This window comes from Pluralibacter sp. (assembly GCF_019237635.1).
Classification (GTDB): Bacteria; Pseudomonadota; Gammaproteobacteria; order Enterobacterales; family Enterobacteriaceae; genus Enterobacter_B.
Genome location: NZ_JAFAGS010000013.1, coordinates 1 through 52,088, shown reverse-complemented (window position 1 = coordinate 52,088; position 52,088 = coordinate 1). Strand labels below are relative to the sequence as shown.

44 protein-coding genes and 2 pseudogenes are annotated in these 52,088 nt (G+C 55.2%); 24 read left to right on the top strand and 22 right to left on the bottom strand.

Translation table 11 applies throughout. The annotated features are described in order from the left end of the window. Positions 1 to 377: 377 nt before the first annotated feature. Positions 378 to 851, top strand: a complete 474-nt coding sequence (locus tag JO226_RS01690; RefSeq protein ID WP_125452019.1) for a hypothetical protein — start codon at positions 378 to 380, stop codon at positions 849 to 851. A gap of 225 nt (positions 852 to 1,076) precedes the next feature. On the opposite strand, the pseudogene JO226_RS01685 reads toward JO226_RS01690, so the two are convergent. Further along, positions 1,077 to 1,172 (bottom strand): annotated as a pseudogene (locus JO226_RS01685) (SOS response-associated peptidase); the annotation flags it as partial. A 271-nt stretch (positions 1,173 to 1,443) separates the two neighbouring features. On the opposite strand from JO226_RS01685, the gene JO226_RS01680 reads away from it, so the two are divergent. The 5 genes from JO226_RS01680 to JO226_RS01660 all read left to right on the top strand — a co-directional run bounded on the left by JO226_RS01680 (position 1,444) and on the right by JO226_RS01660 (position 4,551). Further along, positions 1,444 to 2,652: an IS256 family transposase gene (locus JO226_RS01680; RefSeq protein ID WP_293481833.1), complete on the top strand. Its 1,209-nt coding sequence runs from the start codon at positions 1,444 to 1,446 to the stop codon at positions 2,650 to 2,652. Positions 2,653 to 2,993: 341 nt separating this feature from the next. Continuing rightward, positions 2,994 to 3,368 carry an NlpC/P60 family protein gene (locus JO226_RS01675; protein WP_293481831.1) on the top strand — a complete coding sequence of 125 codons (375 nt, stop codon included), beginning with the start codon at positions 2,994 to 2,996 and terminating at the stop codon, positions 3,366 to 3,368. Beyond that, positions 3,368 to 3,865, top strand: coding sequence for a YbjP/YqhG family protein (locus tag JO226_RS01670; RefSeq protein ID WP_293481829.1), 498 nt, complete (start codon positions 3,368 to 3,370; stop codon positions 3,863 to 3,865). The genes JO226_RS01675 and JO226_RS01670 overlap by 1 nt, the downstream gene beginning before the upstream one ends. 120 nt (positions 3,866 to 3,985) lie before the next feature. After that, positions 3,986 to 4,141 carry a hypothetical protein gene (locus JO226_RS01665; protein ID WP_293481827.1) on the top strand — a complete coding sequence of 52 codons (156 nt, stop codon included), beginning with the start codon at positions 3,986 to 3,988 and terminating at the stop codon, positions 4,139 to 4,141. A gap of 86 nt (positions 4,142 to 4,227) precedes the next feature. Next, positions 4,228 to 4,551 (top strand): hypothetical protein, encoded by a 324-nt coding sequence (locus JO226_RS01660; RefSeq protein ID WP_293481845.1) that lies wholly within the window; start codon positions 4,228 to 4,230, stop codon positions 4,549 to 4,551. An 85-nt stretch (positions 4,552 to 4,636) separates the two neighbouring features. On the opposite strand, the pseudogene JO226_RS01655 reads toward JO226_RS01660, so the two are convergent. Next, a pseudogene (locus JO226_RS01655) lies at positions 4,637 to 4,803 on the bottom strand (type II toxin-antitoxin system HicA family toxin); the annotation flags it as partial. Positions 4,804 to 5,402: 599 nt separating this feature from the next. Here JO226_RS01655 and JO226_RS01650 point away from each other — a divergent pair. The 7 genes from JO226_RS01650 to JO226_RS01620 all read left to right on the top strand — a co-directional run bounded on the left by JO226_RS01650 (position 5,403) and on the right by JO226_RS01620 (position 11,355). Next, positions 5,403 to 5,837, top strand: a complete 435-nt coding sequence (locus tag JO226_RS01650) for a GNAT family N-acetyltransferase (protein WP_293481843.1) — start codon at positions 5,403 to 5,405, stop codon at positions 5,835 to 5,837. Between the two features lie 320 nt (positions 5,838 to 6,157). Beyond that, a complete protein-coding gene (locus JO226_RS01645) occupies positions 6,158 to 6,898 on the top strand; it encodes a carbonic anhydrase (protein WP_293481841.1) in 741 nt (246 codons plus the stop codon). Between the two features lie 407 nt (positions 6,899 to 7,305). Further along, positions 7,306 to 8,442: a D-alanyl-lipoteichoic acid biosynthesis protein DltD gene (locus JO226_RS01640; RefSeq protein WP_293481825.1), complete on the top strand. Its 1,137-nt coding sequence runs from the start codon at positions 7,306 to 7,308 to the stop codon at positions 8,440 to 8,442. Further along, positions 8,439 to 8,561, top strand: coding sequence for a hypothetical protein (locus tag JO226_RS01635; protein ID WP_293481823.1), 123 nt, complete (start codon positions 8,439 to 8,441; stop codon positions 8,559 to 8,561). The genes JO226_RS01640 and JO226_RS01635 overlap by 4 nt, the downstream gene beginning before the upstream one ends. A 9-nt stretch (positions 8,562 to 8,570) precedes the next feature. Then, a complete protein-coding gene (locus tag JO226_RS01630; RefSeq protein WP_293481821.1) occupies positions 8,571 to 9,689 on the top strand; it encodes a membrane-bound O-acyltransferase in 1,119 nt (372 codons plus the stop codon). After that, positions 9,686 to 11,119, top strand: a complete 1,434-nt coding sequence (locus JO226_RS01625; protein ID WP_293481819.1) for an AMP-binding protein — start codon at positions 9,686 to 9,688, stop codon at positions 11,117 to 11,119. Before JO226_RS01630 ends, JO226_RS01625 begins: the two co-directional genes overlap by 4 nt. 17 nt (positions 11,120 to 11,136) lie before the next feature. After that, positions 11,137 to 11,355 (top strand): acyl carrier protein, encoded by a 219-nt coding sequence (locus tag JO226_RS01620; protein WP_293481817.1) that lies wholly within the window; start codon positions 11,137 to 11,139, stop codon positions 11,353 to 11,355. Between the two features lie 59 nt (positions 11,356 to 11,414). On the opposite strand, the gene JO226_RS01615 is transcribed toward JO226_RS01620, so the two are convergent. Further along, complete coding sequence (locus JO226_RS01615; protein ID WP_293481815.1) at positions 11,415 to 12,104, bottom strand: VIT family protein; 690 nt, start codon at positions 12,102 to 12,104, stop codon at positions 11,415 to 11,417. Between the two features lie 35 nt (positions 12,105 to 12,139). Continuing rightward, complete coding sequence (locus JO226_RS01610; RefSeq protein ID WP_293481813.1) at positions 12,140 to 12,772, bottom strand: hypothetical protein; 633 nt, start codon at positions 12,770 to 12,772, stop codon at positions 12,140 to 12,142. 240 nt (positions 12,773 to 13,012) lie between these two features. Between JO226_RS01610 and JO226_RS01605 the strand changes: the two genes are divergently transcribed. The 6 genes from JO226_RS01605 (at position 13,013) to JO226_RS01580 (ending at position 18,687) form a co-directional block, all read left to right on the top strand. After that, the gene (locus tag JO226_RS01605) at positions 13,013 to 13,552 is read left to right on the top strand and encodes a tetratricopeptide repeat protein (RefSeq protein WP_293481811.1); all 540 of its coding nucleotides are present in this window, start codon (positions 13,013 to 13,015) and stop codon (positions 13,550 to 13,552) included. Positions 13,553 to 13,630: 78 nt separating this feature from the next. Next, a complete protein-coding gene (locus JO226_RS01600; RefSeq protein WP_293481839.1) occupies positions 13,631 to 14,080 on the top strand; it encodes an RNA polymerase sigma factor in 450 nt (149 codons plus the stop codon). Further along, the gene (locus tag JO226_RS01595; protein WP_293481809.1) at positions 14,077 to 14,817 is read left to right on the top strand and encodes an anti-sigma factor; all 741 of its coding nucleotides are present in this window, start codon (positions 14,077 to 14,079) and stop codon (positions 14,815 to 14,817) included. Before JO226_RS01600 ends, JO226_RS01595 begins: the two co-directional genes overlap by 4 nt. 227 nt (positions 14,818 to 15,044) lie before the next feature. Next, the gene (locus JO226_RS01590; protein WP_293481807.1) at positions 15,045 to 16,061 is read left to right on the top strand and encodes an iron ABC transporter substrate-binding protein; all 1,017 of its coding nucleotides are present in this window, start codon (positions 15,045 to 15,047) and stop codon (positions 16,059 to 16,061) included. A 24-nt stretch (positions 16,062 to 16,085) separates the two neighbouring features. Next, positions 16,086 to 17,660, top strand: coding sequence for an iron ABC transporter permease (locus JO226_RS01585; RefSeq protein ID WP_293481805.1), 1,575 nt, complete (start codon positions 16,086 to 16,088; stop codon positions 17,658 to 17,660). A gap of 1 nt (position 17,661) precedes the next feature. Continuing rightward, a complete protein-coding gene (locus JO226_RS01580; RefSeq protein WP_293481803.1) occupies positions 17,662 to 18,687 on the top strand; it encodes an ABC transporter ATP-binding protein in 1,026 nt (341 codons plus the stop codon). Positions 18,688 to 18,742: 55 nt separating this feature from the next. Here JO226_RS01580 and JO226_RS01575 read toward each other — a convergent pair whose 3' ends face one another. Next, entirely contained in the window at positions 18,743 to 20,071 is a 1,329-nt protein-coding gene (locus JO226_RS01575) for a GGDEF domain-containing protein (RefSeq protein ID WP_293481801.1), read from the bottom strand. A gap of 253 nt (positions 20,072 to 20,324) precedes the next feature. Further along, positions 20,325 to 21,773 carry a nucleobase:cation symporter-2 family protein gene (locus JO226_RS01570; protein ID WP_293481800.1) on the bottom strand — a complete coding sequence of 483 codons (1,449 nt, stop codon included), beginning with the start codon at positions 21,771 to 21,773 and terminating at the stop codon, positions 20,325 to 20,327. 418 nt (positions 21,774 to 22,191) lie between these two features. Between JO226_RS01570 and ygfT the strand changes: the two genes are divergently transcribed. Beyond that, entirely contained in the window at positions 22,192 to 24,132 is a 1,941-nt protein-coding gene (gene ygfT / locus JO226_RS01565; protein WP_293481798.1) for a formate-dependent uric acid utilization protein YgfT, read from the top strand. After that, complete coding sequence (locus tag JO226_RS01560; protein WP_293481796.1) at positions 24,129 to 24,605, top strand: 4Fe-4S dicluster domain-containing protein; 477 nt, start codon at positions 24,129 to 24,131, stop codon at positions 24,603 to 24,605. The genes ygfT and JO226_RS01560 overlap by 4 nt, the downstream gene beginning before the upstream one ends. A gap of 52 nt (positions 24,606 to 24,657) precedes the next feature. On the opposite strand, the gene JO226_RS01555 is transcribed toward JO226_RS01560, so the two are convergent. The 8 genes from JO226_RS01555 to JO226_RS01520 all read right to left on the bottom strand — a co-directional run bounded on the left by JO226_RS01555 (position 24,658) and on the right by JO226_RS01520 (position 37,963). Further along, on the bottom strand, positions 24,658 to 26,025 hold the full coding sequence (locus tag JO226_RS01555; protein ID WP_293481794.1) for an NCS2 family permease: 1,368 nt from the start codon (positions 26,023 to 26,025) through the stop codon (positions 24,658 to 24,660). A gap of 33 nt (positions 26,026 to 26,058) precedes the next feature. After that, positions 26,059 to 27,375 (bottom strand): guanine deaminase, encoded by a 1,317-nt coding sequence (gene guaD / locus JO226_RS01550; protein ID WP_293481792.1) that lies wholly within the window; start codon positions 27,373 to 27,375, stop codon positions 26,059 to 26,061. 14 nt (positions 27,376 to 27,389) lie between these two features. After that, a complete protein-coding gene (locus JO226_RS01545) occupies positions 27,390 to 28,784 on the bottom strand; it encodes a nucleobase:cation symporter-2 family protein (protein WP_293481790.1) in 1,395 nt (464 codons plus the stop codon). A gap of 169 nt (positions 28,785 to 28,953) precedes the next feature. After that, positions 28,954 to 31,824 carry a molybdopterin-dependent oxidoreductase Mo/Fe-S-binding subunit gene (locus JO226_RS01540; protein ID WP_293481788.1) on the bottom strand — a complete coding sequence of 957 codons (2,871 nt, stop codon included), beginning with the start codon at positions 31,822 to 31,824 and terminating at the stop codon, positions 28,954 to 28,956. Further along, on the bottom strand, positions 31,821 to 32,600 hold the full coding sequence (gene ygfM / locus JO226_RS01535) for a molybdopterin-dependent oxidoreductase FAD-binding subunit (protein ID WP_293481786.1): 780 nt from the start codon (positions 32,598 to 32,600) through the stop codon (positions 31,821 to 31,823). Before ygfM ends, JO226_RS01540 begins: the two co-directional genes overlap by 4 nt. Before the next feature lie 45 nt (positions 32,601 to 32,645). Continuing rightward, positions 32,646 to 33,980: a putative aminohydrolase SsnA gene (gene ssnA / locus JO226_RS01530; protein WP_293481784.1), complete on the bottom strand. Its 1,335-nt coding sequence runs from the start codon at positions 33,978 to 33,980 to the stop codon at positions 32,646 to 32,648. Continuing rightward, the gene (gene ygfK, locus JO226_RS01525; RefSeq protein ID WP_293481782.1) at positions 33,977 to 37,081 is read right to left on the bottom strand and encodes a putative selenate reductase subunit YgfK; all 3,105 of its coding nucleotides are present in this window, start codon (positions 37,079 to 37,081) and stop codon (positions 33,977 to 33,979) included. The genes ssnA and ygfK overlap by 4 nt, the downstream gene beginning before the upstream one ends. Positions 37,082 to 37,393: 312 nt before the next feature. Then, positions 37,394 to 37,963: an NTP transferase domain-containing protein gene (locus JO226_RS01520; protein ID WP_293481780.1), complete on the bottom strand. Its 570-nt coding sequence runs from the start codon at positions 37,961 to 37,963 to the stop codon at positions 37,394 to 37,396. Positions 37,964 to 37,997: 34 nt separating this feature from the next. Here JO226_RS01520 and yqeC point away from each other — a divergent pair, with 34 nt between their 5' ends. After that, on the top strand, positions 37,998 to 38,777 hold the full coding sequence (gene yqeC, locus JO226_RS01515) for a selenium cofactor biosynthesis protein YqeC (RefSeq protein ID WP_293481778.1): 780 nt from the start codon (positions 37,998 to 38,000) through the stop codon (positions 38,775 to 38,777). Positions 38,778 to 38,849: 72 nt separating this feature from the next. Then, positions 38,850 to 40,475, top strand: a complete 1,626-nt coding sequence (gene yqeB, locus JO226_RS01510; RefSeq protein ID WP_293481776.1) for a selenium-dependent molybdenum cofactor biosynthesis protein YqeB — start codon at positions 38,850 to 38,852, stop codon at positions 40,473 to 40,475. A 69-nt stretch (positions 40,476 to 40,544) separates the two neighbouring features. On the opposite strand, the gene arcC is transcribed toward yqeB, so the two are convergent. The 5 genes from arcC to ygeW are packed head-to-tail and all read right to left on the bottom strand — an operon-like array spanning position 40,545 to position 46,624. Continuing rightward, positions 40,545 to 41,477, bottom strand: coding sequence for a carbamate kinase (gene arcC, locus JO226_RS01505; protein WP_293481774.1), 933 nt, complete (start codon positions 41,475 to 41,477; stop codon positions 40,545 to 40,547). Between the two features lie 18 nt (positions 41,478 to 41,495). Further along, the gene (gene hydA / locus JO226_RS01500) at positions 41,496 to 42,884 is read right to left on the bottom strand and encodes a dihydropyrimidinase (RefSeq protein WP_293481772.1); all 1,389 of its coding nucleotides are present in this window, start codon (positions 42,882 to 42,884) and stop codon (positions 41,496 to 41,498) included. A gap of 51 nt (positions 42,885 to 42,935) precedes the next feature. Next, a complete protein-coding gene (locus JO226_RS01495; protein WP_293481770.1) occupies positions 42,936 to 44,150 on the bottom strand; it encodes a YgeY family selenium metabolism-linked hydrolase in 1,215 nt (404 codons plus the stop codon). Positions 44,151 to 44,176: 26 nt separating this feature from the next. Then, positions 44,177 to 45,376, bottom strand: coding sequence for a diaminopropionate ammonia-lyase (gene dpaL, locus JO226_RS01490; protein WP_293481768.1), 1,200 nt, complete (start codon positions 45,374 to 45,376; stop codon positions 44,177 to 44,179). Between the two features lie 60 nt (positions 45,377 to 45,436). Next, positions 45,437 to 46,624, bottom strand: a complete 1,188-nt coding sequence (ygeW, locus tag JO226_RS01485) for a knotted carbamoyltransferase YgeW (RefSeq protein ID WP_293481766.1) — start codon at positions 46,622 to 46,624, stop codon at positions 45,437 to 45,439. A gap of 495 nt (positions 46,625 to 47,119) precedes the next feature. Between ygeW and JO226_RS01480 the strand changes: the two genes are divergently transcribed. Continuing rightward, positions 47,120 to 48,898 carry a sigma-54-dependent Fis family transcriptional regulator gene (locus tag JO226_RS01480; RefSeq protein WP_293481764.1) on the top strand — a complete coding sequence of 593 codons (1,779 nt, stop codon included), beginning with the start codon at positions 47,120 to 47,122 and terminating at the stop codon, positions 48,896 to 48,898. Between the two features lie 50 nt (positions 48,899 to 48,948). Here the strand turns inward: JO226_RS01480 and xdhC are convergent, their stop codons facing one another. From xdhC to xdhA, 3 genes are all read right to left on the bottom strand, one after another. Next, a complete protein-coding gene (gene xdhC / locus JO226_RS01475; protein WP_293481762.1) occupies positions 48,949 to 49,440 on the bottom strand; it encodes a xanthine dehydrogenase iron sulfur-binding subunit XdhC in 492 nt (163 codons plus the stop codon). Beyond that, a complete protein-coding gene (gene xdhB / locus JO226_RS01470) occupies positions 49,437 to 50,312 on the bottom strand; it encodes a xanthine dehydrogenase FAD-binding subunit XdhB (protein WP_293481760.1) in 876 nt (291 codons plus the stop codon). The genes xdhC and xdhB overlap by 4 nt, the downstream gene beginning before the upstream one ends. A 10-nt stretch (positions 50,313 to 50,322) precedes the next feature. Beyond that, positions 50,323 to 52,088 (bottom strand): xanthine dehydrogenase molybdenum-binding subunit XdhA (xdhA, locus tag JO226_RS01465; RefSeq protein ID WP_293481758.1); only part of this gene is annotated, 1,766 nt, incomplete at its 5' end.

Here is a 52,088-nt window from a genome sequence, read left to right as displayed (position 1 = left end):
GGTGCCAAAAAGAAGCTGATAACCGTGTTACCGGTGTAGGCCACCAGCACCGAACCGGTGAACATGGTCGCCAGCATGGTGCGCGTGACGGTTTGACCCTGATCCAAAAGTAGCTCGGTGCTAAATCAGGGATTTGCGTCATTGTTATGGTTATTTAATAGGAATGCTCTTATTTATTGAAAATAACACCAGCATGAATTGATAAGCATCTTGTAAATAAAAAAGATAAAGCAAGTTTATACGGTATAAAAAGAAAGGTTAAATTTTTAATTATATAAATAATATTGTGATCAAAACTCACGAAGTATCTATGATACGAGAAAAATCGCATCACCATATCCGATCTCCGTAACGTAGAGAATCTTATAGGACTAAGTATGAAACTGATTAATTTTATTGGCCTTTTTACTCTCACGTGTAGTATGTCAGCGTTTGCTGAAACGGCCAGTTTTGAACAGCGCCATGATATTCGTGAGTCTGTACGGGAAGGAAAACACGATGTGCGTGAAGGCACCCGTGAATATCGTGTAGACAATAATACGGGTATTGGCGACAACTCCAATATCGATGAACGCCATGAAATTCGTGAAAAAAGTCGGGAAACGCATCACGATATACATGAGGCAAGCCGTGAGAATCGTATAGATAATGCGCCGAAGTGGAATGGCAATAACGGTGAGCGTCTGGAAAATATTGATGGAAACCACGACAACCGTCAGGATAATCGCAACAAAGACCAGGTTAAACGAAATCATGATCGTAACCAGGATCAGAGCAAACGAAATCATGACCGAAACAAAGATCAGAGTAAACGACAACACGACCGCAACAAAGATCAGAGTAAGCGTTAATAAAGAGTGCTACCAGCTCCCAATGGATTGACTCGTGGTGGGGCTTATAACATCTGCCCATTGCCCGGTTGTCATAATGTTATGACACCTCAAAAGCAAATATGCTTTATGAGGTGCCTGAAGCTTCAGATTTTCAGACTTTGCGGAACTTCTCTTCACGTCATGAAGGGGTTAGGGTCATGACCCCTGCGCCGTTTCATACCGGGTGCCCGTTATAGTGACCTATGGGAAGGGGGCATACGGAATATTGTGCTCAGCTTCTTCTGCAAGATAAGCCAGGTATTCTTCACGGGTTTTCGCCTGAGAAAAACGACCACACATAGATTACCTCCAGCCTGATGACAGAAAGTATAGGGGAGGAAAAGTGTTGGTATACTAAGCTTGAACAAACGGTTAACTCATTGATTTTTCATAAGTGAGAAATGGTGCTATATACCATTATATTGATTTAACTAATTGAGATATAAAGAATTAAGTCCGGTCTTGAAAACCGGCGACCCGAAAGGGTTCCAGAGTTCGAGAGCCTGTACATAAATTTGTGTAATTGCCTGATTTTGATATGTTCAATCCAACATCAAAAGCAGGTTAATTTATGGACGAAAAACAGTTGCAGGCCCTGGCTAACGAACTGGCCAAAAATCTCAAAACCCCTGACGATCTTAGCCAGTTCGATCGCCTGCTGAAGAAAATCAGCGTTGAGGCTGCTCTCAACGCCGAAATGTCCCACCATTTGGGCTACGATAAAAATCAGCCCAAATCGGGAGCTAACTCCCGCAACGGCTATTCCACAAAGACCGTTACCACTGGCGATGGCCCTCTGGAACTACGTACGCCGCGTGATCGTGACGGCTCCTTCGAACCCCAACTGGTGAAGAAAAACCAGACCCGGATCACCGGGATGGATAACCAAATCCTGTCACTGTACGCCAAAGGGATGACCACCCGCGAGATAGCGGCGGCGTTCAAAGAACTGTATGACGCGGATGTCTCACCGGCGCTGGTATCGAAGGTCACCGACGCCGTGATGGAGCAGGTTGTCGAATGGCAAAATCGTCCACTGGATGCGGTTTATCCTATTGTTTATCTTGACTGTATCGTCCTGAAAGTCCGGCAGGACAGTCGTGTCATCAATAAATCGGTGTTCCTGGCTCTGGGCATCAATATCGAAGGTCAGAAAGAACTTCTGGGTATGTGGCTGGCCGAAAACGAAGGGGCGAAGTTCTGGCTCAATGTGCTGACTGAACTAAAAAACCGCGGTCTGAACGATATCCTCATCGCCTGTGTTGACGGCCTGAAAGGCTTCCCTGACGCCATCAACGCGGTGTATCCGGAGGCCCGCATCCAGTTATGTATCGTGCATATGGTGCGCAACAGCCTGCGGTTCGTCTCGTGGAAGGACTACAAAGCCGTCACCCGCGACCTGAAAGCCATCTATCAGGCACCCACGGAAGAAGCAGGCCAGCAGGCACTGGAAGCATTCGCTGCTGCCTGGGACAGCCGCTATCCGCAGATAAGCCGAAGCTGGCAGTTAAACTGGGCCAACCTGGCGACGTTCTTCGCTTACCCGGCAGACATCCGCAAAGTCATCTACACAACGAACGCCATAGAGTCGCTGAACAGCGTGATCCGGCATGCGATAAAGAAACGTAAGGTGTTCCCGACGGATGACTCAGTGAAAAAGGTAGTGTGGCTGGCAATCCAGGCAGCTTCACAGAAGTGGACGATGCCACTGCGGGACTGGCGTATGGCAATGAGCCGCTTTATTATCGAGTTCGGTGACCGCCTGGACGGTCACTTCTGAGAAAAGGCATTTACACAGAATCGTGTACAGGGTCGAGTTCGAATCTCTGCGCTTCCGCCAGATTAAACAAGGGGTTACCGAAAGGTAACCCCTTTGTTTTTTTGGCTCTTAGAATACAGTTAGAATATCCACTTAGAATATTTTCCCTCACCTCCCTCCGCATCACATATTTTTTACAACTTCACTTACCCCACCTCAATTTTTTCTTTGGTATACTTGTAAGTGAAAAACCTCCGGCTATGCCGGAGGATATTTATTCAGAGCACAGCATTTTTTATTGAGAAAAAACGTAGCCATCAGCGTATCAACTCCCTTATTAACCACATCGAAAGGAAATAAGGATGAGTTGGAACAAGCAGGCTGCTATTTCACACCTCCGGTCACATGCCCTCGGTCGGTCCCATAATGAGTGTGCAACGTTCACCCGAGAAGCTATAGAGGCCGGTGGGATCAGGCTACCAAGAACCCCCAATGCAAAGGATTATGGGCCCATTCTCCAGCGTGCCGGATTTAGTGAGGTTCCTCCGGGATCGACGCTGCATAGCGGGGATGTCGCCGTTGTACAGTCTTATGATGGAGGCAATTCCAGCGGGCATATGACAATGTTCGATGGAACGCACTGGATATCTGATTTTATCCAGACTGGTTCTACCCCATACCCCGGACCTGGGTATCGACGCATGCACCCGGCATATAAGATCTACAGGATGAACTGATGAGAGCGATAATAATTCTATTGTCTTTATTGCTTTCTGCTTGTTCGGTTCATCCGGATCAGAGCGCAGCCAGCCGGGTTCGTTCGTTTTATACGTCCTACCTGGCAACTCTTACCAGTAGCGATAACGAATACCCACAATCTCAACTCCATGAATATGTTTCTGCTGACACCCTTTCCAGATTGGCTCAGATAGATGCTATTCCTGAACAGGACCTCATGGGGTCGGATTACTTCGCTTACGTGCAGGATTATGATCCGTCGTGGGTTGGTGCCCTTACCGTAGGCAGTGTGAGCCCGCTTTTGGGTGGGGAAGTCATGCCGGTGTGGATCGGTATTAATGATGGTAAAAAACTTGAACTGGAAGTCTATGTACGACGCGAGGCCGGAGAATGGAAAATTTACCGCGTCCGCGACGTAACAGACAATTACGAGCATCCGATTTTTAATGCTGGAGCCATAACCCAGGCAAAAGCTGCTGCAGAAAGCGGCCAATAAGTTGCCGTTTTATTATTAGCCCTGGCACCCGCCGGGGCTTTTTGCATTAGACTCGCTGCCTGACGGGCTAATAACCCAATCCGGGCAGGCTGCTGGCGTTATGGCTCTCACCCGGCGACGATGTATAACCCGGTGCCGCGGGAAGTCGGGCGCTGGCACACTGATTTTTCTTCTCTCGTCAGCGATCTGCCGGACGTCAATATCATCAACGCTTCCCGGCACACCGCGCTGACCTGCTTTCCACGTTCAACCATCGAGGCGGCACTTAATGCCTGAAAAACTGTATTTCGACGGGATGCATGGCATCAGCAGTTATGCGTTTGCCAGGGTAGAATAATCACCTTCAATCAAAGAGGTGGTTTGTGTGGCAAACAATTTATGGGTGGCCTTGGGCAACTATCTGGTCAGCAATTTCCGCTCTGTTTTCTGTTTTAACTGTTGTAGTTGCGATTTTGGCTCTACTCAGATGGAAAAAACAGGACCAATTGAAGGCAAAAATGGCCTTTAAGATGGCAGTTGCTGACTATTTCTACGATCTGGCAAAATTACCTATTAGGTTAGATAATTTGGAATTACGGAATAAATGCGTCAATGGGATCAATGATCTGAACACACAATTCGCCTCTTGCCATCACGCATGGCTCATGTCAGAGGGGATAATGGAAAATTATGTGGAGCTACCGTAGGCGGTGTTTTCATCTTTCGGCGTCTCAACGCCCACTGAGAAGAACATACAAACCTCCAGAGAGAGCGGGGATTAGATCCCCGCCATTTTTTAATGGATTTGGCAGTGCCAGGAGGTAAATCCTTTTTGGGATGCGGAACCGGGAACGTTTTCCGGTTATTGGTAGCCACCATATCTGGTGGCTACCTCCGTTATGCTTTTTGAGTTCACATCCGGCAGCAGTCAATTCCTTTATCCGGTCAGTCGATTTCATTTTTCCTCCTGGCCTGAAAATCATTATACACAAATACACACAGCGAAAGGTGGTGGTGTGTATTTGTGTGTATTCAGCTTAAAATAGTATTTCCATCTTGCCATCACTGATATACGGGAACTGGCTGAAAAGGGGGATGTTTTTTGATTACTGTCTGGCGACCTTTTTTTACACGTCTGTTTAAAACATAGACAATCACTTACGTTGGCCATGTTATGGTTTGTAGCGGGTAAGAGGTTTCAGAAAGGTTCCTTTTATCCGCCATCCCTAAGGTACGTTTCTTCTGTTGCGGTGAATCCCCCTGAGCGGCGGGGCATTCAGTCAGAGATGAAATGTTCTCGCGTTCCTACCGATGCGGGTCAGTTATGACTGGCTGACTCACCGGGAGGCACCCGGCACTGCAACGATTCCATGTGTGAGAGTGTTGAAAATCCCCTTGGCTACCTTCGTGTAGCCTTTTTTATATATGCGATACACATGAATCCCAGACCCTGTGGAAAACCGAGATCAAAACATCCGCACCTCCATACGGCAAAGTAGAAATGTCACGTTTGTTATAAACTTTTAATAATATCAACGGTATTTCTGAGGGCGGTTCGATAATGATTCTTGAGGGGAAAGAAACGCTGGATAGTATTGACTGGCAGGCCCTGGCGGAACTGATTGCTGCTTCCGGTTTGGGGCAGCGCGATGTCCAGTTACTGGAGCAAGCTTTTCGTTGCAGTACGTTCTGCTGGTTTGGCTATGAAAATGGACAGCTTGTTGCAGTGGCAAGGGCTATTAGCGATCTGACCTGGTGCAGTTATCTGGCGGATGTAGCAGTGGCTCCGCACCACCAGGGACTGGGCTATGGTCGGCAATTAATGCAGGCTATATGCAATCAACTGTTACCACATGGCAAAATTTTTATCTATTCTGTGATCGATAAAACGGGGTTTTATCAGCGTTATGGATTTGAATTACTGACCACAGGTATGGTCTGTGCAAGTGAGGAAAGTTTATTCAGCCTGCGTCAGCAGGGTTATGTTCTATGAAAAATCATTCATCGGGTAACCATGATGCTATTGCCTGTGGGTATTTTACCTATTGGTCTTATAGGTTGATAATGATGAGATGTTTGTTAATATCTAAGCGAGTTAGGGGAGTTATTATCAGTGTAACTGATTTATTATATAACAATGTCGCTAGTTTTAATTCATTTCACGTAGTGGATTATAATCAAAGAAAATATATTTTTGTATTGGCTGCAAGTAAATCTACCTTATTGGTAATAATATCGTTGCTTTGGTTTTATTAATTTATACTTAAAGATCATCGCTGCATTTCTAAAAACACAATCAGCCAGGAGAGTATGATGAAACAGAACCAACCAGCCTTACCTTCACGGCGGGTAATACTGAAACAGGTACTTGCTGTTTCTGCCCTTTCGGTCACAGGGATGGCAGCCTTATCGGTGCCCTCCATCTCTTTTGCGGTATCACTCAGCAAAGAAGAACGTGATGGCATGACACCGGATGCTGTGATTGAACATTTTAAACAGGGTAACCTGCGCTTTCAGGAAAATCGTCTGGCGAAGCATGATTACCTGGCGCAGAAGCGCAGCAGTATTGCAGGCCAGTACCCTGCTGCGGTGATCCTTAGCTGCATTGACTCCCGCGCGCCAGCGGAAATTATCCTGGATACTGGGATTGGCGAAACGTTTAACTCCCGCGTTGCAGGTAATATCAGCAATCGCGATATACTGGGCGGCATGGAATTTGCCTGCGCGCTTGCTGGTGCTAAAGTGGTGCTTGTCATGGGGCATACCCGCTGTGGTGCGGTTCGTGGCGCTATTGATAATACGGAGTTGGGTAACCTGACCGGTTTACTGGATGAAATTAAACCCGCGATTGAAAAAACAAAATACGACGGGGAACGTAAAGGAAGTAATTATGAGTTCGTTGATGCAGTGGCCCTGAAAAATGTCGAACTGACCATCGAGAATATTCGTAAAAATAGCCCGGTGCTGAAACAACTGGAAGACCAGAAGAAAATTAAAATAGTCGGTGGTATGTACAACCTTATCGGCGGGAAAGTTGATTTTTTCGACGTGTAAAATGTATTCATTCAGATCTGACAGTTCCTGGTTATATATACAGGAATCTGTCAGGCTCCCTGCCAGACGCAGGTTGCTGGCGGTCAGGCAATGGCACGTTCCTGGCGGGCGGGAGAGTGCGAACTCAGCCGCTTCTCAGGGCGAGGACGGCCCGGCGAGACAACGACCTTCTGGCTCATTTATTTTTAGATTCACTGTTTATTATTAACACGCTAACACTGTACATACCGTTACACAGCAACGCTCATCTTTTCGTATACACCTGATATAGAATGGCAAAAAAGACAGGCTTCGAATGCAGTCAAAAAAACGGGGCTATTTGTTGTGTGATTGTTAGAGATTTGAGTGTCAACAGATCTTAAAGCAAATTTATGCCATGTAGTGCCATGTAGTCTGGCGTGTTTATAATGAAAATCAAAAATACTCTTTGTTTACATATCCTGATGGCTACCCTGGCTATCTTGTTCCTCAGTGTTCACCCGTTGGTGACAAGCGTTGATCCACCGCTCAAATTCCAGCCGCTGATCAAATCGATGGATGGAACGCCAAAAGAACAAGCGGAAAAAATAGCCACCATTTCCCATGCCTTAAAAGGGAATGCTATTTTCTTCATCGGGGCGTCCGAGGTTGCCACCTCTGAAGAAGAACATTACGCGGTTTATAATTACTTCAATAAGCAACTGCACCGACCTGTAGTGGCTTATGGCGATAGCTATGTGGATGACGTCACACAATTTTTACTGTTTTCGCGTTTTAAAGACGACCTTAACGCGAACAGTAAAGTTGTTTTACTTCTGGCGCCTGACAGCTTTTATTCAAAAGGCCTGCCGCCAGCCATCTTTGCCGATAACTTCCCGGGATCTATTTTCAATCCTCTGATGAAAGATCCGCAGGCGCGCCCGTTGCTGGTCAATTACTTACAGCATATTGATGCTGAGGAGATAAGTCATTTAACGTTTGGCCAAATGGCTGTGCGCGGCTGGCACCCGGACCTTATCTGGGAAGAGGTGAGTTTTCAGTTCGCCAATTTCTGCACGATGATCAAAAACGACTGGCTGGCGCTGCTCAACATTGCGCCGCAGCTGGCGCAGCCGTGGCCGCAACAGTCGACAACCCGCATGGTTCCTGACTGGGATAAAGAGTTGGCCCACGCGCGCGAGTTGAATAAAAAACGCCAGCAGAGTGCGGCCACGCTGTGGATGGATAAATCTGTTTATGAGCAGGGAGACGCGCCGGAGCAGTGGGATGACACACCTGTTGTGCCCAAACAAATCGCGGTATTTAAGGCAACCGTCCAGCTTCTGAAACAACGCCATGTGCAGGTGATTGCTATCGTCGACCCCATTAACCCATGGGCGCTGTACAATACCGACACCTTCCGGCCGGTTGATAAGCAAATTAAAACCATTCTGGAAGAGAATCAGGTTCCTTATTTAGATATGTATGCAATGCCGTATGAGAACGGCTGGAACTGGGATCGCCTGCATCCTTCTGAACTGGCTTGGGTTCCTATGATTCGCTTTATTGCAGAGAGTTTTAAATGATGAAAACCGCGATTCGTCTTTTTTTCCTTTATCTCCTGCTGGCGATCACCATTGTCGCGTGGACCTCTGTCGATGACAGCATGAGTTTGCAACTGCATTTTGAATATCAAAAGTTCTGAGGTTGAATAATGTACAGCTCAGGAATGTTTTTTTTCTACTTGTTTTCATCAGCCCTGGTGTTTGCGCTGGTTAATCGCGTATTGCATCATCGCCTGACGTATTTATCTGCGTTGTCAGTACTGGCGGCATTAGGATGGGGGTTTATCTTCCAGGGGGATTATATTGTCCCGGTTGCCGTTTTTTTCAGTTTTTATGTTCTCGTGACATTAAAAGATAAGGGGTGGTTAAAAACCTGGCAGGCGGTCACCTTAACGTTGCTGCCATTGTTTTTGGTGAAATTACACTTTAATAACCACTGGGGGATGATCGGCCTCTCTTTTATGACCTTCCGCGCTATTGATGTCCTGCTTTATCGCAGTAAAAAAGATGGCCGGAATTTCCTGCACTATTTCTGCTATCTCTTTATGCCCTTCGTCATCCTGGCCGGCCCAATGTACCGCTGGCGGACATGGTTGAGCGACGTGAGCAAGCCCGTATTCGCGATTACCCGCGAACAGTTTTTAGTGGCTCTAGAGCAAATTATTACCGGGATAGTGCAGAAATTCTTACTCGCCATGCTGGTCGATACTCTGGTCGTGCAGCCGTGGAGCCACGAACCGTTTACGTTGACCGTGGGCGTGGTGATGTCGGTTGCCTACAGCGCCTATCTCTACTTTGATTTTGCTGGCTACAGCAATATGGCCATCGGGGCAGGCCGCCTGTTTGGACTGAACATTCCGGCGAACTTCAATATGCCCATCCTGGCGAAAAACCCGCAGGATTTCTGGCGTCGCTTCCACATCAGCCTCTCTGAATGGCTGCGCGATGTGGTCTTTATGCCAATTTATATGAACTTGATGAAGTTCAACTTTTTCCGCCAGAACAAAACGCTGGCGCAAAATATGGGTATTTTTTGCACCCTGTTCTGTATGGGGGCATGGAATGGACTCGAGCGACATTATGTGATCAGCGGCGCGCTCTTTGGCGCGATTTCTGTAGTTCACAACATGCTGCTGTGGTCAGCCAAACGCAGCCCGATGTTGAACAGCGGGTTACAGCATCCGGTTATTGCGTTTTTGGGGCGAATTCTGACGCTGGGAAGCGCCGCGGCCTCCCTTTACATCTTTAGTGGAATGTCACCTCTATGAAAAATCACGCCGATCTCCTGGAACTACACGATTTCTTACGTGCGGCATTATTCGATCCTGCTTCCCCCCAGCAGTTGGCAATCAGCGGCAGCGACGAAGCCTTAAGCTGGTTACAACTTTCCGCCGCCGTGACGGACTGGGCGCAGCGCTATCAGCATTGCCCGTCTTCCGCGGGTACGCCGGTGGTGTTGTACGGACATCAGCAGGCTGAATTTGCCGTGGCGATTTATAGCTGCCTGCTGCACAACATTCCGTATATTCCGGTGGATTGTATTTACCCGCAGGAGCGGCTCAAAGAGATCTGCCATCTGGCAAATGCCCCTTACTACTACGACGTGGCGACCAGGCAGTTCATCGCCACCGGCGAGATGGGCAAGGTACTGGCCGAGCAGGATCTCGCTTATATCATGTTTACGTCTGGCAGCACGGGCAAACCGAAAGGCGTGCAGATTGGGCGTGAAAGCGTATGGCACTTCATGAAATGGGTAAGTCAGGACTTTTCACTGCCTGAAAAACCGGTGTTAATGAACCATGCGGTGTTCAGCTTCGACCTCTCCCTGATCCCATTACTGGCGAATCTGGCGATGGGGGGACATGTCGTTCTGAACGCAAAAGAAGATATCCTGAAAGAAGACTGGCTGGACCGGCTGAAAATGAATGCGGTTTCCGCCTGGGTTTCCACGCCGTCTTTTGCTTATCAGAAGTTGCTCTCGCCGCAGTTCAACAGCGAGTACTTGCCGGAGCTGAACGTCTTTATCTTCATTGGTGAAGTGTTAAACAAAGCGCTGGTGAAACAGTTACGCCGCCGTTTCCCACAGGCCAAAATTATCAATTCCTACGGACCCACGGAAGCGACGGTCGCGACCACGGTGGTAGAGATAACCGATGAGATCCTCGGAAGCGACAACGCGGTGCTGCCGGTTGGGGTGATGATGCCAGACAGCAGAATGGAAATTACCGCCGACGGCGAACTGATTATCTGGGGTAAAAACGTGATGCGCGGCTATCTCGGCTTACCGCAGGAGAACGCGACAAAATTACTGCGTCGGGAGAGTGAAGCGTTTCGCGGCTACCGGACCGGCGACCTGGGTTATGAAGAGGGATTAATCTATTGCCAGGGCCGCAACGACAGCCAGGTCAAACTGAACGGCTACCGTATTGAAATCAACGAGATTGAAAATCGCCTGCTGGCAATGTCTGGCATCAGCGAAGCGGTGGTTCTGCCGCTGATGAAATCCTGCGGCAGCGTGCTGCGCATTACCGCGTTCTGCGTGACGGACCTGGCGCCGGAGGCGATCAAAACCTCGCTGGCGAAGGTGGTTCCACACTACATGGTGCCTTCACAAATTATCATTAAAGACGCTTTGCCGCTGAATCCTAACGGCAAGATCGACCGTAAGTTGCTGGACTCTCATGCCCGCACACATTAATTACTCCAGGAAAAGTGATGGAACAAGATATTCTCGCGCTGTTTGAAAAAGTGTTATCCCGCAAAGTGGGCTTTCACGATGAACTGATTGAATCTGACATTCTCGACTCTATTCTGGCGGTCGACATGGTGCTGGAAGTGCAGGACGTTTACGGCTGTATGATCCCGCCGACTGAAGTTGCTACTGTGCTGAAAACCCCGGCAGACCTGGCTCGCTATATTGAAGAGAACCGCTAATCGCCATTGGCGTTAACGTTTCTGAGAAGGCCCTGGATGATTTCATTCAGGGTTTTCTATCAGACCAGTACCTGGCCTACGAGCGACCCCACCCCCATAGATAACGCCATCGCCATTGAACTCCAGAAGGTTACCCTGATGATGGCCTTTAGCGCAGGCGCCTTGCTCGCAACCGATGAGATATAACCCAGTACGGCCAGGGAAAAAAGCGTGGACAGGATAATGAACGGTAAAACCAGACCCGCAGGGCTTAACCATGCGACAAGGACGGGTAAAACCGCGCCGGCAGAAAAACTGAGCGCTGAAAATAGCGCCGCCTGAAAAGGCCGGGCCGAATTGATATCCGACAGTCCCAGCTCTTCCCGGGCGTGAGCGTCCAGAGCATCCTGCGCCATAAGCTGTTCGGCGGCCCTGCGGGCAAGGGCAGGCTCGAGACCTCTTTGTATATAGAGCGACGTCAGTTCTGTTACCTCTCCCTCATAATCGGTAGCCAGTTCATTTTTTTCCTGCGCCAGCGCCGCCGTTTCGGTGTCCGCCTGCGATGACACGGAGACATATTCTCCTGTTGCCATCGACATCGCTCCGGCAACCAGCCCGGCGCACCCTGCCAGCAATACCCCCGAGGATGACGTATTTGCCGACGCGACGCCCAAAACAAGGCTGGCCGTGGAAACGATACCGTCATTCGCTCCCAGAACCGCGGCCCTGAGCCATCCCACTCTACCGATACTGTGTCGTTCCCGGTGCATGGTTCTGTCTTCCTTCCTGTCAGTCAATGAGACATCTAACGCCGACGCATGACGGGAGGTCTCCTGATGTGGTTAACCCTCGGCTGTACGTTCGGTCTGTTAGGTGTCGCCAGCGAACCGGGGAGATGAGGTCTTTCCTGTATGCCCGCATTGTCCCGCGAAAATGGCGAAGGGGGCAGCGGGCGGTTTTCTCTGCTGACCGGCGTCACTGATTTATTATCCAGCGGTAAACGGGGAGAGCGATCCGGATTACTGACGCTGGGTCTGTTCAGCTGGTTATTGCGCAGCGTCTGTCTTTGCTCCGGGGTCATCGCATTCCAGTGGGTGGCAAGGTCGCCCCGCAGTTTAGAGACGTCCGCCTGGCCATTGTTATCGTGCCAGTTCTGATATTTATCTTTAATCTCCTGCTGACGCTGCTCGTCGAGCCCATTCCACCACTTGTTGATAAGCTCGTCGAAATCCTCCGGATTGTCACAGCACCACGGATAATAACTGCCCCAATAGACGAAATAATCGTCGTACCACCATGGGTAGCTCCCGTAGTGAACGCCATAGTAGCCCCCGGTGCCCGTACTGGCGCCGACGCCGACGCCAACCGAGGAGCTGTTGTTGCTACTGCAACCAGCAAGACCAAAGACCAGCAGGGGGAGGAGCAGGACGGCACGCATAAGAACTCCGGGAAAAGGAATGAGTTAGCGGTAATCGCGAACCCGTATATGTTTCAGTGTAAACATGTTTATCAGAAGAGACAGTCCTGGCGATCACCGAACGCAATATTAAGTTATGGGTACGGGACTCGGGGCCTTTCCAGGTCTGGACACAGTGGCATGGCGACTCACGCGCAGATGACTGAATAAATCCCCCCCCTTGGGTGTTTACTCCATACCAAACATCACGAGGGCGTTACTATGAACCGCATTGTCACTCGTTTACTTCCTGCCTTTTTTACTGGCGTGATGCTGTTTTCCGGCTATGCGCAGGCGATGGGAGGGGGAGGCAGTAATAACGAACCCACGCCGCCTACCTGCCCGAAAGGGCAAATCTATGACCAGAAAACCAAAACGTGCATGGTGGATAAAGGCGGAATGATTGACGATAAATCCCGTACCGAATACGCCTACGCGCTGGCGAAAGCAGGGCGCTATCAGGAAGCGCTGGATATGCTCAATACGCTCAAGGATCCCAACACCGCCGAGGCGCTGAATTATCGCGGTTATGCGACCCGCAAGCTGGGGCGCACTGATGAAGGGATCGGCTATTATTTAAAATCAGTCGCGCTCGATCCTCACTATCCGAAGGTGCGTGAGTATCTCGGCGAAGCCTACATGGTTAAAAATCGTCCCGACCTGGCCCGTGAACAGCTTGCCGTCATCAAAACCTTATGCGGCACCAGTTGTGAAGAGTACCGTGACCTGTCGGCCGCCATTGAGGGTCATCCTGAATCCTGACAGGAGGCAAAAATCAGCAGCGAAACGGTACGTCGTGAGATTGTGCAATATCTCCCCCGCCTGTGGCGCTACGGACTGGTGCTTTCCCACCGGCGGGATATTGCTGATGATTTAGTTCAGGCCACCTGCGTGCGGGCGCTTGAGCGTGCGGCGCAGTTTACGACCGGTAGCAGGATGGACAGCTGGCTGTTTTCCATCCTGCACTCTATCTGGCTCAATGAGGTACGGGCGCAGCTGATCCGTCGCGGGCAGGGCTTTGTCGATATCGACGAACTGAGCGGGGCAGGCGATAGCGAGGATCCGGTGTGGTCGAACGAGGTGATAAGACGCGTTAACCGCCTGCCGGAAGCTCAGCGTAACACCGTATTTCTGGTGTATGTGGAGGAGCTATCCTACCGTGAGGCCGCCGCAGTGCTTGATGTCCCGATTGGTACGGTGATGAGTCGTTTAGCGACAGCACGTCTGACGCTTGCTCAGGACAGCGCGCTGCAACCGGAATCGCCGCCGCGAAAAGGAGAAAGATCATGACGCTTCCCGCGGGATCGGATGAGCTGCTGGTGGCCTGGCTTGATAATGAGCTTGACCCGGCGCGACGTCGCGAGCTGGAAGCCCGTCTGGCGCTGGATGTTGAGCTGGCGCAGCGCCTTGCGCTGTTTAAACAAAGCTCGCTTCCCTTCAAAGCGGCGTTCGAGCCGCTGCTTAGCGTAGCGCCTGTTGGGCGCCTGCTGCCGCCTGATGTTCCTGCCTTTTCTCTGTCCCGCCGCCATTTGATTGCCGCCGCAGTGGGGTTCCTGGCGCTGGGCGTCGCGGGCGACAGGTTGCTGATGCGGGTGACCCGTGAAGAGGAGAACTGGCGTGACCTGGTGGCGCACTACATGGTGCTTTATACCCCGGAAACTCTGGCGGATACGCCGTCCCGCGCCTCACTGGAAACCCAACTGAAAATGGTCGGGCAGCAGTTGGGCCTGCCGCTTTCCGTCGACGCGCTGACTATCCCCCCTGCAATACTCAAAAATGCGCGGCTGCTTGCCTATGACGAACAGTTCATCGCGCAAATTACCTGGCTTTATCCGCAGTCAGGTCCACTGGCGCTGTGCATCACGCACAACCGGGATGCTCGTATTGCCGCCGGGAGCGAGCGGCGGTTGGGGATGAATATCGTGTACTGGGCGAGTGTCAGCCACCAGTTCATGGTCATTGGACACAATCCTGAGGGGCAAATACGTGAGCTTGCCACCGTCCTGCAGCAGCATATCCGGGGCTGATAGTGACTGCATTCCAACGATGTCAGTTTTCTTAAGGTTATTTTAATCTTTCATTACACATTGCTGATTGGCGGATTTTTATGATAAATAATGCCGTTTTTTTGGCATATTCCACTTTTATCCATTAATGGAAACTGTTTTTATTATCATTACCATTTCACTGTGATTTAATCCTTAGCGGCCATGCAATCTGTTGTTTTTTACTCATGTTTATTAAGGATTTGTTCATGACTTTTCGCTTATCAGCTTATTGTTCAATAGCTTTAGTGACTTCATCTCTTTTTCTTGCGCCGCAGGCGTTCGCGGCAGACAGCAGTGAAGGCATCGTGGTTTACAACGCCCAGCATGAAAATCTGGTGAAATCCTGGGTTGACGGTTTTACCAAAGAAACCGGGATTAAGGTGACGCTGCGCAACGGCGGCGACAGTGAGCTGGGCAACCAGCTGGTGCAGGAAGGGACTGCGTCTCCGGCCGACGTTTTCCTGACAGAAAACTCGCCGTCAATGGTGCTGGTCGATAACGCTAAACTGTTCGCGCCGCTGGATGAAGCCACGCTCAAGCAGGTTCCTGCTGAGTATCGCCCGGCGCATGGTCGCTGGATTGGTATTGCCGCCCGCAGCACCGTCTTCGTTTATAACCCGGAGAAGCTGAGTGATGCGCAGTTGCCGAAATCGCTGATGGATCTGGCAAAGCCGGAATGGAAAGGCCGCTGGGCCGCGTCACCGTCAGGGGCGGATTTCCAGGCTATCGTCAGCGCCATGCTTGAGCTGAAAGGTGAAAAAGCCACGCTCGAATGGTTAAAAGCCATGAAAGCTAACTTTACGGCGTATAAAGGCAACAGCACGGTCATGAAGGCGGTCAACGCAGGCCAGATCGATGCAGGCGTCATTTACCACTACTACCGTTTTGTCGATCAGGCAAAAACCGGTGAAAACAGCAAAAACACCAAACTGTATTACTTCAAACACCAGGATCCGGGCGCATTTGTCAGCCTCTCCGGCGGTGGCGTTCTGGCATCCAGCAAACATAAAGAGCAGGCTCAGGCCTTTATCAGGTGGATTACTGGCAAGCAGGGTCAGGAAGAGCTGCGCACCAACAACGCGTTTGAATACGCTGTTGGCGTCAATGCAGCTTCCAACCCGCAACTGGTGCCGCTGAAGGATCTCGACGCGCCGAAGGTTGAGCCTTCTGCGCTGAACAGTAAAAAAGTCATCGAACTGATGACGCAAGCGGGTCTGCTGTGATCCTTTACGTGAAGTGAATACCTTATGTCTGGTCTGAGTCTCACTCTCGGGAGAAATGCGGGGCGCCAGCCTGCCCGTCGGCGTCCCGCGCTGCCGATGGTAGCGTTAGCCGTTCTGTTTTCAGTATTGGCGCTAGTGCCATTGGGGTTTGTCATCTCTGTTGGCATTGAGACCGGCTGGGAGACGATTAAGGTGCTCGTCTTTCGTCCGCGTGTTGCTGAGCTACTCAGCAACACGCTGTGGCTGGCCGCGCTCACGGTACCGCTTTGCGTCGTGCTGGGCGTTGCTGTCGCCTGGCTGACCGAGCGGACGGCGCTGCCAGGACGTCGATGGTGGTCCGCGCTGGCGGTTGCGCCGCTGGCTATCCCGGCGTTTGTGCAAAGCTACGCCTGGATAAGCGTGGCGCCGTCGATGCACGGCCTCTCTGCTGGCGTTTTTATCTCCATTCTTGCTTATTACCCCTTTATTTATATGCCGGTGGCCGCCGTGCTGCGGCGTCTCGACCCGACGCTGGAAGATGTGGCGGCATCGATGGGCACGCCGCCGTGGGCGGTGTTTTTCCGCGTGGTGTTGCCGCAGTTGAAGCTGGCCATTTGGGGCGGCGCGCTGCTGGTGGCGCTGCATCTGCTGGCGGAATACGGCTTGTACGTCATGATCCGCTTCGACACTTTTACCACTGCGATTTATGACCAGTTCCAGTCCACCTTTAGCGGCCCGGCGGCGAATATGCTGGCTGGCGTGCTCGCACTGTGCTGCCTGGCTATCCTGCTGTTGGAAGGGGCTACGCGGGGGAAAGCGCGCTATGCGCGTATTGGCTCCGGGGCGGCGCGCGAGCAAAAACGCTGGCCGCTCGGCGCTGGCGCGATGCTCCTCGGACAGCTTCTGCTGGTCGCGCTGGTGGTGCTGGCTCTCGGCGTGCCGCTGGCCGTGCTGGGCCGCTGGCTGTGGCTTGGCGGCGTGGAGAACTGGATGCATGCCGATCTCTGGCAGTCGTTGCGCCAAACCCTGATGCTGGGCGCCGGAGGCGCTATCCTGACCACCGCCTGCGGGATCCCTATCGCCTGGCTCGGCGTGCGCTATCCGCGCCGCGTTTTTCGCCTGCTGGAAGGGTGCAATTACATCACCAGCTCGCTGCCAGGTATCGTTACCGCCCTGGCGCTGGTGACGGTGACCATCCATTATGCGCGACCGATTTACCAGACTGAGGTGACCCTCTTTCTGGCCTATCTGCTGATGTTTATGCCGCGGGCATTGATCAACCTGCGCGCGGGTATCGCCCAGGCGCCGGTCGAGCTCGAAAACGTGGCGCGCAGCCTGGGAAGTACGCCGACGAAAGCGCTCTGGAGCGTCACGATGCGTCTTGCGGCGCCTGGCGCTGCGGCGGGCGCGGCGCTGGTATTCCTCGGGGTGAGCAATGAGCTGACCGCAACGCTGCTGCTGTCGCCGCTCGGCACCCGTACGCTTTCAACCGGTTTCTGGGCGTTGACCAGCGAGATTGATTATGTCGCCGCCGCGCCTTACGCGGTGCTGATGATCCTCATCTCACTGCCGCTGACCGGGATCCTCTACATGCAGTCGAAGAAAATCGCAGGTCTGTAACATGCTTGAATTGTCATCTGTCTCTAAAACGTTTGGTGATGCCCAGGTGTTGAACGCGCTGAACCTGACGGTAGCGCCGGGCAGCCGTACCGCCATTGTCGGGCCGTCCGGCTCCGGTAAAACGACGCTGCTGCGCATTCTGGCGGGTTTCGAAACACCGGATGCCGGGCGTATCGTCATGCAGGGGAAAACCCTGTTTGACGACGCTGTTTTTGTCCCAGCGCACCAGCGCGGCATTGGCTTTGTGCCGCAGGAAGGGGCGCTCTTCCCCCATCTGAATGTTGAGGACAACATCGCCTGGGGGCTGGAAGGGGCGCGTCAGGAGAAGCGCCGTCGGGTGGCGGCCCTGATGGAGATGGTTTCGCTGGACAGCCAGCTTGCCCACCACTGGCCTCACGAGATTTCCGGTGGGCAGCAGCAGCGCGTGGCGCTTGCCCGCGCGCTGGCGCAGCAGCCTTCACTGATGCTGCTGGACGAACCCTTTTCCGCGCTGGATACCGGGCTTCGCGCCGCAACACGTAAAGCAACGGCCGATCTGCTGGCCGAGGCCGGGGTGGCGTCGATTCTGGTGACGCACGATCAGAATGAAGCGCTCTCTTTCGCAAGCCAGGTGGCGGTGATGCGACAGGGGCGTTTTACGCAGGTTGGAACACCGTTTGAGGTTTACTCTCAGCCGGTCGATGAAGCGACTGCGCTGTTTCTGGGAGATGCCCTGGTGTTGCCTGCGCAACTGGCGGCGGGCAAGGCGCACTGTGCCCTTGGCGAGCTGCCGACTGATAACCCGCAGGCGGCCGGGCAGGGGCGGGTGATGCTGCGCCCGGAACAACTGCTCATTACGCCATGCCAGCGCCATGAGAGCGGCATTACTATTGCTGATGTGGATTTTGCTGGGCACCTGTCGACACTGACCCTGCAGGTTCCGGGGCAGGCGGAACCCATTGTATTGAAAACCATCAGCCAACCCGGCTGGATGTCAGGTGCGCCAGTCCGTATTGCTGTCGCCGGAACCGCTCGGGTATTTCGTTGAGTGTATCGCTCCCGCTTCCCTGCGTGGATGAAACACAGGGGAGCGTGCTTAACGATCACGCGTAAACGATGACTTTGTTTCTACCGGTGTTTTTTGCGGTATAAAGCGCGCAGTCAGCCAAATGTATCACTTCCGAGGACGATTTTTTCATGGGCGTTGAAAAATAGAGCCCAATGGAGATCGTCATTTGCTCAGGAAGATTGTAAAAACTTCCCGTTTGGGTTTTTTCCTCGACATTGACACGTATTCTTTCAGCAATATTCTTCGCCGTTTCTTTATTGATATCTTGCAGCAGAATGGCAAACTCTTCCCCGCCAATTCTGGCGAACAGATCTTCCTTGTGCAACGTGTCTGCGATGATCTGCGCAATAGCAATTATTGTTTTATCACCTTCGGCATGTCCATATTTATCATTGATTCTTTTAAAGTTGTCGATATCTACAATCATGGCGCAGTAGGGGCGAAAGTTCCATTCTGCAAGAAACCGATCGAATTCTGTGAAAAAGAATCGTCGGTTATGGATAGTAGTGAGTGGATCCCGAAAGGCTTTTTCACTGATGTTATTGAGGGTATGGAAGATACTGTACATCAGCGTGGTGATGACACACATTTTACTGATGGTTTCCAGCATCCGGCAGATATACCATATTGACAAATCATAGCGTAGCAGTGCAATCAGCAATAAATTATAACAAAAGCCGGACAGACATAGTACCGTAAGGCTGCGCCACATATCATCATGCAACCTCGTTTTATAAACGATGAGTAATAACGACAATGACCATGAGATCAGTAACAGGTAAACATAACTCATCACCCACATTTGTGATTTCAATGCGGCGTTATAATACGTGATGGTAATCGTCATTTCAGGGTTGTAGCTGCTGAGATTATGCGCCAGCACCGGCAGGATAAACATCGGGAAAAACGATAAAATAAGAAAGAATACTCTTCGCTTTTTACAGTTCTTATTGTTATGTGTATAACTGAACAACGCAATCAATAATAAGAGAATGAAACTCAATTGGCGAAAAAGATAGAATATAGCAATGTCATTGGATTTTATTTCTATCGCCGCGCAGGCTTCTATTGGTTTCTGTATCACCGCGATGGTTTCAGCAAAGTAGATTAGCCCGCTGAGAAATGAAAAGCCAAGAATAAGTATATAATAGTTGTTCTTATTGCATATATATTGCGTAAACATAAATATCGCGGCAATCGCATCAATAAAGAAGAGCGCCACAATGACGATCTGGTATGTAGACTGCGGGATAGCAGTGATGTTTATATCATCATATATAATTAAAGTTCCTGCGGCCAACAGTGATATTAAACTGATGGAGAGTGATATCAGACAGTTTTTGCTCAAAAGCAGAGGGCGCATAATAGAATAATCGATTAGGGGTGCAGGGGGTTATAGATAACATATACACCTGTTATCGACAATGAACAATGTGTGAATAATAAGTAAGTGAAAGCCGAAATATAACTGGAGGTGGTTTGCTATATATATTCAATATAATGTCTCTCCAGTGTTCAGAGAACTACGCAAAAGCATCATGATTTTCTTAATGCTGAGGGTTATTACTCAACCCTGCGGTCACAGGGTTGAGCATTGTCTTCGTTTGCCAACCGAATTACTCGTCACGCTGGCTCTCTTTCACCTTACGCATCAACAGCCACATACGTACCGTACGCGGCGAGCGACGGTTCGTTTTCGGATCGTCAGGGATAAGACCGGTATGCCTCTGATAACCGTTGAAAAACAGGTTGAGCATAACGGCGCTGAAGGTGGCCAGCATGATCCCGCTGTGCAGCAGAGGTTGCAGGACTTCAGGGAATTTGGAGAAAAAGTCGTGCGATAAGGTGGGCGTCATACCGACCCCTAAGCTGATTGCCACGATATACAGGTTATAGCGATTGGTGGTGTAGTTAATGCGCGCCAGGATGCGGATACCGGTGGCGAGCACCATCCCAAACATAACCAGCCCCGCGCCGCCCAGCACGAATTGGGGAATCGAGGCCACCAGCACCGCCATTTTCGGCACCATCCCAAACAGGATCAAAATCACGCCTGAGGCGACGCAGACCCAGCGGCTGTATACCCGGGTGACGCTGACCAGCCCCACGTTTTGTGAAAATGAGGTATGCGGGAAGCTGTTGAACAGGCCGCCAAACATCGTGCCGACGCCGTCAACGCGCAGACCGCGGATGATGTCCTGCGGCGTAAGTTTACGTCCGACGATTTCACCGAGAGCCAGAAACATCCCCATGGACTCAATAAAGACGATGATCAGCACGGCCGTCATGGTGAGAATGGATATCGGGTCGAAAACCGGCGTGCCCAGCGCCATCGGCGTGACAATGGCAAACCATTTGGCGTCATGCAGCCCGGAGAGATTCACCTCGTTCATCATCATCGACAGCACGAAACCGAAGACAATCCCCAGCAGCACCGCCACGTTGGACATAAAGCCTTTCGCAAAACGCGTGACCAGCAGAATAAACAGCAGGACGGCAAAAGAGATACCGAGATAGACCGGGCTACCGTAGTCCGGATTACCTTTGCCTCCGGCCGCCCAATCGATACCTACCTGAATAATGCTCAGGCCGATGGAGGTGATGACAACGCCGGTGACCAATGGTGGGAACAGCGGCATCAGGCGACCAATCAGCGGCGCCAGCAGCGTGGTGATACAGCCAGCGGCAATGGTGGCGCCGAAGATCCCCATCAGGCCGATATTGGGATTCATCCCGATAGCCAGCATCGGCGTGACGGCGGCGAAGGTAACGGACATAATGACCGGCAGACGGATCCCCATAAAGCGACCAACGCCGATGCACTGCAGCAACGTCACCACGCCGCAGCAAAACAGATCGGAGCTTATCAGCAGCGCGACCGTCTCCTTACTGAGTCCTAAGCGGTCGCCAATCATTAACGGCACGGCGACGGCGCCTGCGTACATAACCAGAACGTGTTGCAACCCCAAAATAACCAGTTTTCCCGGTGATAAAACGCGATCCACCTCATCTGTTGTATGGGGGCTGCCAGAGACCGATGGTGGCTGAGAATCAATGGCGCTCATAACGTTTCTCCTTGTTACCCAACAGCACGACCTCAGAGGGTCTGCTGCTTAGAGGGCTGAACGATGGTGTGAAAATGACCAGGATCTCCATGCTTAGGGAGTGCCAGTTTTGAACGTTAGGGCGGGAAAGTGACTGAATTGCGGTGATTATCACAGAAATTTGCACTATACACTTCATGAACAAGGGAAAAGTTGTTTCAGTCGGGGGTATGATTTCTCATATTGAGAGAGTATTAATCATTCTGAATCGCGAGATGATTCAGCCGTTTTTTTTAACCATGAGCCAGCACAACGGTGGAGACAATTTTTTGAGGTACCTCGCAAAAATGAACTCAGCCTGCGGGGTGACAGAGAAAAGCGCCTGATTATTGCATCGCGACCCTTGTCGAACTGATAACAAGAAAGAAAAGGGAAGCCTATGAACAAATTTATTGTCGCTGATGCCATGGAATGTATTGGCTGCCATGCCTGTGAAGTCGCCTGCGTTAGCGCGCATCATCAGGACGCCTGGCCGCAGAACCGCCGGGATTTTATGCCGCGCCTGCACGTCGTTTTTGGGAGTAACGCCAGCAATGCCGCTACCTGCCGTCACTGTAATGATGCCCCCTGCGTGGCGTCCTGCCCGACGCAGGCGCTGCGTTTTGATAACAACAGCGTTCAACTGAATCAGACGCTGTGTATCGGCTGTAAAAACTGCGCAATAGCCTGCCCGTTCGGCGCCATTGAGATGGTGTCGGAGGGCGGGAATGCGCCATCGCTCGCGCAAAAATGCGACCTGTGCCACGATCATCCCTCCGGCGAGCCTGCCTGTGTGGCAAATTGTCCGACTCAGGCGCTGCGACTGATGGATGATGATGCGCTGCGTCAGTTGCAACGGGAACGGCAAATTCGCGCCGCACAGGGTCAGCCGCTACAGGCGTATCTGCGCTCGCGGCGCGAGACGCTACTCGATAAAGCGCCGCGCAAAGGGGCTGCGAAATTGCCAGCCGACGTCCGAAAAGGGCATTTCCAGGAGATCTACTACGGTCTTGATCCGCAGGCGGCCGAATTTGAGAGCAGCCGCTGCCTCTACTGTGCGCAAAAAGCCTGGTGCAACTGGACCTGCCCGCTGCATAACCACATTCCGGATTTTATCCGTCTGGTGAACGAAGGAAAAATCCTCGAAGCGGCGGAGCTGTGCAACCAGAGCAGTTCACTGCCGGAAATTTGCGGCAGAGTATGTCCGCAGGATCGCCTGTGCGAAGGGGCCTGTACGATGAAAGGCCGTAACGGCGCGGTGGCTATCGGTAATCTTGAGCGCTACATCACCGATACCGCGCTGTCCATGGGATGGCGGCCTCGCGTGCCTGACGTCGTCTCTCGCGACGAACGGGTCGCCGTGATTGGCGCCGGTCCGGCTGGGCTGGGCTGTGCGGATATCCTGGCCCGCGCGGGCGTTAAGGTCGACGTTTTCGACAGGCATCCGGAAATTGGCGGGTTGTTAACCTTTGGGATTCCCCCTTTTAAGCTGGATAAAACCGTGCTCAGCGCCAGACGGGAAATTTTCAGCGAAATGGGCGTCCAGTTTCACCTGAATCAGGAAATTGGCCGCGATGTCGCGTTCGACGCCCTGGTTGCAGGCTACGACGCGGTTTTTCTCGGCGTTGGCACCTATGGCCTGATGTCGGCCGGGCTTGAGGGAGAAGATGCGCCTGGCGTTATCCAGGCGCTGCCGTTCCTCATTGCCAGTACCCGAGAGGTGATGGGGCTGGAGGAGAACCCGGAATATCCGCTGACGGAAATTAGCGGTAAACGGGTGGTGGTGCTGGGCGGTGGGGATACGGCGATGGACTGTCTGCGCACCGCCATTCGTCGCGGCGCCCAGAGCGTCACCTGCGCCTATCGTCGCGATGAACTCAGCATGCCGGGCTCGAAGAAAGAGGTGGTCAACGCCCGGGAGGAAGGCGTCGAGTTCCTGTTTAACGTTCAGCCACAGTATATTTCCCGCAATCGCAAGGGGCAGGTTAGCGCCATAGGGCTGATGCGTACCGAGATGGGCGAGCCGGGACCGGATGGCCGCCGCCGTCCGCGTCCCGTACCCGGGTCTGAGTTTGAGCTGCCAGCCGATGTGCTGGTCATGGCGTTCGGCTTCCAGTCGCATGAGATGCCGTGGCTGCGCGGGCAGGGCGTCCAGCTTGACCGCTGGGGGCAAATCCGCACCGGCGGTGATGGTCGCGGCGCGACGCAAACCAGCCATGACAAAATCTTCGCTGGCGGCGATGCGGTAACCGGCGCCGATCTGGTGGTTACCGCCATGGTCGCCGGGCGCCAGGCGGCGCGCGATATGCTGGCGCAGTTTGAGAAGAAGGAGGGGGTATGACGAGTTTTATCGTTGCCAGTTCACAGGACTGCATTGGTTGTCGAACCTGTGAAGTCGCCTGCGCGCTGGCGCATTGCGATGATGTCGCGCAGTTTTACCCGCGCCTGAAGGTGCTACGCCTCGACAGCCTCAGCGTACCGGTAATGTGCCATCAGTGCGAGAATGCGCCGTGCGTGGCGGCCTGTCCTGTCAGGGCGCTGACGATGGGCGAGGAGCGGGTGGAAGCCGATCCCTCCCGTTGTATCGGCTGTCAGGGCTGCGTGGTGGCCTGTCCGTTTGGGGTTATCACGATTGAAATGCAGGCGGCGAGCGCGCCAGTGATTGTGAAGTGCGATTTGTGTAACCACCGGGAACAGGGCCCGGCCTGCGTGGAGGTTTGCCCGACGTCCGCCTTGCAGAAAATGACTGACGAGATGCTGGCGGCGTTGCAAAAGCAACGCGCTGTCGCCAGCGCGTCGATGTTACAACGCTAAATCCTCTGCCCCCTCTCCCCGACTATACGGTCCGGGGAGAGGGGAGTTCCCCCTAAATTGCCCATCCCCCCGCATAGAAGGCGACCAGCACGACGGCTATCGCCACGGTGCCGAAATTGAGCTTATGCCACTCCCGGGCGAAGATACGGCCCACCACCAACGTGACGAAGCCCAGCATGATCCCGGTGACGATGTTGCAGGTCAGCACAATAAAGACTGCACATACCAGCCCCGACATCGCATCGATAAAGTCGTTGAAGTCCAGTTTCGACACGTTGCTCAGCATCAAAAGTCCGACATACATCAGCGCCGGAGCGGTTGCATAGCCGGGGATCAGGTAGGAGAGCGGAGACAAAAACAGCACCAGCAGGAACAGCACGCCGACCACCACGGCAGTCAGACCGGTTTTGCCGCCCGCCGCTGTCCCGGCTGCCGATTCGATATACACCGCAGCAGGCGCCGCGCCAACCAGGCCGGAGAAGATAGAGCTGACCGAGTCGCTGGTGAGCGCTTTGCCGCCATTGATTATCTGATTGTCCTTATCGAGCAGGTTAGCCTGTCCGGCGACGGCGCGGATGGTGCCGGTGGCGTCGAACACCGCCGTCATTACCAGCGCCAGAACGCTTGGCAGAACGTAGGGTTGCAGCGCCCCCATAATATCGAGACTGAAAATCAGCGACTTACCGTCCTCCCCGGCGAGGCTCGGCATCGCCACCAGCCCGTGAAATTTCACCATCGGGTCGAAAATCAAACCGATAATTGAAATCCCGATAATGACCAGCAGAATCCCGCCCGGGATTTTGCTCTTCTCAAGACCGAAGATCATCGCCAGACCCAGCAGGCTCATGATGACCGGGAAGGAGGTAAATGCTCCCAGCGCTACCGGCAACCCTTCCAGCGGGTTTTTGATAACCATCCCGACGCCGTTGGCGGCGATCAGCAGCAGAAACAGGCCAATGCCGATCCCGGTACCGTGGGCGATCCCCATCGGCAGATTACGCAGGATCCACGAACGGATGCCAGTGACTGAAATGGCGGTAAAGATAACCCCCATCAGGAATACGGCTCCCAGCGCCACCGGGATCGAAATATGCTGCCCCAGCACCAGACTAAATGCGGTAAAGGCGGTAAGCGAAATGGCACAGCCGATGGCCATCGGCAGGTTGGCCCAAAAACCCATCAATAAAGAGCCGAACCCCGCGACCAGGCAGGTAGCGACAAACACCGCCCCGGGTGGAAACCCGGCTTTGCCGAGCATGCCCGGTACGACAATGACCGAATAGACCATCGCCAGGAAGGTGGTTAAGCCCGCGAGGATCTCCTGGCGCGTGGAGCTGCCGCGTTCGGAGATTTTAAAAAAGCTGTCGAGTGCGCCGCGCGGCTGCGCGGCTTTTGATGTGTGTAGCGAATCGTCTGCCATAGTGGTTTCCCCCTGCAGAAAGTTTCATGTGCGTCAGGTACGTTCATAAACCAGACGGCCATCAACATAAGTGCGATAAATAGAGCGATCGTCGCCAAGCGTTATCATCACGAAGAGCTTGTCGATAAGTGAAACTGAATTGTCGTAGCGCAGCTGCTGCAGCGGCGTGGCGGTCGGTTCCAGCACGACGAAATCCGCCTCTTTACCGGGGTGGAAGTTGCCGATGCAGTCATCCAGCCCCAGCGAGCTGGCGCCGCCGAGCGTTGCCAGATAAAACGCCTCCCAGGCCGACAGACGGCAGCCCTGGAGCTGCATCACCTTGTAGGCTTCATTGAGCGTTTGCAGCATATTAAAGGTGGTGCCAGCGCCGATATCGGTGCCGATGCCGACAGCCACCTTTTTGCGCCAGGCTTTCTGCAGGTTAAACAAACCGCTGCCGAGATAGAGGTTGGAGGTAGGACAGAAGGCGATGGAGGAGTGGGTGTGGCTCAGGCAGTCCCACTCTTTTTCCTCCAGGTGCACGCAGTGGGCAAACACCGATTTTCGGCCTGTCAGGCCGTAGTGGTGGTACACGTCGAGGTAGCCGTCGCGCTCCGGAAACAGTTCCTTCACCCAGGCTATTTCATCCACGTTTTCGCACAGATGCGTATGCACCCAAGTGTCCGGATACTCTTCGCGCAGTCTGCGGGCGACCTCCAACTGTGCGGGCGTTGAGGTCGGCGCAAAGCGTGGGGTGATGGCGTAGAGCAGTCGGCCATTTTTATGCCAGCGTTCGATAAGCTTCTTGCTCTGCTGGTAGCTGCTTTCCGGGGTATCCAGCAAATAGTCCGGCGCGTTGCGGTCCATCATCACCTTACCGGCGATCATTCGCATATTGATATGGCTGGCGGCTTCAAACAGGGCGTCTACCGATTCCGGATGCACGGTGCCGAACACCAGCGCGGTAGTCGTGCCGTTGCGCAGTAACTGCTTCAGGAAAAACGATGACATTTCGCGCGAGTATTCGAGATCCGCATAGCGACGCTCGGTCGGAAAGGTGTGCTTGTTGAGCCATTCCAGCAGCTGCTCGCCGTATGCCCCCACCATCTCGCTTTGCGGGTAGTGAATATGGGTGTCGACAAAGCCCGGCACCACCAGTTTGCCGCGATAGTCCCGGACCCGCACGTTGGCGGGTATCTGGTCTTTTCCCGCCAGCCATTCACCGAACCATTCCACTTTCCCGTTACGAATCAGCAGCAAGCCGTCTTCGATATAGCGCAGCGCGGACTCTATTTCTTCCGGATGCTCCACGGTTCGAGTCACATCAAGGAAACTGCCGCGTACGGCCTTTATGGTGTGTTCTCCTGACATACTGAGTTCCTTAGCTATTCCAGTTCTTCGACCTGTGAAGCGTCTGTGTCAGGTGCTTCACGTCTGCTCGGGATAAGAAGATTCAGCGCAATGGCCGTTAAGCCGCCCGCGCAAATAGGGTTTTCCACCAGCACATAAATGGATGCCGGCAGAATTTTGAAAATTTCGGGGTCATAAGAGACGCCGAGCCCCAGACCGAGCGAGGTCGCGACGATAAGCGTCTCCCGGCGCTTCAGGCCGTTGGTGATGATGATGCGGATCCCGGCGATGGCGATCATTGAAAACATCAGGGTCATGGCGCCGCCCAGTACTGGCGATGGAATAGTGGTAAAGAAGCGGCCTATGCCCGGAAACAGCCCCAGTACCACCAGCATGACGGCGATCGTCCGGCCGACGTAGCGCGAGGCGACGCCGGTCATCTGAATGACGCCGTTGTTCTGGGCAAAGGTGGTCAACGGCAGCGAACCTAAGGCGGAGGAGATAACCGAAACCAGCCCATCGGCCAGCACGCCGCCTTTCAGCCGGGACTGGTACTCTTCGCCCTCAATCGGGCGTTGGGACACCATGGCCGTGGCGGTAATATCGCCGACCGCCTCCAGTACGCTGAGCAGATAAATCGTGCCGACGACCAGGAAATGGTGAAAATTAAACGAAAAGCCGTACTTAAAGGGCTGGGGGATGGTGATAAGCGGCAGGTCGCGCATAACGCTGAAATCGACCATACCCAGGCACAGCGCGACGACGTAGCCGACCAGCAGCCCAACGGCAATACCGCTCATGCGCAACAGCGGACTGCGCATGCAGTTAAAGCCGATCACCACCAGCAGCACCAACAGACCAATACCGAGGTTTTCGTAGTTGCCAAACGTACCGCTGCTTTTGGCTGCAAAACCACCGCCAAAGTCGATAATGCCGACTTTAATCAGGCTTAACCCAATCATCAGCACCACCACGCCGCTGACCGTTGGGGTAATAACGCGTCGCAGGTAGGGCAGAACAAAGGAAGATCCCACCACCAGAAACGCGCCGACGAACGATACGCCGAGCAGCGACGACAAAATCAGCTCTTCATGCAGGCCGTCGCTCTTCATGCTGCTGCCCAGGGCTATCATGACGGTGACAAACGAAAAGTTAACTGACTGAATGGAGAGCAGGCCGGAGCCGATGCAGCCATAGCGGTTGACCTGCAGCCAGGTGCCCACGCCGGAGGCGATCATCGCCATGGAGACCAGATAGGCGGTGGTCTCGGTCGAGAGTTGTAGTGAGGTACCGACGATAAGCGCGGGCGTCACCATGGGGACAAAAATGGCTAATAAATGGGTAATGGCACCAATTAACGTCTGGTGTACAGGGGGTTTATCTTCCAGTTGATAAATAAGATCGGTTCCGGCTTGTTTACTATCAGACATCCCTTTACTCCTTCCTGGTAAATATGATCATCTGATTCAGCGGATAACCCTCTGCTTACTATCGGCACCGGAATTTTGGATGCACAAGACCCTGAGATGTTATCTCATACAACGATCGCGGGCAGAGGCCGTGAGTCTGTACAGGGGCTGCTGAGCAGCCCCAATAGCGTTATAGTTTTCCTAATGCGGCGAGTATTTTCTCCGGTGTGAAATGCCATTCGCGCAGCCACACGCCGCAGGCATCATGAATGGCGGTGGCGATAGACGGCGCTGCGCCGTTAACGCCGATTTCCGAGATGGATTTCGCGCCGTAGGGGCCGACTTTGTCATCGCTTGGCACCAGCACGGCGCGGAAATCACGCGGAATATCGCCAATTTTCGGCGCCCCATAGCTGCGCAGATCGCGGGTGAGCGGATGACCTTCGGCGTCGTAGAGGATCTCTTCGGTCAGGCTGTGGCCGATGGCGCGCATGGAGGCGCCGTAAATCTGACCCAGCGCCAGATCCGGGTTGACCGGCGTACCGCAGTCGAGCAGGGCGTAGAATTTCTCCAGACGGATCTCGCCGCTACGCAGGTTAACGGCGACCTCGGCGAAGTTTGCCCCATACGGGAAGGCAAAATCCGGCGTGATATAGCAGGCGGTGGCGACCAACGTACCAAAACCGGTCCCGGTCTCGGCTTTATGCGCGATCTCGCCGAAGCTGACTTCGCCTTTCTTACCGCGTACGATGCCCGGCGCTACCAGCGTCACGTCCTCCTGCGGTTCGCCAATCATCTGCGCGCCGTGAAAGAGAATTTTTTCACGCAGATTTTCCGCCGCCATCCGCGCCGCGTTGCCGGAGAAGCAGGTACCGGACGAGGCATACGCCCCTTTATCAAACAGCGCGTGGTCGGTATCGCCGGAGATGACATGAATATCCTCCAGCGGGCAATGCAGCACCTCGGCGGAGAGTTTAGCGACCACGGTATCCAGGCCGGTACCGATATCCGCACCGCCGGAATGGACGATAAAGGTGCCGTCTGACTCCAGCTTGATCATGCAGTTGGCCTGGTCGATATCCGGAATACCGGATTTTTGCATGATAATGGCGACGCCGCGACCGATGCGCCAGTCGCCCTGCTGCGGTTTGGGTGAATCCCACTGAATGAGCTCGCGGCCCTGACGCAGAATCTCCTCCAGCGCGCAGCTGGCGGCGGTCGGGACGGAGGTCGGCGCTTTACCTTCGCCAATCGCGCCGAGGATTTTCAGCGGCTGACCTTCGTGAACCCGGTTGCGTTCGATGATGTCGAGCAGGTCGATGTCGAGCTGTTCAGCAAGCTCCGCCAGCGCCATGGTAATCGCAAAGTTGCCTTTCGGCGCGCCGTAGCCCTGGTAGGCGCCGGTCGGACAGATGTTGCTGTAGTAGGTGGTGACCTGGAAATCGACGTTGTCGCAGGGGTAGAGCGGCAGCGACAGCGCCGGGCCGTTACACGGCACCGTCAGCGAGTGGTTGCCGAACGGACCGGTGTTGGCGCGAAAATCCATATTAATGGCGGTCAGACGACCGTCTTTTTTCGCCCCCAGCTTCACGGTGACCTTCGCCACATGGCGCGAAGTGTTGGCAATAAACTCCTCTTCGCGGGTATAGCGGAAGTAAACCGGACGCCCGGTGACGCAGGTCGCCCACGCGCAGACCTCTTCCAGCAGGATGTCCTGCTTCGAACCAAACCCTCCGCCCACGCGCTCTTTAATCACGTGCACTTTATTCTGCTTCAGGCCGACGATACGCGCGACCTGGCGACGCACGTGCCACGGCACCTGGGTGGAAGCGTGAATCACCAGGCGATCGCCGTCCATACGGGTAAAGCAGATGTGCGTTTCCGTCGGACACTGCTGCGCCTGCGTGGAGCGGTAGGTGCGCTCGATAATGACGTCCGCGTCGGCAAACCCGCGGGCAACGTCGCCGATATGGCCGTGAATGCTGGCGGCGATGTTTTTACGCGGGCGGGAGCCAATAGGGAAGTTGATTATCATGTGCTCATCGCGATCCACCGCATGGCGGTTATCTTCTTCCAGCGTATCCGGCGCGCCGGCAACGTAGATAACCGGCTCGTCGTGAACGACCGGCGCATCGTCCGCCATGGCTTCATCAATGGACATCACCGGTTTCAGCAACTGGTATTTGACCTCAATCAGCTTCAGCGCGGCGAGCGCAGTCTCTTCGTTTTCGGCTACCACGGCGGCAACGCGATCGCCGACATGGCGCAGCTTTTTACTGAACATGCGTCTGTCGAGCGGTGAAGGTTCCGGCGCGCTCTGACCGCCTGGAGTGTAGTAAATGTCCGGGCAGTTGCGGTAGGTGATGACGTGCACCACGCCCGGCAGCGCTTCGGCCTTGCTGACGTCAAGGTGGGTAATCAGCGCGTGCGGGTGCGGGCTGCGCAGCATTTTGATGACGCAGGCATCCGCGGTAATGCGGTCTTCAACGTAGCAGGGTTTTGCCTGCACCATTTTGGCGGCGTCGCTTTTCGGGTGAATTTTACCGATAACCGCCAGATCGTCGCGGAAGGTAGGCGCATAGTCAGCGCGCGCCTGCGGGTCTTTTTTGCGTGCGATTGCCAGCTCAATCACCTGATAAAACTGCTGATATCCGGCATCGCGGCTGAACAGTCCCGACAGCGCATCGTCGATGTCGTCGCGGGTGGGGTTCTCAATGCGGTCCAGCAGGTCGGTGATGATCAGCGCTGCGGCCGGATCGTTGAAGCCGGATTGCACCACGCCGACATCAACCATGGCCTGCTGCACCAGGCTGAGCTGATTCCAGCTTCCCAGCGATTCGGCGGTGCTGACGGTCGCGCGATCGAGCTGTGCGGCAATCAGCAGTGAAGCGTTGACGATGCGTCCATTCAGCAGGACAGCATCAGAACCTGCAAAGCCAAAACCATCGTCGCTGTTACGTACAGAGTGCATGCCGAGTGAAAACAGCAGCCGCTGAACGTTTTCGCCAGGCGCGACTTTCATCTCTCGCGCGCTGCCATTCAGATTGAAATGGATGATCATGCTAATTCTTCTCCCATTTGCTGGCAGTCGGCGTAAAGGTCAGCGACTACCACCCCTGCGATATAACGTTTGTAGGCCACGCTGCCGCGGATATCCTCCCGCGGGAAGACGGCGGCACGAACGGCCACTTCCAGCGCTTCCCCTTGCGTTTTCTGCGCTTCGACATCGCGCAGGCGAATCGGCATATCGGCCACGCCGTCGAGCGCAATGCGCGTTTCGCCTTTGTCGGTCAATGCCACTGCGGCGGTCAACACCGACAGGCCCGCGTGCGAACGGCTGATCCTGCGGGTGGCGCAAGCACGGTACGGATCGTCGATAACGATTTCGGTCAACAGTTGATCGTCGCGCGACGCCAGCCAGGCTTCCAGCGGCAGCGTTTCGCCATTAGCGAGAACCAGCAGCGCGTCCAGCGCCAGCAGTACCGGCAACAGAACCGACTCTTCCTGCCGGGCGGCGATTTCACCGCCGAGGGTCGACTGGTTGCGCAGATGGCGGGAATCGATAAACCCCAACGCGTCGTGAAGGGCATCGGGAATAAAGTGCAGCTCGCGTAGGGTCTGTAGCCGCGTCATCAGGCCGATGCGCAGGCTGCCGTTATCCCAGTCGGCCCAGTCAAGGGAGAGATCTTCCAGCGAGATAGCAATACGTTTGTCGGTGCGACCCGGCGCGGCGTTGATCTTGCTGCCGCCCGCAAACCACACGGCCTGGTCTTTGTAGTGGCGTTTTAACTCCAGGGCCTGTTCGATGGAGTCGGGCCTGAAAAATTGCTCTATCATGATTCGTCCTCTTGGTTTCTCCCCCTGCTGGGGGAGAAAGCGGGTTTAGTTCAGCGCATCCATGCGTTGCCATAGTCGGGCGGCGACCTTTTTGGCTTCGGCATAGACGGGTTCGCAATCAAAGGAGAACTGGCGGTCTTCGTAGACCATCACGCCGTTGACCATTACGCTGTGTACGCTGCTTGCGCCCATGCTGAAGGCGATATGCCCGGCGACGTTGTTGGCGATAAGCGGCGTTGGCGCGGCGTAATCGCAAATCGTCAGGTCTGCCTTATAGCCAGGCTCAAGGCGGCCGAACTTCGCGTGGAAGTTGCGGCTCAGCAGACCGTTGCCGTTGCTTAATGCGCGCGCAAAGCTATCCGGCCAGAGCGGCCCGCCAGCGTCACGGTGTTTGAAGAAGGCAAACTTCATCTCTTCGAACATGTCGGAGCCAATGCCGTCGGTACCCAGCGCCAGGTTGCGTATCTCCGGCAGGCGGTGGTTATAGCCCACATGATTGTTCATGTTGGAGCGGGCGTTATGCACCAGGAAGCCGTCGCGTTCGTTGAGCAGGCGAATATCGTCGTCGGAGAGATACAGGCCGTGCGCGACCAGCGTTTTACTGTCGATAAGGTCAAACTCCGCCAGCCGCGCCAGCAGGTCTTTGCCGTAGTGGTGGTGACTGTGCGACACGTCGTAGCGGTCTTCCGCCGCGTGTATGTGCAGACCGCGGTCGGTGGCTTTCAGCGCTTCGCGCAGCATCGCCAGCCCGTCATCCGACACGGTAAACGGCGCATGCGCGCCAATATGCGCATCGACCAGCCACGGTTCGTGGCCCTTTTCCCGCGCCGCATCAATTTCCTGCGCGAAGCGGATATTCTCCTCAACGCCTGCCTGCAACTCCTTCAGGCCACCGTTGCGATCGGTGGTCTCAAAGCAGGTCATACCGCGCAGACCCACCTTCAGGAACGCATTGCGCAGCTGGCTCAGCGACCCGGCGATATAGTTCGGCGAGGCGTGATGGTCGATAACCGCGGTGCAGCCGCTGCGGATTGCGTCCATTGCGCAGATAAGGCCGCTGTAGTAAAGCGACTCTTCATCCAGCGCCCGGTCGAGGCGCCACCACAGGTTTTTCAACGTGGAGATGAAGTCCGGGCAGGGGGCGATATTGGCCTGAATCCCCCGCGACAGGCCGGAATAAAAATGGTTATGCGAGCAGACGATGCCCGGCATCACCAGCCGACCATGCATCTCTTTCACCCTGGCCTGCGGGTAGCGCTGGCTTAACGCCGGGCCGACGTCGCGAATTTCATCGCCCTCAATGGCGATATCGACGTTTTCCGCCACGCTTGCCGGGTAGAGCTGTACGGCGGTGACGTTTTTCAGGATTAGCATACTCATACCTCGACCCCTCCCAGCAGATAGTGGTGGTGCTGATGGACATGGCTGATGATGCGGCAGATATCATTGAGCGGCGCCGGGACGTGCTCAAACTCGCCGCGGTCGTCAATGCTCAGCACCCAGGTCTGGTTATCCTGACGTACGTGAACACGGTCATTCTCCACCAGGAAGCCCGGGTTCGTGCTGTTGGCGAAATCCTGCGGCAGGCTGAAGACGGTGACTTTGTCTTTGTACGGTTTACCCTGCCACGGACAGAACTGCGCACAGTTGCCGCATTCGTTGCAGTAAGCGTCAAGGTGCAGCGTCTGGAAACGGTTCTGGAAGCCCGGAACGGCTATCGAGACGTTGGCGCGGTTTGGACAGACATCCACGCACTTGCTGCAGATGTAGTTGCACTCGAGGCAGCGGGAGGCTTCCTGGGCGACAAAAGCGTCGCGATCGTCCTTATCCACCTGGGTAATGGCGATGCCCCCTTTGCGGCGATAGATTTCCGCCGGGTCAACGTTGTTCCAGCGCTTATCAGCGTGGTGGCTGCGGATGTTTTCACGAGCCAGAATGGTGTCCGTCGCGCGACGGGCGTTGCCGATAGCCGAGACGATGGAGGACGGACCGCGCTGGACGTCGCCAATCAGGAACACGCCCGGTTTGCGGGTTTCGCCGTCGGCGTTAACTTCCGGCCAGCCGTGGTCGTCCAGCGGGATGCCCATCGCCTGCAGCGCGTCGCTATCCTGCTGTTCGCCGATAGCGGTAATCAGCGTATCGACCTGCAACGTGAGGGTTTCGTTGGTTTCCACCGGACGGCGGCGACCTTTCTCATCGGCATCGCCCAGCGTCATGACCCGAATGGTCAGCGTGCCGTCAGCGTCGAACTGTTCCGGATTGCTGAGGAACATGAACTCCACGCCATCGTGAACGGCCTCTTCATACTCTTCGCGCCAGGCGGGCATTTCCTGCAATGAACGACGGTAGACAACGGTCGCTTTTTCAACGCCAGGCACGCGCAGCGCCGTACGCGCGCAGTCCATCGCGGTGTTACCTGCGCCGACCACCACCACGTGTTTGCCGAGTTGCAGGTTGTCGCCCCGGTTAAACTCGCGCAGGAACTGCAGCGATTTGTGGACGTTGGGGTTAGTGCCGCGTAGCCGCACGCCGCTGTTTTTGTCCGTACCCGTGCCCACCAGAATGTACTGGAAGCCGTCCTGCTGCAGTTTCTCCACGCTCAGTTGCGGATCGCAGCCGTAGACGATGTTAACGCCATGATTGACCACAAAGTCGATATCATGCTCGATAAGTTCGCCCGGAATACGGAAGTGCGGAATGATATTACGCACTACGCCGCCTGCGTTCTCTTCGCGTTCAAACAGGGTGACAGGGTGTCCGGCGCGGGCGAGGAAGTAACCTGCCGCCAGGCCCGCCGGGCCTGCGCCAATAACGGCCACCGGGTTCATCGAGCCTGAGCCTGCGGGCTTATGCCAGCGGCGCTGGTACTCTTCCCAGCCTTTTTCCAGCGCGACTTTCTTCAGCTCGCGGATGTTAAGTGCGCTGTCGTAATCCAGACGGGTACAGTTGTACTGGCACTGGTGATCGCAGATGTGGCCGGTAATCGCAGGCAGCGCGTTACGCTGGTAAATCAGCTCCAGGGCGTCGGCATAGCGGTGTTCGCCCAGCAGGCGGATATATTCCGGGATATCCTGCTTGATGGCGCAGGCGGTCACGCAGGGGGCGACGTAGCAGTCGGTCATCGGCAGTTTTTCGCCGACGTCGATGCGTTCTTCCGGTTTCCAGTGTTTCTGGGTGTACTCCATGCTGACGGCTTTTTCCGCCAGCGCGTTCAGGCGTGCGACGTCGACGTGCGGCATCTCCCAGCCGTCGGCCTGCTCCAGCTCACGCATGCATTCGCTCAGGCGCAGGTAGCCGCCCGGTTTCAGCAGGTCGGTCGCCATGGTGATGGGCCGAATGCCGGTCTCGAAAATGTCGCGGATAGTGAGCTGGCTGGCGCCGCCGGAGTAAGAGATAGGCAGCTTGCCATCGAACGCGCGGGACAGCATGGCGGCGACGTTGATCGACAGCGGGAACAGCGCGCGGCCGGACATGTACATTTCGTCGCCAGGCAGCGCGCCTTTATTGTTGACGGTACCAAGGGTGTTGGTGAGCTTCACGCCGAAACCAAGACCTTTCTCTTTGGCAAGCGCCATCAGGCGTTGCAGCATTTCCAGCGCCTGGCCTATCTTCAGGTCGTGGTCGAAGGATTCTTCTTTCAGACCGATGTAGCCAAAACCGCAGGTATCAAGAATTTCCCGAACCCGCGGGTAGCCGAGCAGCGTTGGGTTGAGCTTCACAAAAGTATTGAGGCCTTTCTCTTCCAGCATATAGCGGCAGATCGCTTCAATTTCATCCGGCGGGCAGCCGTGCATGGTGGAAAGGGTCACGCCCTCCACCAGCGTGGCGGGAATGCGCTGCGGCAGTTGATTCAGCTGCGAACGAATATCCTCAAGCTGGTGGCGGGTGATAAAGGCCTCATCGTGCAGCCAGCGCTGCAGTGTTTCGCGGTACTGGGCAAACTTAGGATGGTCCGCCGCGTTCATCATGTTATCGATAAACTGCTGCATCGGCGGCTGGCGGATACCGTCAAGGTTGTAGCCGACGCTCATATTGAAAATAAACGATTTGCCCGAAGCTGACGGCGTGAGCGGGAAGACTTCCTCCAGCAGGTGCAGAATAAACCAGGCCTTCAGGTATTCGTCCCAGGCTTTCAGCAGCGTGAACTCGGTGGACCACTCGGTATTAAAGCATTCATCCTCGGCATCGATACAGGGTTTTTCCAGCTCCAGACGGTCAAGAATTTGAACGGTCTTCAGCTCGATAAACCGCCCGCCGGTGAGCCAGGACGTAATGATGTTCTGGGCAAGCTGGGTATGCGGCCCGGCGGCTGGGCCGACGGGGGTGGCGCAGTTTTCACCAAAAACCGTCACCTGGCGCTGCCTGGCGGGTGAATAGAATTGCTGCTCAGGAATACCAAAGATGGAACGCTGGCTCTGGTACTCATCAAAAATGCGCGTCAAAAGTTCCTCAAACGGGATGGGACGCATGATATCCCCCATAACCCTCTCCTTAGCCTGACATGTGAAATCAACGTAGCCGGTATTGTGGTAACCCCGGCGGATTGGGTTATAAAGAGCAACATTCGCACCAGTTATTCATAAAAGACGCATTAACAGGATAAAATTGTGAAGTGCTTCGAAAGTTGACAGCAGTTTGTGAATTATCTCACGTGCGGCAAATGAGAATTAAAATCACTTTGTCCGGTGCTTCAGGGTTATTTCTCAAAATCATTTTTTACCTATCATAATGATAAATTTTACCACGAAGTGTTTATTTTCTGGTGCGCAAACGTTTAGCTGTGCAAATTAAAATTATCGCGTCGCCTGCAGCCTGATAAAATCATCTGGGGTGTCGATATCAAAAATAATTTGTGGGTATTTCATTTCCACGCAGCGGTGTTTTCCGTGACGTAATATATTACGCATAGAGGTCATCGGCCCGTGTGAGGCCGCGTGCCGCAGGCTGGCGCTATCGATTAAAATCGGGTGTCCCGGCGTGCCGCGGTAGTGGGGGAGAATGGCGCCATCTTCGCGCAATGACCAGATTTCACTGAATATTTCTGGCATCAGGCAGGGGAGGTCGCCGTGGGTGATGAAGCAATAGTCGCTCTCTACCGCGCTGGCGCCCGCCAGGACGGAAGTGAGCAATCCCTGCTGAAAATCCGGGTTGTGCACCAGGGTGATCGCTGGCGTGTGGCGATAACGGGCATGGAGTTCATCGGCACGAAAACCGGTGACCAGAATAATACGCGAGCAATATTGCAGCGCATTTTTAATACTTGCATCAAGTATTGTTCCATCGCGCCAGGGTAACATCATTTTCCATTGCCCCATGCGGGAGGAAAGACCCGCGGCGGTAATAATACAATCAACCTGCGTCATAAACTTCTCTATATAACCGAAGAATGTATGAGGAATGGAAAATATACCGCAAGCTGACACACTGTTTTGTGATTTAGGCGTGTTTGCCGGCCCGCTGATTATCTCGGTTGTCGGCGCCGGGGGGAAAACCAGTACGTTATTCTGGCTGGCGCAACAATTTCAGCAGGCCGGAAGACGCGTGCTGCTGACGACGACCACCCATATGTTTTTGCCCGAACGCTGCCCGACGCTGCTGTGCCGCGACCTAAGGCAGCTTCCCGCCGCAGTATGGAAGATGCCGCTGCAGGCCTGTTTTTCCGCCTGGCTGGCGGATGTCGGCAAAGTGCGAGGGTTTGCTCCCGCGATGCTGGATGCGCTGTTGCTGGATGCGCTGTTGCTGGAGGCGGATATCGACGTGATGCTGGTAGAAGCTGATGGGGCTCACGGTTTTGCACTCAAGGCGCCAAATGAGCATGAACCTTGCATCCCTTACCGCAGTAGCTGCGTGATTGCCGTAACAGGCGGGCAAATGCTCGGGCAGAAAGTAGGGCCGGAGAATGTTCATCGTTGGCCCCTTTTTTCCCGCATTACCGGCGCAACGCCAGGCGTTGTGCTGGATCTGACGATGCTGCGCCGCCTGATACAGCACCCACAGGGCGCGTTCAAAAACGCCCCGGCGGGTGGACGCCGTGTCTGGCTGCTCAACCAGATTTCTCAAAATGAGAATCTGCCTGACAGCGCGTTTCGACCGCTGCTGGCGCAGGGCGATGTGGATGCCGTCTGGATGGGCGCCGTACAGGAAAATCCGGCAATTACGCGCAGAGTGGTGAGATAGCGCCTCAACGAAGACGCCGCCTGAAAGACGACGGGTGTTGGGGCAGTCGAAGGGATATCCATTGAGGTTCTTATGAATATTTTCTCAGAAGCGGCAAAACTCGAAGAGCAGAATCGTCCGTTTGCGCTGGCGCAAATCGTCGACAGCCGGGGCTCTACGCCCCGACATTCCGCCCAAATGCTTATCCGCGACGACGGTACGATAATGGGAACGATAGGCGGCGGCATGGTCGAGCGTAAGGTGATTGACGAGGCGCTGGAGGCGCTGAAAGAGAAGACGCCGAGGCTGTTTCATGGCCGGATGGCGCGTAACGGTTCGGATGCGGTAGGCTCCGACTGCGGCGGCGCAATGTCGGTTTATATCAGCGTGCATGGCCTGCGCCCGCGGCTGGTGCTGATCGGCGGTGGACATGTTAACCGGGCGATTGCCCAGGGCGCCGCGCTGCTGGGGTTCGAAATCGCTGTTGCGGATATTTACCAGGAGAGCCTCAACCCCAGTCTTTTTCCGCCCTTAACGCAACTGTTCTATGCCGACGCCTTTTCTGCCGCTATCGACAAACTGGAGATTCGCCCCGATAACTTCGTGCTTATCGCCACCAACAACAAAGACCGTGAGGCCCTGGACACGCTGATTGAGCAGCCCATCGCCTGGCTTGGGCTGTTGGCCAGCCGCCGCAAGGTGCAGGTATTTTTGCGCCAGCTGCGCGAGAACGGCGTCGCGGAGGAGCATATCGCCCGTCTGCATGCGCCTGTGGGTTTTAACATTGGCGCCGAAACGCCAAACGAGATTGCCGTCAGCGTTCTGGCGGAGATCCTGCAGGTGAAAAATAAGGCGCCGGGCGGGCTGATGATGGCGGCGGCCCATCCGTCTCAGCATCTGCGGGTGGTTATCCGCGGCGCAGGGGATATCGCCACCGGCGTAGCGCTGCGTCTTTATCACGCCGGGTTCAAGGTGATGATGCTGGAGGTGGAAAAACCGACCGTGATCCGCCGCAGCGTCGCTTTCGCCCAAGCGCTGTTCCAGGATGAAATGCAGGTTGAGGGGGTTGTCGCAAAACGGGCCAGGTCTGCGCAAGACGCTATCAGTATGGCGGAAAACGGCGTAATCCCCATTCTTGTCGATCCGCTTTGCGAATCGCTGCCCGGGCTTAAACCTGGCTGTGTGGTGGATGCCATCCTCGCCAAAGAAAACCTCGGCGCTCGCCGCGATCTGGCGCCGGTGGTTATCGCGCTCGGCCCCGGCTTCTGTGCCGGGCAGGACTGCCATGCGGTGATTGAAACCAACCGCGGCCACTGGCTGGGGCAGGTTATTTATCAGGGCTGCGCGCAGGAGAACACCGGGGTCCCCGGCAACATTCTGGGGCATACCTCGCGCAGGGTGATCCGCGCGCCGGTCGCGGGCGTAATGAATGGTCGCGTTCAGCTCGGCGATATTGTCAGTGAAGGCGATGTGATAGCGACGATTGGCGAGACGGCGATTCTGGCGCCGCTGGCCGGTATGGTCCGCGGATTGCTGAACGATGGTCTGGCGGTGGACAGCGGCTTTAAAATTGGCGATATCGATCCGCGCGGCGCGTCGGCGGATTTTACCAGCGTATCCGATAAGGCCAGAGCCATCGGCGGCGGGGTGCTGGAAGCGCTGATGACGCTGATGCATCAGGGGGGCAAGGCAAAGGAAGAAGTGTTGACGGTCGCGTAAGGTTTTCTTTCAGTGTTCAACCCTCTCCAGCAACGGAGAGGGTTTTTTGTGTATGCAACGTTGGTTGCGTCAGCCGCTAATCACCGTACCGGTTTTCCCTTCGATCCCTTCTTTGGCTTTATCCAGCACCGTAATCAGCGCCTGGCGCCCCGGACGTGAACGGGCAAAGGAGGCTGCGGCTTCTACTTTCGGCAGCATGGAGCCTTTGGCGAAATGGCCTTCGGCGATAAAGCGATCGGCGTCGCTCAGCGACAGCGTGTCCAGCCACTGTTCGTTCGGTTTACCGAAGTTAATGGCGACCTTCTCCACGGCGGTGAGGATGATCAGCATGTCGGCGTCAATCATGGCGGCAAGCTTCGCGCTGGCCCAGTCTTTATCAATCACCGCGCTGGCGCCGCGCAGGTGGTTCCCCTCGCGGGTGACCGGAATACCGCCGCCGCCCACGGTAATCACCACGTGGCCCGCTTCCATCATCGCTTTTACCGTCTCTTTTTCGATGATATCCACCGGTTTCGGCGAGGCCACGACGCGGCGGTAACCGCGCCCGGCGTCCTCTTTCATGGTGTAGCCCTGGCGGCTCAGGTGCTCGGCTTCTTCCTTACTGAAAAACGAGCCGATAGGTTTCGTCGGGTTGCTGAACGCCGGGTCGTGGGCGTCGACTTCCACCTGGGTAATCAACGTCGCCACAGGAATGTGCATGTCGCGGGAGAGCAGTTCTTCGCGCAGGGCATTTTGCAGGTCGTAGCCAATATAGCCCTGGCTCAGCGCCACGCAGACCGACATCGGCAGCATCGGGGTATGGGCTTCGGTTTTTGCTGCGGCCTCAAAAGCGAGGTTAATCATGCCGACCTGCGGGCCGTTGCCGTGGGTGACCACGACCTGGTGTCCCTGGGCAATGAGATCGACAATCGCCTGCGCGGTTTGCTTCACGGCTTTCATTTGCCCGGCGAGATCGTCGCCTAAAGCATTCCCGCCCAGGGCGAGAACAATTTTCTTACTCATTTAATCCTCACTGTATTGTCACTTCCCGTTAAAGGGGGAAAAGGGTTTGCGGCGCAGGAAGTGGCCCTGACCCGCCGTACCGGTAAACTGGCCATCGTTAAAAATGACTCTGCCGTGGGACAGGGTCTGTCGGATAGCGCCCTGGCACTGGAAGCCCTCCCAGGGGGAGTAGTCGGCGTTGTCGTGTAATTCCTCGTGGCGAATTGTGGTGGTTTTACGCGGGTCGATGATGACCACGTCACCGTCGGCGCCGGGGGCAAGCTGTCCTTTCTGCGGCCACACGCCGAAGAGCTTCGCGGGCGTTGCGCTGGTCAATGCGACAAAGCGTTCTGGCGTAATCCGTCCGCTCATCACGCCATGGGAGAACAGCAGCAGCAGGCGGTTTTCTACCCCAGGCAGACCATTCGGACAGCGATTGAAGCTGCCGCCGGAGATCTGCTGGCGCTGGGCCATCGAAAAGGTGCAGTGGTCGGTCGCCACCACGTCAATGGCGCCGTCGCTGATTCCGCCCCACAGCGCGTCGTTATTGCGCGCGTTACGCAGCGGCGGGCTGAGGATAAATTTCAGCGCGTCCTCACGCTCATAGCAGCGTTCGTCCAGCAGCAGATACTGCGGGCAGGTTTCAATCCACACCGGCTGGTTGCGCGCCTTGGCCAGGCGCAGATAGTCGAGACCCAGCGCATTGGATAAATGGACGATATACAGCGGCGCATTGTCCGAAAGCCAGGCCAGGTTAATCATCCGGGCGATAGCCTCGGCCTCGCACTCGGCAGGGCGGCTCAGCGCGTGGTAGCGCGGCGCGGTTTTCCCTGCCGCCAGAAACTCCACGCGTTTTCTGGCGATGACGGCATCGTTTTCCGGATGAACGGTGGTCAGCGCGCCTGCTTTGTGCAGGTGGCGCAATGCCTGTAGCACTTCGTCATCACTGAGCTTGTACTGGTAGGTCAGATAAAGCTTAAAGCTGCTGATACCCGCATCAACCATCATCGGGATTTCATCGAGAATGGCGTGGTTAATATGCTGAATGACGCCATGGAAGCTGTAGTCGATCACCGCTTTATGCGCGGCATAACCGTGGTACACCTCCAGTTGGTGATGCAGCCTGCATCCGGCGGGGCCAAAGCCCATATGGTCGATAATGGTTGTTGTACCGCCACACGCGGCGGCGCGGGTACCGGTAAAAAAATCATCACAGCTGCGGGCAAGACCGGTGTCGATATTAAAATGGGTGTGTACATCGACACCGCCGGGCATGACGTAGCAGCCTTCCGCATCGATGATTTCGCACGGGAGTTCCGGGGTAATGGTATCGGCCAGCTCACGCACGATGCCGTTTTCGATAAGTAAATCCTGTTTCGCTTTACGGTCGGCGCTAACCACAATGCCGTTTTTAATCAGTACGCGCATAAAACACTCCAGATTCCCGCCGGAGAACCCGGCGGGAGGGATGAGCGGGGATTATTTTTCGCAAGCCAGCCAGCTTAGCGGGATAGCGGCATACATAGCGGCGCAGGTCACCAGATGCGACTTCCAGGTTTTCTCGTTCGGCGCGTGGGCTTCCGGCTCTTTACCCGGGCCAAAACCAATCACCGGAATGCCATGGCGGCCCATGATGGACACGCCGTTCGTGGAGAAAGTCCACTTGTCGACCACCGGCGCTTTGCCAAACAGCCCTTCATAGGCATTGCTGAGCGCCTGCACGGTGAAATGGTTTTCTTCCACTTTCCAGGTCGGGAAGTAGCACTCGGTCGGATAGACGAGGCCGGTCCATGACGGGCGGTCATAGTTGTACATGGAGACCACGGCATTGGCTTTTTGCACGGCTGGCAGGGCGCGGATTTCGTCCAGCGCGCCTTCCCAGGTTTCACCCCAGGTCAGACGGCGGTCGATGGAAACGGCGCAACTGTCGGCGACCGCGCAGCGGCTTGGCGAGGTGAAGAAGATTTCAGACACGGTCAGGGTGCCTTTGCCGAGGAACTCATCGTAGCCCAGGCGCTGGGACAATCCCTGAAGATCGTTGAGAATCGGCCCCATTTTGAAGATGGCGTTATCGCCGCGTTCCGGTGCGGAGCCGTGGCAGCTTACGCCCTGGACATCGATGCGAATCTCCATGCGTCCACGCTGGCCGCGGTAGATTTGGCAGTCGGTCGGTTCGGTGCTGACGACAAATTCCGGGCGAATGCCGGACTGCTCGATAATGTACTGCCAGCACAGGCCGTCGCAGTCTTCTTCCTGCACGGTGCCGGTGACCAGCAGGGTATATTCATCTTCAAGGCCCAGGTCCTTGATGATTTTCCCGGCGTAGACCATGGACGCCATACCGCCTTCCTGGTCAGACGCGCCGCGCCCGCCGATGACTTCATCGTCTTCCATTCCCTGATAAGGGTCGAACGTCCAGTTCTTAATGTTGCCAATACCGACGGTATCGATGTGCGCATCCATGGCGACCAGACGCGGGCCGTGGCCTACGTAGCCCAGGACGTTGCCCATAGGGTCGATAACCACTTTGTCGAAACCGACTTTTTCCATCTCTTCTTTGATGCGATGGATCACGCGCTTCTCATCGCAGCTTTCGCTGGGAATGGCGATCATATCGCGCAGGAAACGGGTCATGTCGTCCTGATAGTGCTGTGCTTTTTCGAGAATAAGTTTGAACGGAATATGTTTAGCCATGAGTGTTTGTCTCCATGAAAAAGTGATTAACGCGCAGCCGGATGTTTGCCTTCCCAGACCACTTCCCGGTAATGCTTAACATCGGTGTCGCCTTCGGTGCTGATCACCAGCACGACGGCGTCTTTATCCAGACCGAGCTTATGCATCAGCGCGTCGCGCTGCGGGTGGAAGTGGACGGCGGCAAGAATGCCAAGACCAACGGCGCCGGATTCGCCGGAAATGACGCGCGGATCTTTGCCTGTTGGGTTCCCCAGAACGCGCATGCCGAGCGCGGCGACGGCGTCCTGGCAGGAGATGAACTGGGTGGCGCAGTTGCGTAACACCTCCCAGCCGAGCGGGTTCGGCTCGCCGCAGGCAAGACCCGCCATAATGGTGGCCATATCGCCGCCCACGTTGACAATCTGGCCCTTAACGCCAGAGCGGTAGACGCAGTCCGCCAGCTCCGGTTCGACGATGACCGAGTGGAGGTTGCGTGCGCCGTAGACATCGACCAGATAACCCAGCACGCCGCCAGCCATTGCGCCGACGCCCGCCTGCAGGAATACGTGCGTCGGGCGGGCAATACCCATGCTGGCCATTTGCTCGACGGCTTCGTCGGCGAGGGTGGCGTAGCCCTGCATAATCCAGGTCGGGATTTTGGTGTACCCTTCCCAGGCGGTGTCCTGCACCACTTCCCAGCCGTTTTGCTGGGCGGTTTTCATGGTAAAGCGCACGGTATCGTCATAGTTCATATCGGTGACGATGCACTCTGCGCCAAGCTTAAGAATGGCGTCGACGCGCTCCTGCGCAGAGCCTTTTGGCATATACACTACCGCATTCTGGCCGAGCTGCTGTGCGGCCCACGCTACGCCACGGCCGTGGTTGCCGTCGGTGGTGGTGGCGAACGTCATCTTTTCTTTGATGGTGGTTTTGATCGTATCAAAAGAGAACGTATTGATATCTAAATGGTATTTTTCGCAAAGCAGCTGCGCGATAGCGAAGGCGCCGCCCAGCATTTTGAATGCATTGAGACCGAAGCGTTGCGACTCATCTTTGACGAGGATTTTGCTTACGCCGAACAATCTGGCCAGATCGTTTAACGCGTGCAGCGGCGTCGGCTGATACCCGGCGATTTTTTGGTGAAAATGACGTGCCTGTTGCGCCTGCTGGCGAGAAAACAGCGGTGACGTTTCGCCCGTAAAGAATCGGTTATCGGCAATATCCATTTTCAATGAGAAAGCAGACATATTCTGTCCTTATCCTTCATAACTGAGGGGGTGAAGCCGGCCAGCAGGCCGGCCCTGAGGTTATTTGATGCGCTTTTGCGCTTCCCTGAGCAGTTGCTCCAGTACCACACCCGGTTTGGCGTATTTGCGGGCAAGAATCATCGCGGCGATGATGTACGGCTTCCAGCTCGCCTCTTTGTAGGTTTCGATGCGGTATTTCTCGAAGACGCCTTCGGTGACTTCACCTTCAGCGCAGGAAACACCGGTGATATCGGCAGGCAGGCAGTGCATGTAAAGCGCATTGCCGTCGCGGGTCAGTTTCATCATCTCTTCGGTGCAGTGCCAGTCTTTGTGGTTGGCGTTCTGCGCCAGGCAGGCTTTTTCCAGCGTTTTCAGCCCGTCGTGGTCATTCGCGCGCAGCAGTTCGGTACGCTGCTCCATCACCTTGTATGGCGCCCAGGACTTCGGATAGACGATATCCGCATCTTTAAAGGCTTCCGCCATATCGGTGACCTGACGGAAGCTGCCGCCGGAGGCTTTGGCGTTGTTCTTCGCGACTTCGATAACGTCCGGGATCAGGTCGTAACCTTCCGGATGCGCCAGCGTGACGTCCATTCCAAAGCGCGTCATCAGGCCGATAATGCCCTGCGGTACGGAAAGTGGTTTGCCGTAGCTTGGGGAGTAGGCCCAGGTCATGGCTATCTTCTTGCCCTTGAGGTTTTCCAGAGAGCCGAAGTGCTCACGCAGCCAGGCAAGGTCGGCCATCGACTGGGTAGGGTGGTCTATATCGCACTGCAGGTTGATCAGCGCCGGGCGTTGCGGCAGAACGCCTTGCTTATGACCGTCGTCCAGCGCTTCGCCGACTTCGCGCATATAGGCGTTGCCCGCGCCGAGGTACATATCGTCGCGAATACCGATGGCGTCAGCGCAGAAGGAGATCATGTTGGCGGTTTCACGCACGGTTTCCCCGTGGGCGATTTGCGATTTTCCTTCGTCCAGGTCTTGCTGCGCCAGACCCAGCAGGTTCAGCGCGGAAGCATAGGAGAAGCGGGTGCGGGTGGAGTTATCGCGGAATACGGAGATCCCCAGACCGCTGTTGAAGACTTTGGTGGCAATGTTTTCCGCCCGCAGCGTTTTCAACGCCGCCGCGATGTCCAGTACCTGCTTCAGCTCTTCCGGCGTTTGCTCCCACGTCAGCAGAAAGTCTTTTTCATGCAGGTGGGAAGTTAGCGTATTGATATCCTTGATCAGCTCGTTAACAGTTTTCATTTTAAGGTCCTGATAGTAAATGACTGGCTTGTTGGCAATGTGGCTGTACGGTCGGGAGAACGGCGGAACCTGAATAGCGACTGACAGCGATATACAGGTCTTAACAATAAGTGTGCCAGTTACGAGTCAACGGCGGTTTTGAGGTGAAAATGGCAATAATTGTGAGAGGTTTGTCACAAAAATAGCCGTGCTGGCGGCATAAATAAAAAAAGGAAAACGATTGGCTCGAAATGTTAAATTGAACACGTTATGTCGGACGATATAAATAAAGGGGGGAAGGTTTGTAAAAGCCGCCAAATTGATAAAAACAGTGGGGCAATTCTCATATTGATATAAAAGTGTGACATTTCTTCCATATTTTCGCCAATAAATGATAAAGAAAGAGCATCTTTATCAATATCGGATGGCGCTAAGTTAGTATCATAGCGACAGGAAAATAAGAAATGTCACACCTCTATAGATATCAGTCAGTTAGTGATATTCAAAGGTTACCTTATGATACCCGCAAACACGTTATCCGTTTTGATGCAGATACAGCCCACCATCCAGCGTTTTGCCAGAATGCTCTCAAGCGTCCTCCAGCTTGAGGTTGAGATAGTCGACGATGCGCTCTGCCGCGTGGCCGGGACAGGGGCGTATGGAAAATCACTGGGGCGCAAGCTGAACGCGGACTCGCGTCTTCTTCGCTACGTACTTGAAACAAAGCAGGAAAAAGTCGTTACCCACTCCCGTTTCGACCCGCTGTGCGAGGGGTGTACCAGTAAAGATAATTGCAAAGAGAAAGCCTTTCTGGGCACACCGGTCATTTATCAGGATCAGTGTGTCGGGGTTATCAGCCTGATTGCCGTCACGCACGAGCAGCAGGAGCACATCAATGATAATCTTCATGCGTTTTCTGATTATGTTCGCCATGTATCATCTATCTTTGTTTCTAAATTACTCGATGACCAAACCGGGAATGATAATATTCGTAAAATATTCTCGACAATGATTGAGAATATGGACCAGGGCGTGCTGGTGGTCGGTGAGGATAATCAGGTGAAGTTCGCCAACCAGACAGCGTTAAAAGTACTAGGCGCCATGCAGGGAAATATGATTGGCAAAACCATTCATTTTCGCCCATTAACCTTCGAACGTAACTTTACCCACGGCCATATGCAGCATGTGGTCTCTTTCGATGATAAAAGCGAGCTGATAATCGGCCAGTTGCATACTATCCAGGATCAGCAGTTGTTCTTGATGGCGTTTCACCAGTCACACTCCTCATCGACCGTGACGCCAGCGCAGGATGAGCCGCAGATAGAACACCTGGTCGGCGAATGCCGCCCGATGCGCCAGCTCAAAAAATTGATTAGCCGTATCGCGCCCAGCCCGTCCAGCGTGCTGATCGTCGGGGAGAGCGGAACCGGTAAAGAGGTGGTTGCCCGGGCGATACACAAACTGAGCGATCGAAAATCGAAGCCGTTTATCGCCATTAACTGTGCCGCGATCCCGGAACAACTGCTGGAAAGCGAGCTGTTCGGCTACGTTAAAGGCGCTTTCACTGGCGCATCGGCCAACGGGAAAACCGGGCTGATTCAGGCCGCCAACCACGGCACGCTGTTTCTTGATGAGATTGGCGATATGCCGCTGACGCTACAGGCGAAGCTGCTGCGGGCGATTGAGTCCCGCGAGATCCAGCCCGTTGGCGCCAGCCATCCGGTGCCGGTGGATATTCGTATTATTTCCGCGACGAACCAGAATCTCGACCAGTTCATCGTCGACGGCAAATTCCGCGAGGATCTCTACTACCGGCTGAACGTCATTCCGCTACGGCTACCGCCGCTGCGGGAGCGCCAGGATGATATTGAACTGTTGATCCACTACTTCCTGCATCTGCATACCCGGCGGCTGGACCTGGTCTATCCCGGCGTCGCGCCGGAGGTGATCGCGCTGCTCAAGCGCTACCGCTGGCCTGGCAACCTGCGTGAGCTCAGCAACCTTATCGAGTACCTGATTAACGTGGTGCCGTCCGGCGAAGTGATTGACGTCTCTTTGTTGCCGCCAAACCTTATCAGCAGCGGTAAACTGCCGGAGCGCGATATGGCAAGCGTCACCGTCCTGAGCGCGCAGCGCGACGACGATGGCGTCACGGCGCTTGAGGAGATGGAAAAGCAGATGATTCGTGAAGCGTTGTCGCGCTACAGCAACAAGAAGCAGGCGGCGGATGAACTCGGTATCGGTATCGCCACGCTGTATCGCAAGATAAAGAAGTACGAATTGCTCAGCGCCTGATGCGACGTCCTCTCCCCGTTGAGGGGAGAGGACATTCGGCGCCAGGGGGCTCAGTCGTTGCGTTCTTGCTCCTGTTCCAGACCGAGAACCGTGTCGACAACCATCTGATAACCGGTGCAGCGGCATAAATTTCCCGCCAACCCGCGCCGGATCTCCTGTACCGTAAACGGCTTCACGTGCGGTTTCGCCAGCAGAGCCTTTGTTGCCATCACCAGTCCCGGCGTGCAGAAACCACATTGCACCGCGCCGGATTTCGCATAGGCCGCCTGCACGACTGACAGCTCGCCGCCCACCGACTCGCCTTCCAGGGTGCGAATCTCCTTACCGTCAATCCAGGCCGCAAGATAGAGACAGCTGTCGATGGCCGTGCCGTCGATAAGCACCGTACAGGCGCCGCATTCGCCGACGCAGCAGCCCTGTTTCACGCTGAGCAGGCCCTGTGCGCGCAACAGGTCGGAAAGGGGCGTCGCCGGCGAAAGCGTAAAATCGTAAGGTGCGCCGTTGATGGTACAGGTCACGGAAATCCAGGATGCGTGGTTCATAAGGAGCCTCCTGCATGGGCCACGGCGCTACGGATAACGCGCTGAGCCATGGTCTGGATGAGATGTAAACGGAAGTCTTTCGCCGCGCGCCATGAGGAGCGGGGGGAAACGTCGGCCAGCAGCGCTTCGCTTACCGCGCTTAGCGTCTGTTCGCTGATGGGGGCGCCCAGCGCCGTCTGCTCGGCGTGCGGGCAGCGCACCGGTGTCGGCGCGGCGACGCCGAACGCCAGCCGCAGTTCGCGAAAAGCGCCGTTCTCCACATGGCACCAGGCAGCGCAGCCGATGGTGGCGATATCCATGGCGTCACGCATGGCGTACTTAAAGTGGGCGCTGCCCGTGCCGGTTTGCGACTGCACCGGGAAATGGAACGCGACGGCGATATCGCCAGGCTCCAGCGCGACCTTACCCGGGCCGGTATGAAAGCCGAGCACCGGGGTAAAACGGGTGCCCTGCGGTGAAATGATTTCCAGCATGGCGTCATACACCAGCGACGGCGTGGCGGAGTCGGCGCTGGTCGCGCCGTTGCAGATATTACCGCCGTAGGTCGCGACATTGCGGATCTGCGGTCCCGCTATTGAGGCCGCCGCTGCCGCGAGGGCGGGCAGATGGCGCTGGACTATCGGGCTTTCAATCAACTCCGTAAAGGTGGTGCCCGAGCCGATACGAATGGCCCCTTCGGGGGTCTGGGTGATGCCGCGTAGCTCGGCGAGGCCGTGAATATCCACCACGTGGCGGTATTTGTCGTTCAGATGGTGAAGCTGGATCAGCACGTCGGTGCCGCCCGCAATCAACCGCGCCTGCGGGTGATTGGCCGCAAGCGTTACCGCCTGCTGCAGGCTGGCGGCGCGATGATACGTTTCAATATCAAACATAGCGTTATCCTTAAATCAATCCCGCCTGGCGGAACTCGATAAACAGGCGTTTCGGCGTCAGCGGCAGGGTGTTGATGCCAACACCGGTCGCCATGCGGACCGCATTGCGGATAGCCGCCGCCACCGGAATAATTGGCGGTTCGCCGAGCGATTTATGGCCATAGGCGGATTGCGGTTCGCAGCTGTCGACAAAGGCGCTTTCCAGCGGCGGCAGGTCCATCATGGTCGGCATCTTGTAGTCCAGCAGGTTGGGGTTACGCACCAGGCCCGAGGTCTCGTCGATGATCATCTCCTCGAAAATCGACCAGCCGATCCCCATACCCATTCCGCCCTGAACCTGGCCCTCCGCCAGCAGCGGGTTGAGGATCCGCCCGGAATCATGGACGTTCAGAATGCGGTTGATGGTAATTTTGCACAGCGCCACGTCGACAGTGAGGTCAACAAACGTGCAGCCGAAGGCGGGTGGGTTGGTGGTGGTTTTCACCGACGCTTCCGCCGAAAGCTGACCGCCGCGCTCAGGGTGATAAAATGCGTCCATCGCCACGTCGGCAACCGACGCCAGCGTTATCCCCGGGCGATCGGTCATCTCAATCATGCCGTGGCGGATCGTCAGGTTCAGCGACGACTGGTGCAGCATCTCAGCGGCATGCTGGATTATCTTGTCACGCAGTTGGCGGGCCGCTTCACGCAGGGCAGGGGCCGCGACATAGCTCTGGCGGGAGGCGAATGCGCCTGGGTCAAACGGTGTGATGTCGGTATCCTGAGTGGAGATAACGTGCACCATACCGACCGGCATGCCGACGGTTTCAGCAACCATCTGCGTAAAGACCGTATCGGCGCCCTGACCGATTTCGGTCGCGCCGCTCTGTACGTGAATGCAACCATCCTGGTTGAGCAGCAGGCGAGCGCCGGCAATTTCCACCCCAACCGGCCAGGTGTTTGAGCTGTAGCTAAAGCAGGCGACGCCGACGCCGTGGCGCAGGTTGCCTCGCTGTTCGCGGTATTCGGCGCGGCGTTTATCCCAGTCGAACAGTTCGCGGCCTTTGCGCAGGCACTCCGGCAAACCGGCGCTGAAGATGGTTTTGCGGTTAACCGGGTTTTTATCGCCTTCCCGGGCAACGTTGCGCAGGCGGATATCGACCGGATCGATATCCAGCGCGGCGGCGGCGTCGTCGAGTAGCGACTCAAGCGCGAACACCACCTGCGGCGCGCCGTAGCCGCGCATGGCGCCTGCGGAGGGCAGGTTGGTATAGCAGGTAGTGGCGCGATAGCCGAACGCGCTGCGTGGGTAAAGGTAGGCAATCTTGTTGCCCCCGGCGGAGGCTATCGAGTGGCCGTGCGAGGCGTAAGCGCCGGTGTTCGACAACACGTCAAGGCAGTAGCCCTTCAGCGTGCCGTCGCGATTAATGCCGAGTCTGGCGTCGATGGTGAAGGCGTGGCGGGTGCGGCTGGCGAGGAAGCACTCTTCGCGGCTCAACGCCACCTTGACCGGGATCCCGCCGAGTTTTGTGGTGAGAAAAGCCGCCATCGGCTCTTCCAGTACGTCCTGCTTGTTGCCGAAACCGCCGCCGACGTAAGGTTTGATCACCCGGATGGAGGACCAGGAGATCCCCAGCGCCTGGCCGACGATGCGGCGCACGATATGCGGAATTTGCGTGCTGGAGACAATGGTGATGCGCTTGTCCTCTTCCATCCACGCAAAGCAGGTCACCCCCTCCATATGGCAATGCTGGATAACCGGCGTCTGGAAGTGGTTGCTGAACTGCTGCTCGGCGG

What these genes read in the sequence shown, in the direction of transcription:
- xdhC (WP_293481762.1), bottom strand. Translation starts at nt 49,440, where the DNA reads ATGAACCACGCATCCTGGATTTCCGTGACCTGTACCATCAACGGCGCA.
- JO226_RS01670 (WP_293481829.1), top strand. Translation starts at nt 3,368, where the DNA reads ATGAGAGCGATAATAATTCTATTGTCTTTATTGCTTTCTGCTTGTTCG.
- JO226_RS01555 (WP_293481794.1), bottom strand. Translation starts at nt 26,025, where the DNA reads ATGGCAGACGATTCGCTACACACATCAAAAGCCGCGCAGCCGCGCGGC.
- JO226_RS01575 (WP_293481801.1), bottom strand. Translation starts at nt 20,071, where the DNA reads ATGCGCCCTCTGCTTTTGAGCAAAAACTGTCTGATATCACTCTCCATC.
- JO226_RS01580 (WP_293481803.1), top strand. Translation starts at nt 17,662, where the DNA reads ATGCTTGAATTGTCATCTGTCTCTAAAACGTTTGGTGATGCCCAGGTG.
- hydA (WP_293481772.1), bottom strand. Translation starts at nt 42,884, where the DNA reads ATGCGCGTACTGATTAAAAACGGCATTGTGGTTAGCGCCGACCGTAAA.
- JO226_RS01605 (WP_293481811.1), top strand. Translation starts at nt 13,013, where the DNA reads ATGAACCGCATTGTCACTCGTTTACTTCCTGCCTTTTTTACTGGCGTG.
- arcC (WP_293481774.1), bottom strand. Translation starts at nt 41,477, where the DNA reads ATGAGTAAGAAAATTGTTCTCGCCCTGGGCGGGAATGCTTTAGGCGAC.
- JO226_RS01585 (WP_293481805.1), top strand. Translation starts at nt 16,086, where the DNA reads ATGTCTGGTCTGAGTCTCACTCTCGGGAGAAATGCGGGGCGCCAGCCT.
- JO226_RS01625 (WP_293481819.1), top strand. Translation starts at nt 9,686, where the DNA reads ATGAAAAATCACGCCGATCTCCTGGAACTACACGATTTCTTACGTGCG.
- xdhB (WP_293481760.1), bottom strand. Translation starts at nt 50,312, where the DNA reads ATGTTTGATATTGAAACGTATCATCGCGCCGCCAGCCTGCAGCAGGCG.
- JO226_RS01610 (WP_293481813.1), bottom strand. Translation starts at nt 12,772, where the DNA reads ATGCGTGCCGTCCTGCTCCTCCCCCTGCTGGTCTTTGGTCTTGCTGGT.
- JO226_RS01630 (WP_293481821.1), top strand. Translation starts at nt 8,571, where the DNA reads ATGTACAGCTCAGGAATGTTTTTTTTCTACTTGTTTTCATCAGCCCTG.
- JO226_RS01620 (WP_293481817.1), top strand. Translation starts at nt 11,137, where the DNA reads ATGGAACAAGATATTCTCGCGCTGTTTGAAAAAGTGTTATCCCGCAAA.
- JO226_RS01640 (WP_293481825.1), top strand. Translation starts at nt 7,306, where the DNA reads ATGAAAATCAAAAATACTCTTTGTTTACATATCCTGATGGCTACCCTG.
- ygfK (WP_293481782.1), bottom strand. Translation starts at nt 37,081, where the DNA reads ATGGGGGATATCATGCGTCCCATCCCGTTTGAGGAACTTTTGACGCGC.
- JO226_RS01645 (WP_293481841.1), top strand. Translation starts at nt 6,158, where the DNA reads ATGAAACAGAACCAACCAGCCTTACCTTCACGGCGGGTAATACTGAAA.
- JO226_RS01595 (WP_293481809.1), top strand. Translation starts at nt 14,077, where the DNA reads ATGACGCTTCCCGCGGGATCGGATGAGCTGCTGGTGGCCTGGCTTGAT.
- yqeC (WP_293481778.1), top strand. Translation starts at nt 37,998, where the DNA reads ATGGAAAATATACCGCAAGCTGACACACTGTTTTGTGATTTAGGCGTG.
- dpaL (WP_293481768.1), bottom strand. Translation starts at nt 45,376, where the DNA reads ATGTCTGCTTTCTCATTGAAAATGGATATTGCCGATAACCGATTCTTT.
- JO226_RS01590 (WP_293481807.1), top strand. Translation starts at nt 15,045, where the DNA reads ATGACTTTTCGCTTATCAGCTTATTGTTCAATAGCTTTAGTGACTTCA.
- yqeB (WP_293481776.1), top strand. Translation starts at nt 38,850, where the DNA reads ATGAATATTTTCTCAGAAGCGGCAAAACTCGAAGAGCAGAATCGTCCG.
- ygeW (WP_293481766.1), bottom strand. Translation starts at nt 46,624, where the DNA reads ATGAAAACTGTTAACGAGCTGATCAAGGATATCAATACGCTAACTTCC.
- JO226_RS01690 (WP_125452019.1), top strand. Translation starts at nt 378, where the DNA reads ATGAAACTGATTAATTTTATTGGCCTTTTTACTCTCACGTGTAGTATG.
- JO226_RS01520 (WP_293481780.1), bottom strand. Translation starts at nt 37,963, where the DNA reads ATGACGCAGGTTGATTGTATTATTACCGCCGCGGGTCTTTCCTCCCGC.
- JO226_RS01480 (WP_293481764.1), top strand. Translation starts at nt 47,120, where the DNA reads ATGATACCCGCAAACACGTTATCCGTTTTGATGCAGATACAGCCCACC.
- JO226_RS01570 (WP_293481800.1), bottom strand. Translation starts at nt 21,773, where the DNA reads ATGAGCGCCATTGATTCTCAGCCACCATCGGTCTCTGGCAGCCCCCAT.
- ygfM (WP_293481786.1), bottom strand. Translation starts at nt 32,600, where the DNA reads ATGATAGAGCAATTTTTCAGGCCCGACTCCATCGAACAGGCCCTGGAG.
- JO226_RS01540 (WP_293481788.1), bottom strand. Translation starts at nt 31,824, where the DNA reads ATGATCATCCATTTCAATCTGAATGGCAGCGCGCGAGAGATGAAAGTC.
- JO226_RS01635 (WP_293481823.1), top strand. Translation starts at nt 8,439, where the DNA reads ATGATGAAAACCGCGATTCGTCTTTTTTTCCTTTATCTCCTGCTGGCG.
- ssnA (WP_293481784.1), bottom strand. Translation starts at nt 33,980, where the DNA reads ATGAGTATGCTAATCCTGAAAAACGTCACCGCCGTACAGCTCTACCCG.
- guaD (WP_293481792.1), bottom strand. Translation starts at nt 27,375, where the DNA reads ATGTCAGGAGAACACACCATAAAGGCCGTACGCGGCAGTTTCCTTGAT.
- JO226_RS01495 (WP_293481770.1), bottom strand. Translation starts at nt 44,150, where the DNA reads ATGGCTAAACATATTCCGTTCAAACTTATTCTCGAAAAAGCACAGCAC.
- JO226_RS01675 (WP_293481831.1), top strand. Translation starts at nt 2,994, where the DNA reads ATGAGTTGGAACAAGCAGGCTGCTATTTCACACCTCCGGTCACATGCC.
- JO226_RS01680 (WP_293481833.1), top strand. Translation starts at nt 1,444, where the DNA reads ATGGACGAAAAACAGTTGCAGGCCCTGGCTAACGAACTGGCCAAAAAT.
- JO226_RS01665 (WP_293481827.1), top strand. Translation starts at nt 3,986, where the DNA reads ATGTATAACCCGGTGCCGCGGGAAGTCGGGCGCTGGCACACTGATTTT.
- JO226_RS01545 (WP_293481790.1), bottom strand. Translation starts at nt 28,784, where the DNA reads ATGTCTGATAGTAAACAAGCCGGAACCGATCTTATTTATCAACTGGAA.
- JO226_RS01560 (WP_293481796.1), top strand. Translation starts at nt 24,129, where the DNA reads ATGACGAGTTTTATCGTTGCCAGTTCACAGGACTGCATTGGTTGTCGA.
- JO226_RS01615 (WP_293481815.1), bottom strand. Translation starts at nt 12,104, where the DNA reads ATGCACCGGGAACGACACAGTATCGGTAGAGTGGGATGGCTCAGGGCC.
- ygfT (WP_293481798.1), top strand. Translation starts at nt 22,192, where the DNA reads ATGAACAAATTTATTGTCGCTGATGCCATGGAATGTATTGGCTGCCAT.